General features: G+C 44.1%; 48 protein-coding genes and 9 pseudogenes (2 of these 57 running past the window's edge). 14 read left to right on the top strand and 43 right to left on the bottom strand.

The window, feature by feature from the left end:
- On the top strand, positions 1 to 998 hold the 3' portion of the coding sequence (locus SU60_RS05160) for a dihydrolipoamide acetyltransferase family protein (protein ID WP_041154623.1). It extends 148 nt beyond the left edge of the window; only the last 998 of its 1,146 coding nucleotides appear in the window; the start codon falls outside the window, past its left edge; its stop codon occupies positions 996 to 998.
- A gap of 135 nt (positions 999 to 1,133) precedes the next feature.
- Here SU60_RS05160 and SU60_RS05155 read toward each other — a convergent pair whose 3' ends face one another.
- Positions 1,134 to 2,099: an electron transfer flavoprotein subunit alpha/FixB family protein gene (locus tag SU60_RS05155; RefSeq protein WP_041154622.1), complete on the bottom strand. Its 966-nt coding sequence runs from the start codon at positions 2,097 to 2,099 to the stop codon at positions 1,134 to 1,136.
- An 8-nt stretch (positions 2,100 to 2,107) separates the two neighbouring features.
- The gene (locus SU60_RS05150; protein WP_041154621.1) at positions 2,108 to 2,857 is read right to left on the bottom strand and encodes an electron transfer flavoprotein subunit beta/FixA family protein; all 750 of its coding nucleotides are present in this window, start codon (positions 2,855 to 2,857) and stop codon (positions 2,108 to 2,110) included.
- 219 nt (positions 2,858 to 3,076) lie between these two features.
- On the opposite strand from SU60_RS05150, the gene SU60_RS05145 reads away from it, so the two are divergent.
- A complete protein-coding gene (locus SU60_RS05145) occupies positions 3,077 to 4,756 on the top strand; it encodes an electron transfer flavoprotein-ubiquinone oxidoreductase (protein ID WP_041154620.1) in 1,680 nt (559 codons plus the stop codon).
- 65 nt (positions 4,757 to 4,821) lie between these two features.
- Complete coding sequence (locus SU60_RS05140) at positions 4,822 to 6,303, top strand: alkaline phosphatase D family protein (protein WP_041154619.1); 1,482 nt, start codon at positions 4,822 to 4,824, stop codon at positions 6,301 to 6,303.
- Between the two features lie 259 nt (positions 6,304 to 6,562).
- Here SU60_RS05140 and SU60_RS05135 read toward each other — a convergent pair whose 3' ends face one another.
- A complete protein-coding gene (locus SU60_RS05135; RefSeq protein WP_041154618.1) occupies positions 6,563 to 7,318 on the bottom strand; it encodes a DeoR/GlpR family DNA-binding transcription regulator in 756 nt (251 codons plus the stop codon).
- 310 nt (positions 7,319 to 7,628) lie between these two features.
- Here SU60_RS05135 and SU60_RS05130 point away from each other — a divergent pair, with 310 nt between their 5' ends.
- Together SU60_RS05130 and SU60_RS05125 are read left to right on the top strand one after the other, a co-directional pair.
- Positions 7,629 to 8,678 carry an oxidoreductase gene (locus SU60_RS05130; RefSeq protein ID WP_041154617.1) on the top strand — a complete coding sequence of 350 codons (1,050 nt, stop codon included), beginning with the start codon at positions 7,629 to 7,631 and terminating at the stop codon, positions 8,676 to 8,678.
- Entirely contained in the window at positions 8,679 to 9,143 is a 465-nt protein-coding gene (locus SU60_RS05125; RefSeq protein ID WP_041154616.1) for a heme-degrading domain-containing protein, read from the top strand.
- Positions 9,144 to 9,258: 115 nt separating this feature from the next.
- Here the strand turns inward: SU60_RS05125 and artM are convergent.
- The 5 genes and pseudogenes from artM to SU60_RS05100 all read right to left on the bottom strand — a co-directional run bounded on the left by artM (position 9,259) and on the right by SU60_RS05100 (position 13,334).
- Positions 9,259 to 9,926: pseudogene (gene artM / locus SU60_RS05120) on the bottom strand (arginine ABC transporter permease ArtM).
- On the bottom strand, positions 9,923 to 10,612 hold the full coding sequence (gene artQ, locus SU60_RS05115; RefSeq protein WP_041154615.1) for an arginine ABC transporter permease ArtQ: 690 nt from the start codon (positions 10,610 to 10,612) through the stop codon (positions 9,923 to 9,925). The pseudogene artM and the gene artQ overlap by 4 nt, the downstream one beginning before the upstream one ends.
- 1 nt (position 10,613) lies before the next feature.
- A pseudogene (locus SU60_RS05110) lies at positions 10,614 to 11,344 on the bottom strand (arginine ABC transporter substrate-binding protein).
- Between the two features lie 92 nt (positions 11,345 to 11,436).
- Complete coding sequence (gene artP / locus SU60_RS05105; protein ID WP_128814613.1) at positions 11,437 to 12,165, bottom strand: arginine ABC transporter ATP-binding protein ArtP; 729 nt, start codon at positions 12,163 to 12,165, stop codon at positions 11,437 to 11,439.
- A 260-nt stretch (positions 12,166 to 12,425) separates the two neighbouring features.
- Positions 12,426 to 13,334 carry a LysR substrate-binding domain-containing protein gene (locus SU60_RS05100; RefSeq protein ID WP_041154613.1) on the bottom strand — a complete coding sequence of 303 codons (909 nt, stop codon included), beginning with the start codon at positions 13,332 to 13,334 and terminating at the stop codon, positions 12,426 to 12,428.
- A 150-nt stretch (positions 13,335 to 13,484) separates the two neighbouring features.
- Between SU60_RS05100 and SU60_RS05095 the strand changes: the two genes are divergently transcribed.
- Positions 13,485 to 14,918: a 6-phospho-beta-glucosidase gene (locus SU60_RS05095; protein ID WP_041154612.1), complete on the top strand. Its 1,434-nt coding sequence runs from the start codon at positions 13,485 to 13,487 to the stop codon at positions 14,916 to 14,918.
- Positions 14,919 to 15,061: 143 nt separating this feature from the next.
- Here SU60_RS05095 and SU60_RS05090 read toward each other — a convergent pair whose 3' ends face one another.
- The 8 genes from SU60_RS05090 to SU60_RS05055 all read right to left on the bottom strand — a co-directional run bounded on the left by SU60_RS05090 (position 15,062) and on the right by SU60_RS05055 (position 22,780).
- Positions 15,062 to 18,118 carry an AAA family ATPase gene (locus SU60_RS05090; RefSeq protein ID WP_041154611.1) on the bottom strand — a complete coding sequence of 1,019 codons (3,057 nt, stop codon included), beginning with the start codon at positions 18,116 to 18,118 and terminating at the stop codon, positions 15,062 to 15,064.
- Positions 18,119 to 18,126: 8 nt separating this feature from the next.
- Positions 18,127 to 19,260, bottom strand: a complete 1,134-nt coding sequence (locus tag SU60_RS05085; protein ID WP_041154610.1) for an exonuclease SbcCD subunit D — start codon at positions 19,258 to 19,260, stop codon at positions 18,127 to 18,129.
- 127 nt (positions 19,261 to 19,387) lie between these two features.
- The gene (locus SU60_RS05080) at positions 19,388 to 19,972 is read right to left on the bottom strand and encodes a DUF1439 domain-containing protein (RefSeq protein ID WP_052481488.1); all 585 of its coding nucleotides are present in this window, start codon (positions 19,970 to 19,972) and stop codon (positions 19,388 to 19,390) included.
- Positions 19,973 to 20,236: 264 nt separating this feature from the next.
- Positions 20,237 to 20,473: a hypothetical protein gene (locus tag SU60_RS05075; RefSeq protein WP_041154609.1), complete on the bottom strand. Its 237-nt coding sequence runs from the start codon at positions 20,471 to 20,473 to the stop codon at positions 20,237 to 20,239.
- Positions 20,474 to 20,533: 60 nt separating this feature from the next.
- Positions 20,534 to 21,022: a hypothetical protein gene (locus SU60_RS05070; protein WP_041154608.1), complete on the bottom strand. Its 489-nt coding sequence runs from the start codon at positions 21,020 to 21,022 to the stop codon at positions 20,534 to 20,536.
- 231 nt (positions 21,023 to 21,253) lie between these two features.
- Entirely contained in the window at positions 21,254 to 21,898 is a 645-nt protein-coding gene (locus SU60_RS05065; protein ID WP_041154607.1) for a hypothetical protein, read from the bottom strand.
- A 407-nt stretch (positions 21,899 to 22,305) separates the two neighbouring features.
- Positions 22,306 to 22,575: a hypothetical protein gene (locus SU60_RS05060; RefSeq protein WP_041154606.1), complete on the bottom strand. Its 270-nt coding sequence runs from the start codon at positions 22,573 to 22,575 to the stop codon at positions 22,306 to 22,308.
- 13 nt (positions 22,576 to 22,588) lie between these two features.
- Positions 22,589 to 22,780 (bottom strand): hypothetical protein, encoded by a 192-nt coding sequence (locus SU60_RS05055; RefSeq protein ID WP_041154605.1) that lies wholly within the window; start codon positions 22,778 to 22,780, stop codon positions 22,589 to 22,591.
- Positions 22,781 to 23,299: 519 nt separating this feature from the next.
- On the opposite strand from SU60_RS05055, the gene SU60_RS05050 reads away from it, so the two are divergent.
- Positions 23,300 to 24,148 carry a winged helix-turn-helix domain-containing protein gene (locus SU60_RS05050; RefSeq protein ID WP_041154604.1) on the top strand — a complete coding sequence of 283 codons (849 nt, stop codon included), beginning with the start codon at positions 23,300 to 23,302 and terminating at the stop codon, positions 24,146 to 24,148.
- Positions 24,145 to 24,636 carry a hypothetical protein gene (locus SU60_RS05045; protein WP_041154603.1) on the top strand — a complete coding sequence of 164 codons (492 nt, stop codon included), beginning with the start codon at positions 24,145 to 24,147 and terminating at the stop codon, positions 24,634 to 24,636. Before SU60_RS05050 ends, SU60_RS05045 begins: the two co-directional genes overlap by 4 nt.
- A gap of 155 nt (positions 24,637 to 24,791) precedes the next feature.
- On the opposite strand, the gene SU60_RS22735 is transcribed toward SU60_RS05045, so the two are convergent.
- The 13 genes and pseudogenes from SU60_RS22735 to katG form a co-directional block, all read right to left on the bottom strand.
- Positions 24,792 to 25,658, bottom strand: a complete 867-nt coding sequence (locus tag SU60_RS22735) for an ATP-binding cassette domain-containing protein (protein ID WP_342418106.1) — start codon at positions 25,656 to 25,658, stop codon at positions 24,792 to 24,794.
- Positions 25,649 to 26,176: an ATP-binding cassette domain-containing protein gene (locus SU60_RS22730; protein WP_342418105.1), complete on the bottom strand. Its 528-nt coding sequence runs from the start codon at positions 26,174 to 26,176 to the stop codon at positions 25,649 to 25,651. Before SU60_RS22730 ends, SU60_RS22735 begins: the two co-directional genes overlap by 10 nt.
- Entirely contained in the window at positions 26,151 to 26,960 is an 810-nt protein-coding gene (locus SU60_RS05035; protein ID WP_041154602.1) for an ABC transporter permease, read from the bottom strand. The genes SU60_RS22730 and SU60_RS05035 overlap by 26 nt, the downstream gene beginning before the upstream one ends.
- Entirely contained in the window at positions 26,957 to 27,895 is a 939-nt protein-coding gene (locus SU60_RS05030) for an ABC transporter permease (RefSeq protein WP_041154601.1), read from the bottom strand. The genes SU60_RS05035 and SU60_RS05030 overlap by 4 nt, the downstream gene beginning before the upstream one ends.
- Positions 27,895 to 29,487 (bottom strand): ABC transporter substrate-binding protein, encoded by a 1,593-nt coding sequence (locus SU60_RS05025; protein WP_041154600.1) that lies wholly within the window; start codon positions 29,485 to 29,487, stop codon positions 27,895 to 27,897. The genes SU60_RS05030 and SU60_RS05025 overlap by 1 nt, the downstream gene beginning before the upstream one ends.
- A 568-nt stretch (positions 29,488 to 30,055) precedes the next feature.
- The gene (locus SU60_RS22570; RefSeq protein ID WP_280806696.1) at positions 30,056 to 30,388 is read right to left on the bottom strand and encodes a hypothetical protein; all 333 of its coding nucleotides are present in this window, start codon (positions 30,386 to 30,388) and stop codon (positions 30,056 to 30,058) included.
- A 29-nt stretch (positions 30,389 to 30,417) separates the two neighbouring features.
- Positions 30,418 to 31,479: an MATE family efflux transporter gene (locus SU60_RS05020; protein ID WP_209419668.1), complete on the bottom strand. Its 1,062-nt coding sequence runs from the start codon at positions 31,477 to 31,479 to the stop codon at positions 30,418 to 30,420.
- A 186-nt stretch (positions 31,480 to 31,665) separates the two neighbouring features.
- Positions 31,666 to 31,917: a DUF2999 family protein gene (locus SU60_RS05015; protein ID WP_041154599.1), complete on the bottom strand. Its 252-nt coding sequence runs from the start codon at positions 31,915 to 31,917 to the stop codon at positions 31,666 to 31,668.
- 52 nt (positions 31,918 to 31,969) lie between these two features.
- The gene (locus tag SU60_RS05010) at positions 31,970 to 32,356 is read right to left on the bottom strand and encodes a MazG nucleotide pyrophosphohydrolase domain-containing protein (protein WP_041154598.1); all 387 of its coding nucleotides are present in this window, start codon (positions 32,354 to 32,356) and stop codon (positions 31,970 to 31,972) included.
- A gap of 127 nt (positions 32,357 to 32,483) precedes the next feature.
- Positions 32,484 to 32,759, bottom strand: coding sequence for a nitrogenase-stabilizing/protective protein NifW (locus SU60_RS05005; protein ID WP_041154597.1), 276 nt, complete (start codon positions 32,757 to 32,759; stop codon positions 32,484 to 32,486).
- An 88-nt stretch (positions 32,760 to 32,847) separates the two neighbouring features.
- Positions 32,848 to 33,318 (bottom strand): RES family NAD+ phosphorylase, encoded by a 471-nt coding sequence (locus SU60_RS05000; RefSeq protein WP_041154596.1) that lies wholly within the window; start codon positions 33,316 to 33,318, stop codon positions 32,848 to 32,850.
- Positions 33,319 to 33,771, bottom strand: coding sequence for a type II RES/Xre toxin-antitoxin system antitoxin (parS, locus tag SU60_RS04995; protein ID WP_041154595.1), 453 nt, complete (start codon positions 33,769 to 33,771; stop codon positions 33,319 to 33,321).
- Positions 33,772 to 33,935: 164 nt separating this feature from the next.
- Positions 33,936 to 36,105: pseudogene (gene katG / locus SU60_RS04990) on the bottom strand (catalase/peroxidase HPI).
- 238 nt (positions 36,106 to 36,343) lie between these two features.
- Here katG and SU60_RS04985 point away from each other — a divergent pair.
- Positions 36,344 to 36,823, top strand: a complete 480-nt coding sequence (locus tag SU60_RS04985; RefSeq protein ID WP_041154594.1) for an aminoacyl-tRNA deacylase — start codon at positions 36,344 to 36,346, stop codon at positions 36,821 to 36,823.
- 234 nt (positions 36,824 to 37,057) lie between these two features.
- On the opposite strand, the pseudogene SU60_RS04980 reads toward SU60_RS04985, so the two are convergent.
- Positions 37,058 to 37,605: pseudogene (locus SU60_RS04980) on the bottom strand (GNAT family N-acetyltransferase).
- A 211-nt stretch (positions 37,606 to 37,816) separates the two neighbouring features.
- Here SU60_RS04980 and SU60_RS04975 point away from each other — a divergent pair.
- A pseudogene (locus tag SU60_RS04975) lies at positions 37,817 to 38,721 on the top strand (DMT family transporter).
- Positions 38,722 to 38,798: 77 nt separating this feature from the next.
- On the opposite strand, the gene SU60_RS04970 reads toward SU60_RS04975, so the two are convergent.
- Complete coding sequence (locus SU60_RS04970) at positions 38,799 to 39,185, bottom strand: MAPEG family protein (RefSeq protein ID WP_041154593.1); 387 nt, start codon at positions 39,183 to 39,185, stop codon at positions 38,799 to 38,801.
- Positions 39,186 to 39,279: 94 nt separating this feature from the next.
- Positions 39,280 to 39,998 (bottom strand): annotated as a pseudogene (locus SU60_RS04965) (sulfite exporter TauE/SafE family protein).
- A gap of 472 nt (positions 39,999 to 40,470) precedes the next feature.
- On the opposite strand from SU60_RS04965, the gene SU60_RS04960 reads away from it, so the two are divergent.
- The 3 genes from SU60_RS04960 to SU60_RS04950 all read left to right on the top strand — a co-directional run bounded on the left by SU60_RS04960 (position 40,471) and on the right by SU60_RS04950 (position 43,274).
- Positions 40,471 to 40,809 (top strand): hypothetical protein, encoded by a 339-nt coding sequence (locus SU60_RS04960; RefSeq protein ID WP_052481487.1) that lies wholly within the window; start codon positions 40,471 to 40,473, stop codon positions 40,807 to 40,809.
- A 19-nt stretch (positions 40,810 to 40,828) separates the two neighbouring features.
- Positions 40,829 to 42,463 (top strand): response regulator, encoded by a 1,635-nt coding sequence (locus tag SU60_RS04955; RefSeq protein WP_041154592.1) that lies wholly within the window; start codon positions 40,829 to 40,831, stop codon positions 42,461 to 42,463.
- Between the two features lie 202 nt (positions 42,464 to 42,665).
- Positions 42,666 to 43,274 (top strand): response regulator transcription factor, encoded by a 609-nt coding sequence (locus SU60_RS04950; RefSeq protein ID WP_041154591.1) that lies wholly within the window; start codon positions 42,666 to 42,668, stop codon positions 43,272 to 43,274.
- A 4-nt stretch (positions 43,275 to 43,278) separates the two neighbouring features.
- On the opposite strand, the pseudogene SU60_RS04945 reads toward SU60_RS04950, so the two are convergent.
- From SU60_RS04945 to SU60_RS04925, 5 genes and pseudogenes are all read right to left on the bottom strand, one after another.
- Positions 43,279 to 44,168 (bottom strand): annotated as a pseudogene (locus SU60_RS04945) (LysR family transcriptional regulator).
- A gap of 112 nt (positions 44,169 to 44,280) precedes the next feature.
- Complete coding sequence (locus SU60_RS04940) at positions 44,281 to 45,678, bottom strand: GGDEF domain-containing protein (protein ID WP_052481486.1); 1,398 nt, start codon at positions 45,676 to 45,678, stop codon at positions 44,281 to 44,283.
- Positions 45,679 to 45,737: 59 nt separating this feature from the next.
- Entirely contained in the window at positions 45,738 to 46,340 is a 603-nt protein-coding gene (locus SU60_RS04935; protein ID WP_041154590.1) for a response regulator transcription factor, read from the bottom strand.
- A gap of 20 nt (positions 46,341 to 46,360) precedes the next feature.
- On the bottom strand, positions 46,361 to 47,503 hold the full coding sequence (locus tag SU60_RS04930; RefSeq protein ID WP_041154589.1) for an EAL domain-containing response regulator: 1,143 nt from the start codon (positions 47,501 to 47,503) through the stop codon (positions 46,361 to 46,363).
- Positions 47,496 to 51,150, bottom strand: a pseudogene (locus tag SU60_RS04925) (ATP-binding protein). The gene SU60_RS04930 and the pseudogene SU60_RS04925 overlap by 8 nt, the downstream one beginning before the upstream one ends.
- A 354-nt stretch (positions 51,151 to 51,504) precedes the next feature.
- Between SU60_RS04925 and selD the strand changes: the two are divergent.
- Positions 51,505 to 52,546 (top strand): annotated as a pseudogene (gene selD, locus SU60_RS04920) (selenide, water dikinase SelD).
- Positions 52,547 to 52,674: 128 nt separating this feature from the next.
- Here the strand turns inward: selD and SU60_RS04915 are convergent.
- The 6 genes from SU60_RS04915 to SU60_RS04890 all read right to left on the bottom strand — a co-directional run.
- Positions 52,675 to 53,934 carry a rhodanese-like domain-containing protein gene (locus SU60_RS04915; RefSeq protein WP_041154679.1) on the bottom strand — a complete coding sequence of 420 codons (1,260 nt, stop codon included), beginning with the start codon at positions 53,932 to 53,934 and terminating at the stop codon, positions 52,675 to 52,677.
- A gap of 82 nt (positions 53,935 to 54,016) precedes the next feature.
- Positions 54,017 to 55,153, bottom strand: coding sequence for a hydrogenase nickel incorporation protein HypB (gene hypB, locus SU60_RS21240; RefSeq protein ID WP_084735615.1), 1,137 nt, complete (start codon positions 55,151 to 55,153; stop codon positions 54,017 to 54,019).
- A 1-nt stretch (position 55,154) separates the two neighbouring features.
- Positions 55,155 to 55,496, bottom strand: coding sequence for a hydrogenase maturation nickel metallochaperone HypA (gene hypA / locus SU60_RS04905; protein ID WP_041154588.1), 342 nt, complete (start codon positions 55,494 to 55,496; stop codon positions 55,155 to 55,157).
- An 8-nt stretch (positions 55,497 to 55,504) separates the two neighbouring features.
- Positions 55,505 to 56,497, bottom strand: a complete 993-nt coding sequence (gene hypE, locus SU60_RS04900; RefSeq protein WP_041154587.1) for a hydrogenase expression/formation protein HypE — start codon at positions 56,495 to 56,497, stop codon at positions 55,505 to 55,507.
- A 1-nt stretch (position 56,498) separates the two neighbouring features.
- Entirely contained in the window at positions 56,499 to 57,650 is a 1,152-nt protein-coding gene (hypD, locus tag SU60_RS04895; RefSeq protein ID WP_041154586.1) for a hydrogenase formation protein HypD, read from the bottom strand.
- Positions 57,647 to 57,671, bottom strand: the 3' portion of a protein-coding gene (locus SU60_RS04890; protein WP_041154585.1) for a HypC/HybG/HupF family hydrogenase formation chaperone. It continues 233 nt past the right edge of the window; 25 of the gene's 258 nt are visible here — the last part of the coding sequence; its start codon lies beyond the right edge, outside the window; it ends in the stop codon at positions 57,647 to 57,649. Before SU60_RS04890 ends, hypD begins: the two co-directional genes overlap by 4 nt.

The raw sequence follows: 57,671 nt of genomic DNA, 5'->3' as shown, positions 1-57,671 counted from the left end.
CTTATTCAGGTAAGGTAATCAGCCGTCACGGTGAAGAAGGCGATATTATTGATATTGGCTCGCTGCTTATGGAAATTGACGATACCGGAAGTGGACAACAACCCGAAGAAGTCAGTAAGCAGAAGGCAGATGCTGCCACCGTCGTTGGATCAGTCTCCCATCAAGATCACAATGTCAATGTTGATGACTTCTGGGTTGGCGGTGACCACAATAACTCCGCAGACAAACTTGTGACCGCATTACCATCCGCGCGTTTACTGGCAAAAAAACTCGGTGTGGATCTCCATACCCTTTCAGGTAGTGGACCCAATGGTTTGATCATCGATGCGGACATATACGACGAAGCTGGAAAACAACGCCCCGGAACGGAGGTGTTAAAAGGAGCGCGTCGAACCATGGTCTCCAACATGTCGGAGTCACACCACAATGTTGCGGCTGTCACAATCACAGAAGAAGCAACGTTGGAAAATTGGCGTTCAGACGAAGATATCAGCATTCGCCTTGTTCAAGCGATTGTCCACGCATGTCAACAGGAACCGGCACTCAATGCGTGGTTTGACGCTGAAACCATGACTCGTTGTGTACACAATACGGTCAACCTTGGTATCGCGGTAGACAGTCGTCATGGATTATATGTGCCTGTTCTCCGTCATGCAGATGAATACGAACCTCAAGATGTTCGCCGCTGGATTGATCAAACAGTCAAAGGCATCAGAGATAGAAAGATTGGTCGTGAGCAACTTCAACATGCGACCGTTACATTGTCTAACTTCGGCGCTATAGCCGGAATTTTTGCGACACCGGTAGTCTCTCCTCCTCAAGTTGCGATTGTGGGCGCTGGCCGTATCGTTGAAAGAGTGATGATCAAAGATGGCGCTGCCACCTCGGTAAAAGTGATGCCGTTATCGATTACTTTCGACCACCGCGCTTGCACAGGGGGTGAAGCTGCTCGGTTCACTAAAGTTTTGGTACAGCACTTACAAAGACCCAGTGTATAGCAACGTTCGAGACATCAACGTTTTATACATTAACGTTTTGTACATCAACGCTTTATACAATAAAGTTCAATACAAACAAAAGGCTTCCCATGAGGAAGCCTTTCTGCGTCAACGATTTTCAGGTATGGCCACTAGTCACACTTTTTCCAACAGTTCCGGCATAAGTTCAAATAAATCTCCAACTAAGCCATAGTCCGCCACTTCAAAAATTGCTGCGTCTGGGTCATTATTTATTGCCACAATCACTTTGGAATCTTTCATACCCGCCAAATGCTGTATTGCCCCAGATATTCCCAAGGCGATATACAACTCCGGTGCAACAATTTTCCCCGTCTGACCAACTTGCAAATCATTGGAAACATACCCGGCATCAACTGCTGCGCGAGACGCACCAATCGCACCGCCCAGTTTGTCTGCCAGTTGCTCAACCAACGCGAAGCTTTCCTTGCTACCAAGACCACGTCCACCGGATACTACAACGCGTGCAGAGAGTAAATCTGGACGCTCCGTTTCTGGTTTCTGCTGAGAGACAAATACCGTATTTTCTGCTTTGCACACAGCATCTATCTGATTGACTTTATTAACAATTGGAGAAGGTGACAATGTCACTGAATCAAACGCTGTACCGCGCACCGTCATGACTTTCACACGGTCATCAGAACAAACCCGTGCTAATGCATTCCCCGCATAAATGGGACGTATTACCGTATCAAGAGATTCTATCATCATGACATCAGATAGCTGACCGACGTCCAGTAGCGCGGCTACACGTGGCATCAGGTTTTTACCGAACGTACTCGCCGGGGCTAGGATATGGGAAAAGTTTCCTCCGATTTGCACAGTTAATTCAGAAAGGTTTTCCGCTAATGAATGTTCATACACTTTATCGTCCACCCACAAAATTTCATCGACACCCTCTGCACATTTCAACGCTTCAAGAACTGACGAACACTGATAGCCAGCCAGTAAAACGGTGATAGGAAGCGCGTTCTGGTTATCCGCAATTTGCATCGCAGCTTGGATAGTACGTAAGGTATCGACACTAAGTTCGGTGTTATTATGCTCGGCGACAACCAGTGTTGCTAACGATTGATTATCCATCATGCCCCCTAAATGACCTTGGCTTCGTTTTTTAACTTATCCACCAGCTCATCGACACTGCCCACGATTTCTCCGGCTTTGCGGGCTGGTGGCACCATAACTTCAAGAATTCGTTGAGAGCATTGCACATTCACCCCAATCATTTCGGGCGTCATCACAGACAACGGCTTCTTCTTAGCTTTCATAATGTTAGGTAATGATGCATAACGAGGCTCGTTCAGCCGTAAATCGGTACTAATCACAGCAGGAAGATTTAGCTTTAACGTCTCTAAGCCGCCGTCGACTTCTCTTGTAACAATCACCGAATCCCCTTCCATGAGAACTTTAGAAGCAAATGTAGCCTGAGGGCGATGAGTTAAAGCAGCGAGCATTTGAGCGACTTGATTATTATCAGTATCAATCGATTGCTTACCTAACAACACGAGTTGAACCGATTCCTGCTCCATGACCGCTTTTAATAATTTGGCAACAGCAAGCGGCTCCGGAGGCTCTGCGACATCAATATGGATTGCCCTGTCCGCCCCGAGTGCTAAGGCGGTTCTCAACTGCTCTTGGCAGGAAGTATCGCCAATAGAGACGACTATTATTTCTTCTACCCCTCCGGCTTCTTTCATCCGAACGGCCTCCTCTACTGCGATTTCACAGAAAGGATTCATCGACATTTTGACATTAGTGCGTTCCACACCAGAGCCATCTGATTTAACTCTTACTTTTACGTAAGGATCAATGACTCTTTTAACCGCAACCAGTACCTTCACATTTCCTCCTCACAAACTGAAAGTTTGTAATACGAACATCGTCACTAGCGCATTTTCAGTATGTTGCCATTTCAGCTTAGTTTAGTTCACGTTTACGTCAACTGAGCTACAATTCTAACTAAGCTATCGTTTTCTCTGAGCCTAAGCTTTCTTTGAGGTGACGTTTTAACCCAGAGAAAACTATCAGAACTATCACCTACGAATAATGGAAGTGAGTATATGGAACGAGAATGCATGGAGTTTGACGTCGTGATCGTTGGAGCTGGACCCGCAGGTTTAAGCACAGCTTGTCGGTTAGCGCAGCTTCGTCAGGAGCATGGGCATGACCCACTTTCCATTTGCGTGATCGAAAAAGGCGCAGAAGTAGGCGCTCATATCCTATCAGGTGCTGTATTTGAGACCCGAGCTTTAGACGAGTTATTTCCTGACTGGAAGAACCAAAACGCACCACTTACCGCTCAGGTGAAAAGTAATGCTTTAGTCTATTTAACGACCTCTCTTAACCATGTAACTGTTCCCCATTTTCTTACGCCCAAACCAATGCATAATGATGGCAACAACTATGTGATGAGTCTTGCCAATTTATGCCGCTGGCTGGCAAAACAGGCCGAATCATTAGGCGTAGAAGTGTTTCCTGGCTTTGCGGCATCAAGTATCAATTATGATGATGTAGGCACTGTTACTGGGGTTAATACCAATGACATGGGGCTAGATAAACATGGAAAGCCAAAATCAAACTTTGAAGCAGGTATACAGCTCAAAGCAAAATACACCGTCTTTTCTGAAGGGTGCCGAGGTCACTTAGGCAAAGAGCTCATTCAACGATTTGGCTTGGATAAAGGAAGACAACCACAGCATTATGCTCTGGGGATAAAAGAGATTTGGCAACGACCAGACACGAACGATCCGGACGCAGGGGGTCGAGTCATACATACAGCAGGTTGGCCACTCAGTGAGACCAACACCAGTGGTGGAGGCTTCCTCTACCATATGGACGATAACCAAATTTCTGTTGGACTCATCATCGATCTGAATTACCAAAACCCATATTTGAGTCCATTTGATGAATTTCAGCGCTTTAAACATCACCCTGAGATTAAGCAACACTTAGAAGGGGCACACCGTATCGCTTATGGAGCCCGAGCCATTGCCAAAGGCGGAATATCTTCCCTACCGAAACAACAGTTCCCAGGGGGCGTTTTGATTGGCTGTGATGCAGGAACACTCAATGTAGCCAAAATTAAAGGGTGTCATACCGCGATGAAATCGGGTCTTATAGCAGCAGAAGCCATCCATGATGCAATACTGCAATCTACAGCGTCGCAATTCGTCTCTGAGCCCGATTATCGTTCTAGATTCAACGCATCATGGTTGCATGAAGAGCTAACAGAAAGCCGCAACTTTGGTTCGAATATCCATCGATTTGGCAATCTTATCGGTGGCGCGCTCTCAACTTTAGAACATAATGTATGGCTACCTTTGTTTAAGAAGCCACTTCCATGGACCATTTACGACAATAAGCTCGACCATGAGCAATTAAAGTCGATACAAGAATTCCACTCGATCGAATACCCCAAACCCGATGGCATCATTAGCTTCGATAAACCGTCATCGGTCTTTTTGTCTGGTACGCAACACGAAGAAAACCAACCATGTCACCTCGTTTTAACGTATCCTCATATTCCAATTGATGTCAATTTAGGGATATATGATGAACCAAGTCAGCGTTACTGCCCTGCAGGTGTCTATGAAGTGGTTGAGGAGGAAGGTATGAAAAGATTCCAGATCAATGCCACAAACTGTGTCCACTGTAAAACCTGCGACATCAAAGATCCTTCTCAGAACATTACTTGGAAAACGCCAGAAGGTGGCGGTGGTCCAAGCTATCAGAATATGTAATCAAACGTGTATCACTACGTGATCTGGCATCATGAGCCGATCCAGATAAATCAAAGGAAGATTCAATGCATAACAAACTCGTCCTTGGTCCCATTCTTGGTTTGGAGTCGGACCAACTCTACACCGTCGTGGTCGTCACCAAAAAATCAGCCGATTCTGTTCACGTTAGCTACCTAAACCATCAACCGGTACCAGCACAGCTAATAGGTGAAATCAGCGATGGTAAGGTTTGGCGCATGGAACTCAGTATTGATACGTCTGGTGCTGATGTCATTGACTACTCCTTACAACAAGATGGACTGACGCTGATTGACCAGCAGGGAAATCAAAGTTGGTCCTTTTATGTGCCCAGTGAAAAGGAAAAACCAAAATTTGCTTATGCATCGTGTAATGGTTTTTCTGATCTCACTCTAATGAACACTACCGACGAGCCCTTTAGACTCTGGAAAACCATGGCATCCGAGCACAAGCGCGAACCGTTTTCACTGCTTTTGATGGGAGGTGATCAGGTCTATGCTGACGCAATCTGGACTAAAATCTCTTTGCTTAAAAGTTGGAATGAACTGGACCGTAAAGAGAAAGTAAAACGCCGCGCCACAAAAAATATGGTCAAGCAGATAGACCGATTTTACAGTGAACTGTATGTAGACCGTTGGAACAGAGAGCCCATGGCAAGCATGCTAGCCTCCATCCCATCTATTATGATGTGGGATGATCATGACATCTTTGATGGCTGGGGTAGCTATCCAGAGGATATTCAAACCTGTGACGTTTACCAAGCAATTTTTCACTCGGCACGAAAGCACTTTGAACTGTTACAAGTTCGTGGCAAGCAAAACCGCTCTCTAATGCAGCTAAACACCCAGCCTATTGTTCACTATGGCGCGACATTAACCTTTCGCGACTACGATATTTTAGTGCTGGATAATCGTTCAGAGCGCAGCTTGTCTAAGGTAATGGGCTCAGAGCAATGGCAGTCGGTGAGTTCTTATTTAGCGCAGAATACGAGTCCGAATTTGCTTATATTGAGCGCAGTCCCTGTCGTGTATCGAGACTTTTCTTTTGCCGAGAGCGCTGTTGATGCCACACCTTGGGAGGAAGAGTTGACCGACGACCTGAAAGATCACTGGCGAGCCAAAGAACATGAAGGAGAACGCTCTCGCCTGATTATGCACTTACTCGAAAGTGGCAATCGACGCCAAGGACGTAGCGTCATTCTTTCCGGCGACGTACATGTTGGTGCCTTGGGTGTGATTCGAGATCAGCGCAGTGAGAACAACCGTCCGGTGCACCAGATTGTATCATCTGGAATTGTTCATCCAGCGCCAAGTTACATGCAGTGGCTAGGCATTTGTGCTATCACAAATGACCGCACCGAACACTTAGATGAAAACAACCAGATTGTTACGGATATGTTGAGGCCATTCGGCTCAGACAAATACATACGGTCACGAAATTTCGCTACACTTCTCGAAGGAAATGACAATAAGCTGTGGGTGAACTGGCTAACTGAGGCTAAAGATAAACCCAACTTCCCAATCCTTTAACTTTTTAAACCGGCGAACACAACCGACGCCAAAACAATTCATCTCAACTTAAAACATGTGAGCAACCAAGTAGAAAAAGGCACCTGACGGTGCTTTTTTCGAAGGTAAGTACAGAGCCATTAACATCAAACATTTCCAAGTTAGTCCATTCTAACTCAAGTGTTCCTGGAATTTAACGCTAGGCTAAACAGCAAGTCTCCCAAAACTTTACTTCGTAGAAAAAGATCACTAAAACCCAAAGAGCGCGGTTTCTTGCTCACTAGCCTACATTTACGATAATGAGTTCAACACCATGATGCTCCATTTGTTTTACGATATTCTCCGGAGGACGACGGTTTGTTACGACAAAGTCGATATCTGACCACAAACAGGATTGAAACATCAGTTGCGTATTGAACTTACTCTCTTCCGCGATACATATCACCTGCGTTGATTGGTTGGCCATCGCTAACTTTAGATTTGCATCAGATTCTAAATCGGTCGTAATTCCCGATTCAGATAAGGCACTGACACCAATAAAGGCTTTGTTTGCCTGATATCTCTTTATCTGCTGTGTTGTAATATCACCGAGTATGGCGTGAGAAAAATCATCAAATGTTCCACCAAGCACGCACTTCTTAACGTTCGGGCTTTCGCTGAGTGCATTTAGCCCTTCCAGAGAATTTGTTATTACGCTACACCGAACGTCAAGTTGCTCCGCAAGCGCCGCGCAAGTGGTTCCTGCATCCAAAAATACGATGTCGTGTTCTTTGACGAGCGATGCACCAAATGCAGAAAGCTTTTGTTTAATAGGATTGGTTTTGGAACGCTGACTAAATGAAAGAGTCACCTTTTTATCATCTAAAATAGCCCCGCCTCGAATACGTAAAATTCCAGGATGGTCAGACAGCTTGACCAGATCGCGCCGCGCAGAATCGTAAGAGATATCGTAACGCTGACAAATCGCGTCAATTGTAATTTTGCCGTGGGTTTTAATATGCGCTTCTATCTCTATCAAACGTTCTTCTTGAGTCATCGGTAATCACGCCTTACTTGAATTGCTCCTAGTGTAACGGATGAAACACTTGCATACACGTACTATCACTTAAAAAAGACACGCCAACCTCCTAAAAGTATCGCTTTAAAGCTTGATACTACGTATAAACACGTGCAATATTTGGTTTTTATAGTAAGTACTCGTTCGCATATATAAGCATACGTACGTGATGCGTAAGCGATCCGAATAGAGAAGTACAACAGATGGTGGGTTGATATTCCGCTATTCTTAATGATAGCCAGTCCAGACCACATGTGTTCTTTCGTACACCAATAAAGAGTTTGATCTTATGACGTTACCTCCAATAAAAACCGCCGTTATCGGTTACGGATTTTCAGCAAAAACCTTTCATATCCCTTTTGTCAGTTCGCTAGCAGAATTTGAACTTGTAGCCATCAGCACAAGCAATGGTGAGGCAGTCTCTAAAGAATGGCCAAGTGCTGAGCACTATGTATCAGCATCTGAGTTGCTGACTCAATCAGACGCCGAATTGGTAATCATCACGGCACCAAACGATGTGCATTTCAATTTAGCGAAACAAGCGCTTGAAAATGGCAAACATGTCATTATTGAAAAACCTTTTGTTACGCGTGTTGAAGATGGCGAAACGCTTATCACTCTTGCCAAAGAAAACAACCGAGTATTAAGTGTTTATCATAACCGTCGCTGGGATGGTGACTTCTTAACAGCCAAGAAGCTTATTGATGAGAAACATATCGGCGAGATCAAGCATTTTGAATCTCACTTTGACCGCTTCCGCCCAGAAGTGCGTCAGCGTTGGCGAGAACAAGCAACCGACGGCGGTGGCATTTTGTTCGATTTAGGCTCCCACTTAATAGACCAAGCGCTGGAACTCTTTGGCGTACCTGACGCAATCAGTGCAGTATGCGAAATGATGCGCGAAGGCTCTACTACTGTGGATTATTTTGATGTCGTGATGCACTACCCGAATCACGTAGCAATTGTCCACGGTGATCTATTTAGTGCTGGCCCGAATAAACGTTTTACACTTAAAGGAACCAAAGGTAGCTACGAAAAGTTAGGTTTAGATCCTCAAGAATCACGCTTAATTGAAGGTGTATTACCGAACGAGCCAAGCTGGGCAGATGAAACATCAGATAATTATGGGTGTTTATATGGTGCTGAACATGATGAAGTTGTCACCACAGTAAGAGGTGGCTATCAACACTATTTCTTGCAAATGGCGGAAGCGATTCGACACAACACGGTCCCACCCGTTAGAGCTGAAGATGCGCTGTGGAACATCAAGCTGATTGAACTCGCAATGGAAAGCAGTCGCTTAGGTCAAAAACTACCTGTAATCAAGGATGATAAATAAATGAGTGTCGATATTTTATCTGAATTATTGGAGCAAGAGTCTGACTTACAGTTAACCCAATTCAATCATGACATTGCGTGGGAATTAGGCTGTTCTCTGAAGGCCGCTGCTGAGGCACTATCTGCTTCAGTAACCATAGAAGTCTATGCGTTTGAACAAGTGCTATTTAGCTATGCCATGGCTGGCACCAGTAAAGACAATCAAGACTGGGCAAAGCGTAAGCGTCAATCCGTTCTGCGCTTTGGACACAGTTCTTACTATCTTGGCCATTACAATGCTTCTAAACAACGTGATTTTGACACTCTTCCGCATATTGATTCACGTGAATACTGTGCACACGGTGGTTCCTTCCCAATACGAATTAAAGATAGCGGACTTGTTGGTGCGATTACCGTATCGGGATTGCCAGCGGAGCAGGATCATAACTTGACGGTAGAGGCTCTTAGGAACCATTTACTCGGTTAGTTAAAAATGCCCCTTTTCAAAACAAGCTCGAAAAGGGGCATTTACAGAATGAGTTGGGTTACCCTGATATCTTTGGGTTACGCTGATATCTTTGGGTTACGCTAACATAAATAGTTTAAGTGGCTTCAAACGCCAGCGCTTTCTTTTCCACCTGGCGGAATACCAATGTAAGAATACCATTGACAGTCAAGTAAAATGCCCCAGCAACACCGAATACCGTCAATGTGTCATAGGTTTGAGCGTTGATACGCTGTGCATATCCCATTAAATCCATGATGGTAATCGTGCTTGCCAAAGAGGTACCTTTAAAGACTAAAATAACCTCATTGGAATAAGCAGGAATCGCGCGACGTATCGCGTAAGGGAGCAACACTTTTAATGTTGTCGCTTTATTCATACCAAGCGCTCGACATGCTTGCCATTGGCCTGATGGAATCGCGTTAAAGGCACCTTTAAATAACTGAGTGCTGTATGCCGCCGTGTTTAACGATAACGCTAGCATCGCACAAAACCAAGGTTGACTTAGCCACGTCCACAAAAAGCTATCTTTAATGGCATCAAATTGACCCGGACCATAATACACCAAGAAAATTTGCACTAATAAAGGCGTGCCCGTAAATAAAGTGATCAGCCCGCGACTCAGCCAATGCATGATAGGCGTTCGTAAAATTAACGTTAGTGTCATCATTAATGCGAGGACACATCCAACGACCAACGATGCAGCGGTTAATTGTAAGCTTGTACCTAGCCTTCAAGCAGTTGCCAAATGTGTTGTTCATTCATGCCGCTGTCTCCTGCCCCATGCTGATTCCTTGAACTGAGAATTTCTTATCAATTACTTTTACAGCACGTTGAGTCACTAACGTGATCACTAGATAAACCGCCGCTGCAGTTGCATACCAAGTAAACGCTTCGTGCGTTGCAGCAGAAGTTAGCTGCGCTTGCTTGAGTAGGTCAGTTACACCAATCAAAGAAACCAATGCCGTGTCTTTTAATAGGACTAACCATTGGTTCATTAAACCCGGTAGAGCGTGCCTCACGGCTTGGGGAAGCACAATACGTACAAAAGCATGTGCTTGGCTGATCCCCAATGCACTTGCTGCTTCCCGTTGGCCTTTGCCCACGGCTTTTAACGCGCCGCGTAATGTTTGGGAAGCATACGAAGCGAAGATCAACGACAACGCAATCACACCAGACAAAAACGGGCTCACTTCAATAAAGTCTCCGGTGACCAGAAACAGCACTTGGGTTGAACCAAAATAAATGAACAACACAACCAACAGTTCTGGCAAACCGCGTATGATCGTGACAATGCCAGTCGTGGGCCATTTAACCAACACTCGACGTGACATTTCACCACTGGCGAACAACACAGCCAGAACCAAACCGACTAATAGACTTACAAAGGCAAGCTGGACAGTCATCCAACTCGCTTGCACAAGTGATAAAGAGTAACCCGTTAAAACCATATTACTTACCGAAGTACTTATTAAAGATAACGTCGTAATTGCCGTTTTCTTTAACTGCTTTCAGGGCTGCATTCAGTTTGTTCACAAGCTCTTGGTTGTCTTTGTTGACGGCAATACCAAACCCATTACCAAAGTATTTAGGTTGGTAACATGATCGCCAACGTAAGTTAAGCCATCTTCTTTCTTAAACCACTCAGCAACCACCGCAGTGTCACCAAATACTGAGTCGATACGACCATTCTTCATGTCGATAAATGCATCTTGGTAGCTTGAATAAGGCACAGCAGTGACACCTGGTAGCTGATCAATCAAGTAGCTTTGGTGTGTCGAGCCATTTTGTACACCTACTCGCTTACCTTGCAACTCAGTCTTATCTGCGACTTTGCCTTTCACAGAGACAAACGCAGCAGAGTTTTCATAGTAAGGATGAGTGAAGCTCACTTGTTCCAAACGAGCATCGGTGATGTCCATTGCCGAAATAGCCGCATCATAGCGCTTGAATTTTAATGCTGGAATCAAGCTATCGAATGCTTGGTTATGAAAACTACACTTCGCTTCCATTTCTTTACAAAGCGCATTGGCCAAATCCACATCAAACCCTTGAATTTGGTTATTCTCGTCCATGTATTCAAATGGCGCGTAAGTGGCTTCCATTGCGAATTTAATTTCGTCTTGTGCTGCTGCATTCGCTGATACAAGACCGATTAGCGAAGCTAGTAGAATCTTTTTCATTGCAAAACTCCATGTGTATGTCTTGGGCTGACACTCGCAATGACAGCCGGTCATCTGTGATTGATTGTTTCTATTATTGATTTACTGAAAACTTAATGTTTTAAGTAATCCGCAAATTGATTCGTTTGAGGATGAATAAATGCGTCGTGCGTACCATGTTCAACGATGTGACCTTTTTCAAGGTACAAGACATGGCTTGCTATCTTCTTAGCAAATTCAACTTCGTGAGTGACCACAACTTGTGTAATACCAGTTTCACTTAAATCTTTAATGATTTTAACTACTTGATTGGTAATTTCAGGATCAAGGGCTGCTGTGGGTTCATCGAACAGAAGCACTTCAGGTTTCATCATTAACGCGCGTGCAATCGCAACACGTTGTTGCTGACCACCAGAAAGCTGCATAGGCCACGCATCTGCTTTATCTGATAGATGCAACGTTGACAAAATTTGCATAGCTTGCTGTCTTGCTTCACCTTTATCCAGTCCGGCCACTTTTACTGGTGCTTCGATTAAGTTTTCCATCACAGTCATATGTGGCCACAAATTATACTGCTGGAATACCATTCCAACCTTACGACGCAACGCTAACCCTTGTTTCTCTTTAATTTCATTCGAGAAGTCAAAAGCGTCACCTGTGATGTTTAACTTACCGTTATCGGCACCTTCTAGAAGGTTTAGGACACGCAGAAGAGAACTCTTCCCTGCTCCACTCGGGCCCAGCAATACCAGTGTTTCACCATTTTCACAGTTAAAACTGACATCGTGAAGAACCTTTGTGTCACCGTAGGATTTATTAACTCCGCTTACCTGAATACTCATGCTGCAATACCGCATTAATTGTCACTAGGCGGTAATTTTACCCACTGAAAGGTTTTATGCAATAAAAATGTATAATAATTTACGTCGATAAATTTTTGTATAGGAAACTAACTGCAATACAGTGGTTATGACTGGTTTAATGAGTGTGTCGAGCTGTGCGCATATTTCAACATGACATGTAGCGATGATTACTCGAAGAGGCACCCATTTTGCGTCAGAATCCTCTTACGGTAAGCTTTGATTCTTGTACAATAACTATGTCATGCGCAATCTTCGATTTGCTGATTCATCCAAGACAGAAAGGCTTGAAAACGCGGCCGTTGTTCTTGTCCTTTTGGACAGATTAGATCATAGCCTAGCCCCGAATTAATGGATTCAAAAGGTGCGACCAACTCGCCACTTTCTAAGTGCGGTTTGACGAGATGATACCTTCCCATCAACATGCCCATGGAATTTATCGCTGCCGAGATCGCTAGCGCTCCATGATTAAAAACATAATGATGCCCCAGGATATCCATATCCCGATTGGTCTGCTGTAACCATTGTTGCCACTCAGCTTGTGGAGACAAAAACTCCAGCGACTCAGTACAGTGGATAAAACAGGCGTCTTTCAATTGCTGATCACTTTTATAGAACCCCAACTGTTCGGCATATTCTTTGCTGCAGACCGGCAGCAATACCTCATCGAACAACCGCTGATGATAAAAGTCTGGATGAACATCGTCACCGTAGTAAATAGCTAGGTCGACAGGCTCAGTCTGGAAGTCTAGCTTACTTGCTTTCACGCGAACTTTTACGTTCAGAGTTGGATATCGCTTTTGAAAATCGGCGAGACGGGGCATCAACCATAAATGAGCGAAGGTTGGTGCAATCCCCATATAAAGCTCTCCGGTGAGCTCATTGAAACGTATATCCTCTATTTCGGAAAAGACATTATCGAAAGAGTTCGTTAGCGTCATCAGAATACGACGCCCCTCTTCGGTTAACTCTAGTCTGCGAGTAAGACGCACAAATAAGCTGAACCCCAGCTCCGCTTCAAGCTTTTTAATCCGCTGGCTTACCGCCCCTTGCGTCAAAAACAGCTCTTCTGACGCCTGAGTAAAGCTGAGCGATTTCGCGACAACACTAAACGTATACAGATTAGCAATCAACGACTGTTTATTATCCATAACTCTCCTATACATTAATTCAGCTAATCTATAAGCAACAAATTTTCGTTTGTTCAGCTAATTTATCTCATTATAAATTAAACAGAGTTATCTATGAACCACTACGCAATCGCTTGACGTGCGTTTTATAATTAAAAGGGTGAATCAGTTATGAGTGAATCAGGATTTCCAAAAGGCTTCTTATGGGGAGGTGCTGTCGCAGCACACCAAGTAGAAGGTGGCTGGAATGCTGGCGGCAAAGGACCAAGCATTGTTGATGTTTTGTCTAAAGGCGCACATGGCGTCGATCGTATTATTACCGACGGCGTGCAAGACAACGTTATGTACCCTAATCATGAAGCCGTTGATTTTTACCATCATTACAAACAAGACATTGCTCTATTTGCCGAGATGGGTTTCAAATGTTTCAGAACCTCGATCGCATGGACTCGTATATTTCCAAAAGGCGATGAAGCACAACCGAATGAAGCTGGTCTGAAGTTTTACGACGATCTATTTGATGAATTGTTGAAGTACAACATCGAGCCCGTGATAACTCTGTCTCACTTCGAAATGCCAAATCATCTGGTGACGCAATATGGTGGTTGGGCAAATCGTCAAGTGGTCGATTTCTTTGTCACGTTCAGTAAAGTTGTATTTGAACGTTATAAAGAGAAAGTAAAATACTGGATTACCTTCAACGAAATCAATAACCAACGTAACTGGACACACGACTTATTTGGATACTGCAATTCCGGTGTGATTTACCGCGAACATGAAAATCCAGAACAAACTCTGTATCAAGTCGCCCACCATCAGTTTGTTGCCAGCGCGTTAGCCGTGAAAGCAGGCCATGACATCAATCCTGACTTTCAAATTGGTAGTATGATTCACATGATGCCTCTTTACCCAGCAACATGTAAGCCAGAAGACATGATCCAGGCGCAGATTTCCATGAGAGAAAAGTACTTCTTTAGTGATGTACAAGTGAGAGGCCACTACCCACGTTATATCTTACGTGAATGGGAAAGAAAGAATATTCACGTAGACATGCTTCCGGGCGATGACGACATTCTAAAACAAGGCTGTGCCGACTATCTCGCCATCAGTTATTACATGACCAATATTGTCGACGCAGTGCCACCAGAAACGAAAGAACTCAACATATTTGGTAACAGCCGTCTAAATCCTAACCTCAAGGCATCTGAATGGGGCTGGCAGATAGACCCTGTCGGATTGCGCTACGCACTTTCTGAGTTGTACGAACGTTATGAGCTGCCAATATTTATCGTCGAAAATGGTTTTGGTGCAGCCGACGATGTTGAAAGCGATGGCTCAATCAATGATGACTACCGTATAGAATACTTAGCACAGCACATTAAAGAAGTGGAGAAAGCGATAGCGCAAGATGGTGTCGAAGTACTTGGTTATACGCCTTGGGGCTGTATCGACTGCGTTTCGTTCACAACCGGTGAATACAAAAAGCGTTACGGTTTTATCTATGTCGACCGTCATGACGACAATAGTGGTGACTTCTCACGCTCTAAGAAGAAGAGCTTTGATTGGTACAAAAACGTAATTGAGAGTAACGGACAAAATATATAGTCGCCAGTTAGTTTCGTTCCGAATGAGTAAAAACAAAGAGCCGCTGAACAGAAATGTCCAACTTTATGGAGTCACTTCAAATTCAGCGGCTTTTCCGATGCTTACGATCTACAACTCTCTTCTTTTCGCATTACACAGTTAACTTATTCTATTCGCACTTCTTGGGATTTCACGGACACCTTTGACCCAACTCTTGAAGGCTCGACGTCGATGCGCACAGCCATCTGCTCCTTAAGTTCCGACACATGGGAAATCACACCGATCATTCGCCCTGTTTGCTGCAAGTCCACCAGTGTTTGAATCGCAAGATCCAAAGATTCCGGATCTAAGCTGCCAAAGCCCTCGTCAATAAATAAGGTATCCAATCGAATGCCGCCACTATAGGATTGCACAACATCCGAAAGGCCGAGTGCTAGTGCCAAGGCCGCCATAAATGACTCCCCGCCTGATAAAGTCGCGACATCACGCATTTTTCCGGTGTAGCCATCTTCAACCATTAAATCGAGTCCACGACCAGCAGCACCTTTAAAACCATCGGTCTTACGAACAAGAACATAGCGCCCTTTACTCATCAAGCTTAATCGTTGTGAAGCTTGAATCAACACATCGTCTAACAACACACCAAGCACAAAACGGTGCAAGCTCACACGGCTACCCGTTTTACCACTGGCAACATCATAGAGCGTGCCGAAGACTCGATACTCTTGCTCCAACTTGGTATTTTGCTCATGTAACTTTCCGATGTCCGCATGGACTTTCTCCAAACATTCAAACAGTGATCGAACAGAGTCCAGTTGGTTCCTTGCTTCTAAGTATGCTTGCTGAGAGGTGTTTAATTTAACGTTAAGCACTTGTAAGTCTGGCTTTTTGACCTCTTTCAATGCGTTGTTCAAGTCTGCTAGGGTTTGCTCTAACTTGATTTGGGTTTGCTTAAAGACGTCCACGTCTTGCTGCCAAATCTGAACGTCCTGCTCAGTCGCCTTACTGTTAAGGAACTGTTCTTCATCAGCAAACGCACTTGCTTGCAATGCAGTTTCCCAGTCAGACTGCGCCTTGCTCAGAGTTTGATTGGCATCTAACAACCATTGTTGGTGGGACGTCAGCTTGCTTTCCGCATTCGACTTATCTACAACCGCTTGTTGTGATTGAGCTTGGGCGCTCTCTAATCCCTTATTCAAGTCCGCAATTTGCTTATCTATCTGGGCGATATCGTGTTCAAGCTTATCCAATGAAGTGTATTTGTCATCCAGAGAAGCAAGCAATTTTGTGCGCTGTTCTTGATGTGATTTTTGGGTTGATTCGTTGGCAGCGATCTGATTTTGGAGGTCATTGATCTTACCTTCCCCAACCACACAACGCTGATTTAACTCATTCACGTTTTGCTCAAGCTGAGCTAAGTTAATTGAGTTGAGTTGTTGTAAGCGTTCGTTGAGCTTTGCGATGGACGCTTGAAGCGAATCAATTTTCACGTTCGCGTTTTCTCCGAGCTCATCTAACACTTGTTTAATTTGTTGTTTGTACTGGATAATTGAATGGTTATGTTGGTCAAATTGATTTGTTAGCTTATTAAGCGCGACTTGAGCTTCACGCTCCTGATGACGAGCGTGCTGAACCTGCTCTTTCGTCACTTCCTCATCCACAAATTGAGCCGGATTTGGGTGTTCTGTGCTACCACACACAGGACACATTTCCCCCGTTTGTAGACGTAACGCAAGTACTGCAGCCTGCGCATTGTGCCACCTAAGCTCTATAGCATCAGCATCGCGCTGTAATTGTTCATACTTTGATTTTGCTTGACTCACCAACGCTTGTTTCGCTGAGGTTTGCTCATCTAACTTGGCAAGCTCTTTGTTCAAACTGTTTCGTTTTTGTAGATCTTGCATCAAACGCTGCTGTTGTTTGATCTCCGCGTCAACACTCCCGACACTCGCCACATCTACTCGCGCTTGATCTAACGCTTTTTGCCCTTCCTGAGCGTCTTGCGTAAGCTTTTCTTTCAGTGCAACGTATTTTTTGAGCGTTTCTTTGTATTCGCTGTGTTGTTGCAACCCAGCAGAGATCGCTTTATCCAGGTCAACCTTTTCAACCAACTTACTTTTCATGCTTTCAAGTCGGTATTGCTGCTCTGTCAGCTTAGGGACTTGTCCAGCCTGCTCTTTTGCATTTTTAAGTGCCGCGTCTTTCGTTTCTAACGCCGCTTTGGACGTGTTTAGATCCTCAGTGAGTGCGGCGACCTTTTTATCTAAATCCAGAACTTGTTTGATCGCATTTTGTAATGCGGCGTATGGAAGCTCAATTCGGCTCGCCATTTTGGCATTTTCTAATTGCTGTTGACGAACAGAAATCGCTTCTTTTTGTTTTAAATGCTGATTGAGTGCAATGCTCGCTTGTTCACGCTTGTTAAACTCATTATTTAACGCTTCTGCTTTTTGAATGTCGTTTTTCGCCGCATTCAATTGCGCCAATGAGCTTTGCTCTTGTTCCTGCGCTTGATGTAACTGCGTAGCTAGTGCTTCTCGCTGCGCGGTTAACTCGTTTTCTGATGCCACTCCTGCAACTTGCAATGCGCCTCGAATCTGGTTATCGAATTCGTTCTTGGCTTTACTGATGGCGCTGGCTTTGTCCTTGAGAGCAAACTCAATCTTTTTATAAATGTCGGTTTGGAATAGCTGACCAAAGATTTCTTCTCGCTCTTTGGAACTGGCGAGCAATAACTCTCTAAATTTACCCTGCGGCAACACCATCACTTGGCGAAACTGAGTTTCATTGAGACCAATAATGTTCGCTACTTCGGTTTTAACTTGCGTGGTTTTACTGGTGATGAGTTTATCTTCTTGGCCCAATTCATAAAGTGAAGCGCTGTGCTTACGCACCGTCATTCCTTCTCCGCGTGCTTTGGGGGTTTCTTGTTCTGGAGAGCGTGTCACTCGATACACTTTGCCATGTAAGGCAAATTCCAAAGTGACTTCCGTTGGTAAATCTTCAGCCGCTAAGTCACATCGCATTTGTATGCCCTGCCGCTCGTTACTCGTGGTCTCGCCATACAGAGCAAAACAAATTGCATCTAAAATGGATGTTTTTCCCGAGCCGGTAGGACCATTAATCAAAAACAGAGGATTACGCCCAAGCTTGTCAAAATCAATGGTCTCAGTGTTCGCAAACGGACCAAAGGCCTGCATTGTCAGTTTAATCGGTTTCATACCGGTCCCTACTGCTGTGAAAGTTGCTTGATGATGTCGCTAATAGCATGCTCTTGTTCTTTTGATAATTGGCTATCTTGCGCCTCAACAAAGAAATCTTTAAACATGTCAATCTCACTGCGCGCCAGTTTTGCTTGAGCTAACTCTTGCTCAACTCCAATTAACATTCCTGGTTTTTCCAAATGCAGCACGTTGGGATAAACGGAGCGAAGCTTTTCCATCGGGTTCAATATGGCGTGTTTATCCATTAAACGGACAAGCAAGTAATCTTCATTCTTTGGATCTGTTTTGCCTTGTTCAATGATCTGTTCGAGTTCGCCTTCAATAATGCGCATTTCGTGCGGAGCCCTGAGTTCTACATGTTCTGATTGAATAAACCCTTCTTGCCCGATTTCCACCAACGTGAAGCCTTTCTTTTGATTTTGCTCGCCAAAGCTGTATTTCATCAAGGAACCAGAATATCGGATGTAATCTTCACCCTTTTTCTGTGGTTGGTGTAAATGACCTAATGCAACATAATCGAAGTTTAAAAAGTGCTCATGGCTTACGCGGTCTGAGCCGCCAATGGAAAGTGGACGCTCTGAATCGGATGCGATAGCGCCATCAACGAAGCAATGGCTGATTAGAATATTTTTTTGCTCGGGGTTGAACTGCTCGGTGATTTTTTCAGCTAGGAGCTTATGCGCTTCGTCGTGTGTGGAAACGGGCTCTTTGTAAGCATAACGGACTAACTCGGGATCATTATATGGCATACCATAGAAAGCAACTTGGCCGGATTGAGGCGTTTCAATCACGACAGGGTTTAACATATCTTCAAAATTACTGATGATATGCAGACCAGCGCGCTTCATTTGCTCAGAGCCGAAACCCAATCGCTCGGCACCATCATGGTTGCCAGAAATCAGAATCATCGGTGTGTTTAGTTCCGTACAGATTCGCTTAACCACACGATTAAGTAACTCGATCGCGATCGTCGGCGGTACAGAGCGGTCGTAGATATCTCCCGCCACGACGACGGCGTCTACAGGATGGCTCTCGATGTACTGAATAAGCTGTTCTAGGACGGCTTGTTGATCTTCAATCAAGGAGACATTATGAAATTGTCGGCCAAGATGCCAATCTGAGGTATGGATAAACTTCATTCGAATTCACTTTCTACCATTAACATGGAATTTTTGATACCTGAACACAGGTTAGTTTGTACCTGTTAGGATATCGTGACTTCGACAGCTTTTCATGTGGTTTGTGGCGTGCGCTCACGCGAATTGATTAATTGGATACTTCGATCACCAAGTGGTTGTTTTTGATAACAAGGCTTGGGTTGGTTGACTCCTGAAGAATCGCTTGGACTGTTTTGCTATCAAGCTGATAGACAGGTTGATTAGACAACGCATAGCCAATCATTGAAGCGGCAGGTTGAAGTAAATTGAAGACTTCTGGTGGTAGAAGGTGATTTTCGTCCTCAAATTGCTCTAATCGAACAAATTGCAAGAAGATCTCGCCCGTTTTTGGGGAATATTTAGGAATCGCACTAAATTCAATGGATAATCCAAACGTCATGCTTGGTGCCATTAGCATTTGTACCTTGGCTTTGGTGTGTGCAAATATCGAAAGCCGTTCAGCGTCAGCACGACCAATCTTTACGTCAAGATCATCGACTGAAACTTGGGCGGACATAACATTCTCAACCCCAACGGATTGCTTGATCACTGCCTTAGACTCTAAATATTGATCCATGTCCTGTTCGGATATGCAATAACCCACACAGCTGTTCAAACTGGCACAACCATTGACGATCAAGACAACGACCGAGACAAAAAACGTTCTAAATATAGCTTTCACTCTGTATTGCATCATCGCTCATTCGCTCACAAATATCCGCTGCATAGTACATGCAGTCTATCATGCGCGAAACAGATCGTAATAGAACATTAAACCGTAATAGAACATTAAACGAAGTACGCGCGATCAACAAAAGGGTACGCTTACAAAGTGAGACCAGATAATAACTCCCTCCATTAGGGAGAAACTAGAGTTTGTTAACAACGAGGTTAAAAACAAGGCTAACGATGACGAACGTTAAATCTGCCCCATAACAGAATTATCAAATCTACAATGCTAAATACCCAGTTTGACCAGTAGTTGCCAAGAACATTCATACGCAGCGTGGCGGGCTTTGGATAAATCAAAGAAGCGGCGAGATGACAGGCAGCCTTCTGTCTGTAAGGCAAATGCGCCAACACTTTGAGCCATATTAATCCAGATTAAGCGACAAAGTTCATTACCATTAAATTGATAGCTGAGTATTGAGCTGCCAAGCTCATCGATCTCAAGGATTTCTTGAATTTGCATCATTGTTACTCCCCTCTCTCTTCACTAAAGACTCAGGTTAAAGATTTAAATTACTGATTCAGATTACAGCTGTGAATTCACGTATTCGATGTAGCTGCGTTTATATTTATCGCTACGAACCCACATGTCGTGGCATGAATATAAGGCACTTTCGTAATCCGCTTCGGTAATTTCGTTCGAATCAGCAACTTTCACTAAATTTGCAGTGTGAGCTAATTCACTGGCATGCAGTAAATAAGGGCGTTCCTTATGAAGCACATTCAATTCCGATTGGAATAGATGTTTAGTGCCGTGTTCCGCAACGTAATGAGCGGTAATATCTAGTGCATAGTTGTGAAAACTTTTAAGCCCTTTTCGCATCGCTTGTTGACTGGCAATATAAAACTCTTGCAAGGTCTCATTAGTACTTTGCTGAGTGTTATTGTAATGAGTGGAACCATCATATTGAGGGAATTCTTCTGTCTCATTAAAGCTATTGGCGTAAGCGGAGGAAATAAGTGGTAATTGAATGGCCGCAAAAATAATTAATATCGAAATTTTTAAATATTTCATAAATATGCGCTCTCGTTTAGGTTAAACTTGATTAAACATCGTCAGGAAAATAGCAAATAAAATCCAGCGAATAAAAAGTAGACATCCCTAAGTGGAGGTGCGTATTACTCCAATATTTATTGTTCCGTGAAGGTTGATAAAGTTTAAAGGTAAATTGATCAGGGTAGGTATATCACCTACCCTGAAAAAGTGACTTCACTGAGCGAAAGTCACTTTTAAAACGACTTGCTCTTATTGGACAAAGCGGTCTTCGTCGCCATTCTTATCAGTAATTACAATAAGACTACCACCTTTAAAGCCACTTTCAGCCTGAGAGTACACTATATTTTCTGCTGATGAACGGAATGTTTCAACGTCGTTGATATCCATGATGTTTTGTGCATCAAAAGTAACTTTTGCTTCTTTGGTATTCGCAAAGTCAGCAACGTCAATTTTTAGTTCATGCTTTAGCGAATCACCATCATTGGTATAAGTGGTTTGCAAGTTGTTATCAAATTGCCAGTACGCACCAGAAACTTTAGTATTAAGTGTGATTACTTGGTCAGCTTGATCATAAGTTACTTTAAGTTCTAGCTCAGAAAAGTTATCGATTTCTTCACCTTCAACTGTCTGATCATCACTAAAGTCGATAGCATTAACACCAGGCGTGTAGGTTTGACCAGCTATATCACAATCATCAAAGTTAGCGTTAGCTTCCAAAAATCCACATTGATCTAAAACGTCATTCACAATCACTGAAGTTGCATTCGCAACTTCAGCTGCTGCAGTGTCAGTTTCACCTGCATCTAAACTTGTTAGAAGTGCCTTTTCTACATCATCAGAGTTACAACCAGCTAAAACACCAGCCACTGCCGCCGCGAGAATGAATTTTTTCATAGCAATATTTTCCATTGTTATTTATCAATAATGTTGAGTGCAGCACTTAGTCAACATGATGCTAAAGCACTACCTCTTGTTCGTTGCCCCACTGGTAACACCACCTTTTTGTGGCTTAAGCGTCATCAGTAAGATCTCACACTCATAAACAAAAAGCCCATAAGTGTTTGTAAAGTGTAGCTCATTTGTTACGTAAGACCTAGTATTGTAATTGCATATCTTATCGTAAACGCTACTTTTAGTTCGGTGTTTGCCGAGACGTTGTTATTTGATTGACTACAAGTCTACCCATCACCATGCACAAAGTGGATTAATTAAAATTAATAATATAAAAAATGAACCAAAACAAAAGGTTACATTAAAACAGTGTGCAATTAATTTAGAAAAAAACAGATTAAAACCAAGATTCACTGCGAAAACAATTCACCTAAAACTGAGTGTGATAACGTCATTTCTTGTGTTTTTTTGTTCTGCCGTTGGTCTACATGCAACGTCAACGGACAGTATTCGTAATCTTCAATTGTTATCGTGTAGTCTCTGTCAAAATCACTGTAGACACACAGGGTGCCCCGTTCAACCACTATCTCTTTTGTCAGCATGACGGAATCATTGGCTGCGGAAGCTGGCGCAATAACGCCCAAAATTGTGGTTGCTACGATGCCGGGTAGAGCCTTCATTATCGTCGCTATGCTACAGCGCGACGTCAATAGTCAGCGGGCATTGCTCACTCACTTTTACAGTAACAGCATAGTCGGAGGCCATTACATTATAGTGACAGATCCGAAAACGACCGCCCACGCTCTCAAACTTGTAAAAGCCCGTGCTGGCCAAAGCTGGGGCAACTAGGCCTGCAAGTGCAAGTAAAACGAGTAGCTTTTTCATTTAATTCCTCATTTATCAACGAGAATAAATTGCGCGTCAATGATAGTCGCTTAAGCCTGAGCTTACGCTTACACACAATTTTGCGCTTTTTATCGAACGTTAAAGCTAGTTCTCATCCATAACAATGTACATTTATAAAATTTAATAACGATAACGGGACATCAGAGCAACCACGCCTTGTTAATTATCTACATAAAATAAGCGGGTAAATTATCTAAGAATCTGACCAAAACGACATTGAGAGCAGGTGTACATGTAAGATTTCCAACTATGTCTTACGCACAAAGAACCTCTTAACCACCTGATAAAACGATAATAATCTTCTCCACCCCATCTGGCCCGATTAAAAAACCATCAATCAAGTCAATTTTAATCGGTTAACCTGTCGTAGATCATTTGCGACGCGAATTTGACGTTACGGTAACAATCATAAGCTAGGATAATTTATGAAATTTATAGTATGATTTAATTGATTTATGCCCATGAATCCATGATAAAAATAGAAGAGACAGCATTAAAATGAGTGATAACTGCATTTATGTAAGCGTCAGTGAGGACGGTGGAAGCTACTTCATCATTGTTGATGAAGTAAAGTACAAGTGTTCTTACTCCGAATCTGCGATATTGAGTAATTTATTAGCTAATAAAGGCAAGTTCTATACGAAAGAAGAACTTGCGACCATTGGCTGGCCGAATAAGCTCGTTTCAAAAAATTCAGTACCCGTTGCGATTGCCAATGTCAGAAAAATCTTCAAGTCCCACACAAATCTAGACGTTATCACCAACGAAAAAAATAAAGGCTACACCGTATTAACGGACAAAGTCCAATTGACCGAAACTGGCATTGCGGTTGACGCTAAAGACAGCGTCCCACAAAGTGTATCCATCAGTGAGTCAGAACAAAATACGGCGAGTAAACAGACAGACGCGCAAAGTGCAGCAATAGAAAAAAAGTTTCAATTTGGCAGTGTGAAACGAATCGCACTATTAGGTTTGGGCTACCCTCTTCTTATTGTTAACATCGCACTTCTTATGTTGCTTATTTTTGGCGGAAGAACGCCCCCTAAGCCGGCTGTCGTTGATGTCATCGACAGTGACCATCACGTTGCAATTTACACCAAAGATAACCAGGCGTTTTCATCGTTAATTAGTACAGAGTCGGATAACGATAAGGTGGCAGTTAACACCAGTACGCTACAAATCATCATCGAGAAAGCCATTCACGATAATAAAAGCGTTGTGTTTGTTAATACCGTTTCCAATGGAGTTGTTGTTGACTGTTTACAAGATAAAGAGCTTTTTTCTTACTCCGGTAACGACCTAGAAGCAATTGTTGCCAATTTAAAAACTAAGGGCTGTAAAATATGAGTTATTTAAGACCTATTAACCTTCTCGTGTTTGTCGTCCTAATTATTTTGCTTGTTGCAACAAATTTAAATGAAGACATTCACTTTGATGGTTATTACAAGAGAACCGAATTTATTCTTTCACAAGATCAGGACACGATTAAGCTCACGACAAGTGCTGATTTTCTATCAGAAGAGCAAAAATACACCTCAATTGTGAAAATTATTGATGTAGAAAAAGATACGCAATACAGCACGTTTACTTTAGATGGCGACATTTATAATAAAGATGGTTTATTGATAGCTCGAACAAATAAAATTGAAGAAGTGGAAGATGTAAACAGGCCGGTAGTTTTTGAAGCATCAACGTCACCTATTGTCACCAAGATTCAAAAGTCATTTCTTGGTATCGACGTATACAAAGACCGAATGTATGAACGTATACTTGTCGACAATTTTTTGTGTTACTACGATCTTGATAAACACGTAGTCCGCTGCATGGAACAATGATGGGCCATAAGCGAAAGCTCGCTAACGAACCAATGAATCTTGATTAGGTATCGTCTTTATTGACTAACGAGAATAACATTTACAATTGACGCCTTTGTTACTTCCGCAACAAAGGCGTTTTTTATTGCTTGCTACTTTTTATAGCTTACTGCAGCTTAATTTAACTTAACCACATTATCGCAAGTCTTGTGTATTAAATCAGGATCATGACTGACAATAAGTAGCGCACATCCCTGCTCTTTTGCTAGGTTGACCAGTAACTCCGTCACCTCTTTCGCAATGATCGGATCAAGTCTGGATGTAGGTTCATCCGCAAATAAAAATATTGGGTCCAATAACAGTGCTCTCAGAATAGCAAATCTCTGTAGCTCGCCACCAGACACCTCTGTACTTCTTCTATTTAATAACTCTGGTGAGAGTTTTAACTTTGCCATCAGAGGGGCGATTCGATTTCTGTCCAACAGATGCAGTTGTATTAAATCTTCGAGCAAAACACCGAGTGTAACACTTGAGGAAAATGCGGCTGGTGGATCCTGAAATAACTTCAACCATTGGTAAGGCTTTGTATTAGAAGCCGTCTTCGTCACTTTTCCATCAAGTGGCGTCAATAAACCAAGTAACGTATCTCCTAATGTACTTTTTCCACAGCCGCTGTCTCCAACGACACCGATCACTTCTCCTTTGTGAACGGCAAAGTTTATCCCTTTCGATAGTGTGTGGCCATTTCTCCCAATCGCTAAGTCACGCACTTCGAGTACAGGTTGTTGCAGAGATAAAACCTTTTCTCTTGCCTGCCAACGTTTCGGATCTGCATTAATTAAAGCCTGTGTGTATTCGTGCTCTGGATTATTTAGCACCTGTTCTGCCGAGCCTTTTTCAACAACACTCCCCTCTTTCATAACAATGATGTCACCGCCAATTTGTCGTGCGACTTCGATATCATGTGTGATAGTCAGCAAACCACCGCCTTGCGAACATTGGATGAGCAGCTGAATGATGTCATCACGACGACTTACATCCAACCCTTTTGTTGCTCATCCGCCAGTATCAGCTTAGCACCGCCAGCGGTTGCAGAAACTACCGCCAGACGCTGCGCCATCCCTCCTGACAATTGCCCTGGTCGTTTAGACGCACTATGTTTTAGACCAATTTTATCCAGTTCACTAATGGCTCGATTGAAAGCTACCTCATTATTCAAACCATGAACACACTCATACACCTCAGCCACTTGTTGATAGGCAGGCATCAAGGGATCGAGTGCACGCCAAGGCTCTTGAGGTAGCATAACAAGCTCTTTGCCCCACAAATTGGTTAATGATCGTCGGTCATGGGTGTTGCCAAATACTTCAATTTGTCCTTTCTGTGTCAACTCACTTGGCAATAAACCGACGATTGCTTGTGCAAGCAGGCTTTTTCCTGATCCTGTCTGACCTAGGATCGTGACAGGTTGATCTTGATAGAGCGTCAACGATAGTGGCTCGAGAAGCTCGACTTCTTTTATTTTGATCGAGAGATCAGTCAGTTGTATTAAGAGACTCACGGCTCGCTCCTGCTAATAAATGAAAGCCTAAAACCAATAGCGCGACGACCATTAGTGGCTGAACCAAAACCCAAGGTGCGTCAACATAAAATGGGAACAATTCAACGCTCATCAAACCGAGTTCTGCTAAAGGAGGCTGAATTCCGACCGACACAAAACCGAGTGACGCCATCATCAAAATTGCATTTGCGCCACCAAAAGCCGCCATCGTAAAAACAGAAGGCGAAATCGCTGGCCAAATATGGCGTTTAAACTGATACCACTTGCCAAATCCCATCATCATTGATACTTGTCGCTCAGGGCTGTCGATGATCGTGCGGCTAATGGCACGAGTCACTCGGTAATACTCAACCCACTGAACCAAGGAAATAGCTAAATACATGACAAAGAAAGAGCCTGGCGCAATTGCTGACAGCAACAGGACGAGTACTAAGCCGGGTAACGCTAATAGAATATTAACGACGACTTCTAATCCTTGCTCTACCCGACCACCAGCCCATGCAGAGCACACTCCAAGCGTGACACCCAACACAGATGCACTGATGACACAAAGCACACTTAAGGAAAAGGAGAGACAAATCGCGCTAGCTAGGCGCGTCATCATATCTCGTCCAAAATGATCGGTTCCGAACCAATGCGCGTGACTGGGAGCGAGCAAACGAATGGATAGATCCTGCTCATCGATCGTATAAGGAGACAACCAGGTGACAAACAAAGAGAAAGAGAACAAGCCGAATAGGATAGCCAATCCAAGCTTTTGATTTAATGTTAAGTGTTTCATCATTTTTCTTGCTGTCCTCTTGGGTCAATCCAATAGCAAAGCACATCAATAATGCTATTTAGCAGCACAAAAAGAACTCCCATCGTCAGTGCACAGCCTTGAATAACAGGAATATCACGAGCAAAAATCGCGTGCGCTAACCCATGACCCACGCCTGGCCATGAAAATAGAGACTCGATCATAACGATGCCTTCAATGACACTGACCAGTTGAATCCCTATAAATGCAACGATAGGCACAGCCATGTTTCGTAAGCCATGACGGAAGAATGTCTGCTTTTCACTCAGTCCTTTAACACGTGAAAATGTATAGAAAGGAGAGCGCAACACGTTTTTTACGCTAATGTGTACAACGCGGTTTGAGACAGCAGCAAGACTGATTGCCAATGTAAGGCTAGGAAGAACCAAGTGTTGCCAACTGCCAAAGCCAGCAACAGGAAACCATTTCCATTCCATGGCAAAAATCAAGATCAAGACTAGGCCAAGAACAAACACCGGCATTGCTCGCGTAAAAGTGGAACACCACACCATCAGTGCATTGAAGCTCCCGCCTTTTTTCGCAGATAACGTGCCGAGTGGAAGCGCAATGAGAACCGACAAAGCGATACCACACCCGGCCAACAGCAGAGAGTGACCTAATTGATGCATTACCATCTCGCTAACAGGTAGTCCACTCACCATGGACTTACCCAAGTTGAGTTGCAGTAGATCAACAAGCCAACTGAGATAGCTGTTCAACCATCCCTGATCAAGGTTGAGCTCCTGACGCACCAACGCAGCGGCCGCAGAATCAACATTATCTTGACCATAACGACTTGCAGCGATTCGATACGCCATATCACCAGGTAAACTTCTCATAAGGATGAAGGTCAGCGTACCTACCCCCCAAGCAACTAAGATAAGCTGGTATAGGCGCTGTTTAACGTTTCGCCACAACATCAGTTAATTTCCATCTGGTTAATGAAGTAATTACGTTCAAACGGGTCAAACTTAAAGTGTTTTACCCGTTTATTTACTGAAGTATGTTGGCTATAGCTGGAAACAGGAATCACAGGCATCTCCCGATAAATAGCCCCAGCGACTTGCTGGCTGAGCTCGAGCGCACGTGTCGCGTCGGAATTATCAAGCAGCTTCGCTATCGCCTTGTTCACCGTCTCATTCTCCCAATTCATAGTGCCCCAATCACCTCCACCATTAGCAAAATCAGAGCTGATAATTGGAAGTGGATCGGCACTAAAACCAAAGTTGCGCGCGATCAAAGCCAGTTCTAGTGAACCGTCCTGATGACCAGCGGGGATCATACTTGAGTTCGTCACATCAACGTTTAAATCCACTCCGATCTTCGCCCATTGCGCCTGTATTGCAGTAGCAACTATGGTTAACTCTGGACGATCGGCGTAAGTGATCATCGTTAGTTTGAATGGCACACCATCGCGTTCAAGTACACCATTAGTCCTAGGCTTCCACCCTAAGTCAGCAAGCATTGAGCGCGCTTGCTCTACATTAAACTTATCAGCAGTAACACCTTCAATAAACCATTGAGACATAGAGCTAGGCATAAGCTGAGCCGTTTCTGCTCCTGGTGAGCCAAGGACATTTTTGGCGATTGATGAACGGTCTAAAGCCATGCTCAGCGCTCTTCGTGCTTTAATATCGTTTAGAAATGGGTGACCAGCATTCACTTTGATGAACATAGTTCTTGGAATTAAGTTGCTATGGACCGTCACCTCATCATGACTTTGGAGCTGAGCTAACATTGAGGGCTCCAAGGTGAATACAATATCGGCCTCGCCCGACTTCGCTTGAAGGATTCGGCTTTCTGCTCGGTGTCCTGTTAAATAGGTAGCAAAATGAATCTTCGCTTTTTCACCCCAGTAATGTTCAAACTTCTGAACCGTTAGTTTGTGTGGAGGAGCAAAACTCGCCATTTGATACGGTCCTGTACCATATAATGCATCTAATGCTCCGTTCGATTTAAACGACGCCGGAGATAAAATGGCATTCGAGTAGTTCGTTAATAGAGAAGCAAACGCAGCGTAAGGTTTAACGAGTTCGATTGTTATCTCGTTACTATTCACGGCAGAAATACGGCGAACATCTGCTTTATTCAGCGTTCCATGTTTACGCTGTGCGTTGGCTAGGCTGCGAACGACTGACTCTGCGTTCATTTTACTTCCATCATGAAATGTGACATTGTCACGCAAAGTCAAATGCCAAGTGAGTCCGTCTTCACTGCTGTGCCATTTTTTCGCCAATCCAGGTGTTATAGTCCCGGTTTCATCAACATTGAGTAGGGTTTCAATAACCTGCATTCGGGTCAAAATATAACCCTGTTTAGACGGGTCCAAGCTAGAAATTTCCCAAGGACCACTAATAGACAATGTATTGTCCTTGCTAGGCACAACCTGTTCTGATGATGTGTCTTGTTTACTTAATGTAATCGCAGCGCCAGCTGCAACGATAGTAGCCAAAATGAGGCCACGAACTAGCTTCTTCTTTCGTGAGATAGAAGCATAAGAAATGTCAGTCATAACAATCCCTAACGTATTTTTTGAATGCAATACCCCCTAATTAAGATCAACCGAGTACAGGCGAGTAAACTCACCTGGCCTTAGCTGAACCAATCAGATCGAGATACTGTAGGTATATAAATGTAAAATTAGGATTCTCTGAAACGAGAAAACGTTAAAGGATCGTAGGAGGAGAGCGTGTTCGAGGAAGCTCTGTCGAGACAAATGTTGAGAGTAGTAGTTCGAAGCACTGATAGCACTGTGATTTGTCGGTGTCGAGTTTCGGCGCGACCTGAGAGTGTAAAGCGTGACAAATGGCGTCATAGACTTCGCAACTGTGATGTTCGTGAACACTTTGATCCATCTCCATCGAGTGCGCAAGCGAAACGGTGCTTAGCCCCAAGGGAACAAGCAACATCGCTAAAAGCAGCAATCTATTCAGTTTGAGATGATGAAAGTAATGCACGGCACGAACAACAGCATAAATGATAATTGTTATAGTATAACAATTTGATTTAAATCAAAGTAATTTATGCCAGATTAATGCTCAAATGTTCAACTTTTAACCAAAAAGTATAGCCATAGAAAATCACGCCCTGCGCTCGCCCACTTCGATAAGCGCCTCTTCTGAGGTGACCAGCGTTTCAACATCATCCTGTTCGATTATCCGTGTTTTCTTCCAGCTTCCACGGGCATACCAAGCGATTGCGACGAGCGCAACCATGACATTGGTTATCGCAAAAGACCACCAAATTCCCTGCTCAGCTAAGTAAGTATGCTTCGATAATATGTACGCTAAAGGGAACTGGAATACCCATTGGGTCAGCAAAGACAACACCATACTGTTCGTCATATTCCCAGATGCTCTAAACGCAGACATAATAGAAAGCTGAATACCAATAAAGCCCCAAGATAAACACATTACTCTTAAGAACTGAGCACCTTGTTCAATCACTTGAGGGTTATCAGGATGAAGAATCGAATCACACTTGGGGCCATCAAAAACGCAAAAATACCGATCATCGTTAACATAACGAAGCTCCAAACAGAACCAATCACCGTTATTTTTGCTGCACGATCAACGCGGTTTGCCCCAAGGTTTTGCCCTACCAGAGTAGACACCGCCATAGACAGCCCCATCGCCGGAATGGTAATGAGCTGCAAAATATTCGAGCCGACACCATAAGAAGCGATCGTTACCGTGCCAAAGCTCGCCACCAAAAATGACATAGTAATCAGCCCAAGAGCTCGAGCAGACAACTCAACAGATCCGGGAGCTCCCAAGAAAAACGCTCGCTTGATGTATGTCCAGTCCGGCGATAAGTCTTTCCACTTAAGGTGAATGCCGTGACGCCCTTTTGAAAGAATGTAAAATCCCGCCAGTGCAGCCAGTGCCTGAGTCACCAACGTTGCCAGGGCAGCACCAGATACCCCAAGACCTTCAAATCTCCCCAAACCGAAGATAAAAAGAGGATCTAATACAAAGTTAAGTAACACCGTTCCGAGTACGATATATAGCGGAATTTTGACCTGGCCAATCCCCCTCATTAGTGCCTGAAACATATTGTAAACAAAGACAAAAATCACACTAATAAACGAGATATGCATAAAACTTAACGCGTTAGTGTAAACCGCTTTTTCAACCCCCAATAACGTTAAAAAATAGGGTGACAACAGATAACCGATAACGCCAAGAACCACCGAAGTAATAAACACCATCAGCATGGTTTGCCCGGCGACATGGTTTACCTTATCCATTTGTCCTGCGCCCATATACTGGGCAGTTAATGTCGCACCAGCCATGGCTAGGCCTGCACCTAATGCAATCACCAAAAATGTCACGGGCATGCTGACAGAAACCGCAGCGACTTCATCTGCGCCTAAGCGCCCGACCCAAAAGGCATCGGTTAGCTGATAAGCAGACTGTAATAATTGACCAAATACGATAGGAATGGCGAGAGACAGCAGCGCTTTATTGATTGGCCCCTCGATAAGATGCTGCGTTTTACTCATTCACGTCCCCATACATTATGACACTCATGCCATTCAGCATAGCCTGATATCGTATTGAAACAAATAAATAAGCGTGAAAATCAGAATGTTAAAAAGTGAAATTGAGGTTTGTTCTCCAACAAAAAGCCACTCAATCATTTGTAGATTTAGTGGCTGTATCGGTCGGGTTAAACGGCTGATTGGTACTTACTGCTGAAGCTTTTCTTTTGCTTCAACGACTTTAGAGAAATCTAAACCAAGCTCTTCCACCGCTTCTTTTATCAAACCAGGGTTTTGCATGACTTGCCCCATCAATGCCTGCAGTTGATCTTGCGGTAAACCTAGCTGGCTAAGTGTTGCCATCGCAGCTAGAGGGTTTTGAGTCAACGTTTGAAACAGCTCGTTGATTTGCTCATCGCTAATATTATTCTCTTTCAACATTGCTAGAATCGGGTTCATCACTTTACCTTTAAATACTATATAAAACAGAAGCGCAGTTTAGCACCGGATGTCAGGAGTTTACCACTCCCGCATTGCGTGCGTCATGTTCTTCTTTTAGAGCCAGTTTTTGTTTCTTTTTGGTTTCTTCCCAGCTGTTTCCCGACTCAATTGCAGACACGCGCTGTTGGTATTTATTGCAGGCTCTGTCAAGAACGCTGTGTAGATCAATCCCCTTTTCTCTTTCAAGCGCTTTTAACACATTGAGGTAGTTCCAGAGCACATCACCCAACTCATCTTCGAGATAACATAGCCGCTCTGCCGTAATCTCTTCACGTACTTCTTCGACTTCTTTCCCTATCGCATCCAAGTAGGTATCAACACCTTTGAACCAAGTGTTTGTCATATCAAACTCTGATTTCCGAGTAGCAATTTGCAGTAACTCATCAAACTTATTCATATCCGCTCCTTAGATTTGAACTTAGAATCATCTACCGTTAAAACTCATGGATTTACCCTTCAGGGTAAGTTCTAAAAATACATCTCTACTCTACAGTAAAAGCGATACAGTAAGACTGATTTTTTACCTAACGCCGCTGACATGAGGTGCATCCCCGACAAGCAGAACGAGTTGTTTTATCTAGCAAACTGCGTTGAACTTTGCAGTACGCGTTTTTTAGGGCGCGACGGGCTGAAAACCAGTCAGCGGGTTTGGAAAGGATTAAGTAGCCGTTAAAGCGTTTAACTAGCTCATTTCGATTGGTGTCTATAAACTTGCTATCGAATTCAATTTCGAAGTACGCTAACGCATCTTCTATGCAAGTAAAGCTAGCGATTTTTTCTTGGATAGCATTTTTAGTCATGAACGTAGCACTATGGTTGACTTATATCTCAGTCTAATCGCCGTTGCTGCGGATTTCTTTGATGTTTAACCACTAGACGACAAACTTGTTATTTAAAAATGCGAGGATCAAATGCGAACTCAAGCTTTTCGGCTTTCTTAAAAATGTCTTTCATCTTCGGGTGGTTCGGGTTTATGACGTAATTCTTATCTCGGGGCGAGATGGTCGATGGCACTTGCAAAGCAGCAAACTCAGGATGGGGATCGTTAAGAAACTGGTCGCCAATGTATTGGGTTGATTCACTGACCGGAATGGCACGCCAAGTGACGGGTAGATCGTCTTCATCCAATGTAGCCACTAAGTATTCAGGGATATCGATGCGATACAAATCGTACAACTTAGTAATGGCGGGATCATTATTTACGTGAACAAAAACCTCTAGTGCACACAAAGATTCCGATTCAGAAAAATACAGAGCTTCTGTACCCTTTGAATTCCACCGTCCACCAAACAGCCTTGCACCAATAGGGCTGAAAGGCGATTCGGCGAACTTCTTTTGCGTCAGTCGGTAGAGCTTCATCTACGAGAACACTCCGTGCTCCAGACGCCCGATAAGATCTTTCACTATTTCAAAATCGACAGTGGTAGACACCATGTCCAATGGCCTCTGTCCGCCTAAGCCGTAGACGTTCTCTCTCATCCATTGCTGCGCTCGCGCTTCATCGTCAAACAGTTCTGTGGCAAGCTTTAACAGCATAGCTAGGCGGTATATAGCGTCACTTTCTTGAGTATTAAAACGCTCATCGTTTTTTAAGCGGCGTTTAATTGTACTAACCGGAATAAGGGTAACATGCTGAAACTCACTCTGAGAGAGCTTTAATCGCTCAACGATGTTGCGATAAACCTGAGGCTCAAAACCTTTGTGAACCGCATCCGTACGACCAGTATCGGCATTCTCAATGCCCAACATAAACCAAAAACTGTTCTTGTTTGGCTGCTTTGGTTTAAAACTTTTTAATGCTGCACTTCCCATACGATGCCTTAATAGCTCATTTGACCTTTTTATTATGGTTCAAATGAGCTAAATATTCAATCTATCTGTAATAGAGTCAATCAACTGGGATCAAAAAGGCAGACACCTCGTCCGCCTTTGTATTTAAATCCGTTACCGACTATATAAACTTTGATCAACGTAGCCTATAGGTCAAAACGGTCCGCATTCATCACTTTAACCCACGCTGCAACAAAGTCATGAATGAACTTCTCTTGGTTATCATCTTGCGCATACACTTCTGCGTATGAACGTAGAATTGAGTTAGAGCCAAAGACAAGGTCAATTCTCGTTGCCGTCCATTTCACCGTATCAGTCTTACGATCGCGGATTTCATAATGGTTGGCACCGGTCGGTACCCATTTGTAGGCCATGTCGGTGAGGTTGACGAAAAAGTCATTCGACAACGTACCCACGCGGTCGGTAAATACACCGTCAGAACTTCCGCCATAGTTGGTGCCCAGCACGCGCATACCACCGACTAACACCGTCATTTCTGGCGCGGTCAGCCCCATTAGCTGTGTACGATCCAGCATCAACTCTTCTGGTTTAACCACATAATCTTTCTTCAACCAGTTTCTATACCCGTCAGCCAGTGGTTCGAGGACTTCAAAAGAGTCGACGTCGGTCATCTCTTGGGTCGCATCACCACGACCTGGCGAAAATGGTACAGAGATACTATGACCTGCCGCGCGAGCAGCCAACTCAACGCCCACGTTACCCGCGAGAACAATCGCATCTGCCACGCTGCATCCTGCCTCTGAAGAAATCTTCTCTAACACAGGTAATACTCGGCTTAATCTATCGGGCTCGTTGCTTGCCAGTCTTTTTGAGGCGCTAAACGAATGCGTGCACCATTTGCGCCACCGCGTCGGTCGGAGCCTCGGTAAGTTCTTGCACTATCCCAAGCCGTACTAACTAGGTCACCAATCGATAAGCCAGACGCTTCTATTTTCGCTTTGACTGAGTCAACATCATAACCTGTGTTTCCGGCTGGTGTTGGGTCTTGCCAAATCAAATCCTCACTGGGAACATCAGGGCCAAAGTAACAAGATTTTGGTCCTAAATCACGGTGTGTCAGCTTGAACCAGGCACGAGCAAACGCATCTTCAAACGCGGCCTGATCATTTTTGAATCGCTCGGCAATCTTACGATATTCAGGATCCATTTTTAATGCCATATCCGCATCGGTCATGATGGGGTTATATCGTTTACTATCGTCTTCAACGTCAACTGGTTTGTCTTGTTCATCAATATTGATTGGTTCCCACTGATGGCTCCCGCCGGACTCATTTTTTGTTCCCAATCGTATTTAAACAAAAGATGGAAGTATCCATTATCCCATTGTGTCGGATGAGTGGTCCACGCTCCTTCCAAACCACTAGTGACAGCGTCACGCCCAATACCGCGCGTTTTGTGGTTCATCCAACCTAGGCCTTGCTCTTCAAGTTCCGCAGCTTCAGGTTCCGGCCCAATATTTGCCGCATCACCATTACCATGACATTTACCGACAGTGTGGCCACCAGCGGTCAATGCAACGGTTTCTTCATCGTTCATTGCCATTCGAGCGAAGGTGACACGCATATCAGCGGCTGTTTTGAGCGGGTCTGGATTACCATCGACACCCTCAGGGTTAACGTAAATAAGCCCCATCATGACAGCGGCTAATGGGTTTTCGAGATCTCGCTCACCAGAGTAACGAGTCCCTTCACTGCCACTTGGCGCAAGCCATTCTTTTTCAGATCCCCAATAAGTGTCTTTTTCTGGGTGCCAGATGTCCTCTCGCCCAAAAGCGAAACCAAAGGTTTTAAAGCCCATTGACTCATACGCCATATTACCCGCGAGAAGAATCAGATCGGCCCAACTGAGTTTATTGCCATACTTTCTCTTAATTGGCCAAAGCAAACGACGTGCTTTATCGAGGTTCGCGTTATCAGGCCAAGAGTTGAGAGGTGCGAAACGTTGATTACCGGTTGAGCCACCACCTCGACCATCTGCGATTCGATAACTACCCGCGGCATGCCAAGCCATTCGAATCATCAAACCACCGTAGTGGCCCCAATCCGCTGGCCACCAGTCTTGGCTTTGTGTCATTAACGCTTTTAAGTCTTTCTTCAGAGCCTCAACATCTAGCTTCTTTAGTTCTTCTTTGTAATCAAAGCCCTGTCCAAAGGGGTTAGTTTTAACGTCATGTTGATGCAAGATGTCCAGATTTAGAGCATTAGGCCACCAATCCATCACGGATTTATCTGTGGATGTTTGCCCACCGTGCATCACTGGGCATTTACCCACCGATCCGCTACTCTTGTCGCTCATGTAGTACTCCCTATTCTCTTGGTATAGAAGTTTTGGTGAAGAAGTCACTAAATTTCATTTTTACTCATTACAATGAGTAAAAATACCTACCCATAACAGCGTAGTTCATGCTCTGCTCTTTGCTTAGGTTTACTGGTGTATTTCTAAACATTTCCAATTAATCTGAAAATCCTGAAAAAGAACCCATACGGGTATTTAGGTATATACTTTCTATGGGTCCCATATGTTTGGAGGCTTTATGACAATTGCAACCCGATTTGATGAATACCTGACTGCGCATAGTATTCACTTTCAAACAGTGAACCATAGTCACAGTCACAGCTCACTGCAAAGCGGAGTTTCGGCAGGTGTTCCACTCATGAACTTAGCGAAAGCGGTGATCCTTGAGGATCACGAAGGTCGTCATATGATGGCGGTGCTACCCGCTAACAACAAGATCAGTTTGTCGCGACTCAACGATGAATTTAACGCTACCTTCCACTTGGTCAAAGAGAGAATGGTTTATCACCTCTTTACCGATTGCGAACATGGTGCGATTCCACCGATTGGCAGTCCTTACCACATGATGACCGTGTGTGATGAACGGCTAACAGACTTAGATTATGTTTACTTGGAAGCGGGAGATCATGAAACCCTGATCAAACTCGATAGAAACGCATTTAAAGAGTTAATGAAGGACTGTAAATACTTCAGGTTTAGTAGTGAAGTTCTGCACTAGATTTCATGATAGAAAACGGAAACGGAATAAGACACCGAAGAAGGAGCTTACCAACGCTGGGCTTGGGCCTGGCTAAGCTCCTTACATAGTTGTTGAAAAATTGGTTTCATCTTTTCACTTATTGTTATCCCAGTGTTCGTCTTTGTGGGTGGTGCATGGTGGAAACTGCTCGGTCTCTGGTAAGTCCTCGGCCTCATTCGACCGAAAGAATACGGCCAAAGATGGCAGTATTCCTTAACCTTCTGTCAAAGGCAGCTCATAGATACCTAGCCTTTGAGCGCGATCCAACATATCAAAATCATGATCTACGTACTCTTTTAACTTTGCACCAGCTCGCTCAGCAATGTTGATACTTGCGATATTGTCTTCCATACAATGAAACTGTACTGCCTTGGCATTGCCTTTCTGTCTAATGAAAGGAATTAGCACTTCAAGAATTTGGTCAATGACGTTTTGACCGCGCCCATAAGGGGTCAGCCAGTAGCCGACTTCTATACATTTGGTTGTCTGGTTCACACCTTTTGTACCAACAACGCCAGTAAATTTGCCATTGAGAACTATCGCGAACCAATAAGAATCCACAGCTTTGCTACCAATCCGCTCTGAGATATAGCTAAGCGCACCATTTATGTTGGTGACCGACTCCGTCCAGGTAGATAGCCAGACAAACTATCACGATGCTGATTCACTGCCCCCAGCAGCACTTTGGCATGTCTGCGCGATAAAGGCTCAATTGAAATCCTTTCAGACACGGAGTAGCACTGCGTCAACGCGCTCACCATCGGCACTGCCATTTCACACTACGTTCTTTCATGATGACCTCGTTTAGTTAAGTATTTTTAGCTGTCTAATTTATATCGTGCTATCAGCAATAATATACTCAATGTTAAAGCAATAAATGGCTAATTTAACACCAGTATGTTTTCACTTTGTTGCTTATTTTGAATTATTAGTATGATAAAATGAGATCTCACGCAATAAATGAGTAACAGCATGTCCAATTCACTCAGCACCATGGTTCCTATTGGTGTGCGATTTATGATTCTTTCCGCTTTTGGCTTCGCGCTAATGTCGGCGACAGTAAAACACGTCAGTCAATACGGGATACCTGTATTTGAAATTGTCGCGGCTCGAGCTCTGGTATCATTGATAATCAGTTACTTAGATGTAAAGCGAAAGCGTATTTCTATTTGGGGAAACAATAAGAAATTGTTGCTCGCTCGCGGTGCGGTTGGGACGTTTTCACTCATGTGTGTCTACTATTCCGTTACTACGTTACCTTTGGCAGAAGCAACCATCTTCCAATACACTCACCCGGTATTTACCGCTATGCTAGCGCTTTTTCTGCTTAAAGAGCGTATTCAACCAGCAACGTTCATATGTATCTCATTTTGTTTGCTTGGTCTTTATACCATGTTGCGGCCAGAAGTCGGGGCATCTGCGGACCATGCGCTTCCGACTTTTAGTGTCATGATCGCACTGCTTGGTGCCTTTGGTAGCTCTATCGCCTATGTCATTGTCAGAAAGCTCAGTCAAACAGAAGACAGCTCGGTCATTATCTTCTACTTTCACTGGTTGCCCTTCCTTCTTCAATTATTTTGATGGGAAATAACTTTGTAATACCCGATCTCTATTTGACCTTCATGCTGATACTCGTCGGCGTATTTACTCAAATCGGGCAACTGGGAATGACGAAAGCGATGCAAACTCAACAAGCTGGTAAAGCGTCGGCATATTCGTATATACAAGTCGTATTCTCTGGACTTATTGGCGTCGTCATCTTCGAAGAAATTCCGTCGATATGGACTTACATTGGTGGAGGATTAATTATCACGGGTGCACTCATTAACGTTTTTGGACACCGCATAACAGGCCCATTTGTCCGTCGTCGAGTCTAATCTAATCGGTCGATGGCCATCTCTACTCCGTGGCCATCGATTATCTGAAGTAATTGCGTGAAGCAATCGTAGGCCCGCTACCACATTTTATCATAAGGGAGGAAGATCAGGTTCAGCACCACCAACGAGGCCATGATCAAAAAGGTGAGTTGCATGCCTTTTACTCTCCCTTTTAAGCGATCCTGTAGGATAGCTTTAGCATGCATAATCCGCCCAATAACAAAGATTACGCCCGTTAGGTGAATCCAAACCGGAGCGGCTCCATTGTATTCTAACAACGCCATTAAAATGAGCGTGATCGGTACATACTCACTGGCGTTACTTTGCGCACTTCTCGCGATGATGAGTGCGTCCACGCCTCCATCCGCATAAACCACCTTGTTCGCTCGTCGTTGTTTAATCACCTGAATCGCTAACCAGATAAGTAAACACGCTAAAATACAAGCATATAATGCTGTGATCATATCATTCCTTTTACAGTTTTAGTTGGTGACACTAACTATAGCCGAGATAAACGCAACTGAATATAATCAGGTAATACAGCACATAGGCAGAGAGTTAGCTTAGTCCTTGAATAACCGCTGTAATTCCGCTGACAAAACAAAGTAGCAACGCACTCAGGCGCACTTTTTCTTTTGGCAACGACTGCGTTGTTTTTATCGCCAACCAATATCCTAGCGCCGCGGCAGGTAATAGCGGAATCGTAATAATGATATGGTGCAGTTTAAAATAACCGGCGGGTATCTGTACCAACAATGAGAGGATTGAACTCGCAACAAAGAATGCCGACAAATTACCGCGTAACTTATTTGCATCTTGATGCTGAAGTAATAAAGCCATTGGAGGTCCCCCAATCGCGGCACTGGTACCAAATAAGCCCGAGAAAAAACCTGCAAATGTCATGCGCCTTGGTGTCGGCTCAATACGAAAAGGCAGAACACTCACGATCACGGCAAACAGGACAAGAAAACCAATCCACAAAGTCAACGCTTGCGTTGACACAAAAGACAAAATCAGTCCCCCAGCACTGAGCCTGGCACTCTACCAATCAATGCCATTTTTAAACCACCAATCTCTACACTACTGCGATGTTTCATCGCATTCAAAATAGAGATAAATAATGCGACCAAGCAAATAGGTGCAGGGACATACTCTGGAGCCCAAAGCATCAACAAAGGCGCAGCAACCACCGCTAAGCCAAAACCTATCGCGGTTTGGACGAATGACCCGAGGAAGATCAGTCCGATCGCGAGAAAATTTATGTAATCGAGAACCATTGACGTTATTCTTATTTTAAGTGTGTGAAGAAAAAGTACACTGCAAGCTGATATTTAACTGTATCCACTCTTTGCAAAGTCATGAGATCGTTGCAATGTCGACAAACAAAGCTATTTCCGCTTCATCAAGCCTATAAATGATATTTTGCTACAGTTTAACTCGAGTAGTTAAGACCAAAGTGAACAAAAACACAATGCATTTATCTGTTTATAATCACTCGTTTAGTTACATTGTCTTATTAGTTGGCTCTTCAACATTCTGAACTTTGAGTCAGACAAATCCTACAAAACAAAAATATCCTTAAATTTCATAACGTTAACATTTACCAAAAACAGTTCTAAACTTGACCAAACTATTCGTTTTTAACACTATTGATTGATGTATACAGTAGATGGTTTTTAACTGATGAATTCAATAACGACCCGCTATACCAAATGGTTACTCAACTTTCCCAAAGTCCAAAGAGTACAAATGGCTGACGTCTATATTGAAGCAATGGAAGCCGACGTTGCGTTGTTAACGGAAAACTTAGCAAACCTACCAAGTTTGTTACCTGTACTACATCGCTTGAAAGTTGGCGCAGCGCAAATAGGGATAGATTCTATTCATCGATCCGCTTTATTTGCAGAGGCAGCAGGCAAGTCTGGATCATCAAGCTATCAACAAACGGTGACGTCACTAATAGAAGAAGTCAAACAAAGTATCGTTGACGTGAAAACTTGGAAAAACAATACAACCAACACTAATTCATTTACAAAATTATACTCATACAAAGTTGAGCATCGCGCTCCCTTTTGCTTGCGAAATTGAACAACAACAGTATCAACCTATGAATATAACCCCTAATTTGTGTAAGGCCCTGGTCGCGGACGACTCAAGACTAGTAACGAGCAGTATCACGTTGATCCTGCGACAAGCTGGATTCAAAGACATCATATGTGCTTTTACTCCAATGGAAGTCGTTAGTTTATGTAAGCAAACTCACTATGACCTCATTATCTGCGACTATAATTTCCAAACACAGTTTAATGGATTCCAAATTTTAGAAGAGCTGCGACATCACAAAACCCTCCCTGCAAAAACCGCGTTCATTTTTCTCACAGGAGAAAATGATATGAGGATTGTACGCTCTATTATTGACAGTGAACCCGATGACTATTTATTAAAGCCGTTTAGCCAAGTCTTTTTTCGTGCACGGGTTCTGTCTGTTATCAGACGCCGAAGCGCACTCTTACAAATTTTTGAAAAGTTGCATGCAGTTGACTACGAAGGAGTCGTGCATGCTTGTGATGAGCTGCAACCGCTTCATCCAGAGTATTCGAAACTCATCCGAAAATACCGTGCCCACGCTTTGGTACAGAATAAACAGTTTACGAAAGCACGTGACGAATACGAATTGTTACTCAAAGAAGACAATTTTGACTGGATAAAAACGGCTCTCGCCAACACGCTAATAGAGAGTAACGATCTCGGCCAAGCACAGCAGTTATTAGAAACGTTACAAAGTAAAAAAGATAATCCTTTTTACCACGATGAAATGGCGAAATTAGCGGTACTTAACGAAGACTTACCCAAGGCTATTGAACATTTAAAAGAGTCGACAATGCTGCTTGATGCTGGTGCAGAGCGGGAACTGGTGATTGCGAACCTATCGTTAGCGGAATCCTCATTTGAAGATGCCGTTATTTATATAAAACGTTATTATGAAAAGAATAGAAACACCTTCAGAGGTGGCGTATTCACGAAACTCAACTACATTCGATGCTTCCTTTATCGCGAGCTTTTCAATCCTTCAAACAGTAATTTCGAAAATATCCTTTACGGGCTGAACCCGATGATCAGCGAAATAGAGAAAGTCGATCATCTCAAAACCCAGGCACTGCTCATTAAAACACATATTGCTTTGATCAAGGGAAATTTGAAAACCGCAATGTCTGCCGTACAACAAGCGCTGAAGTCGAATAACCTGACACATTTCTACGACCAATATCACTTCTGTCTGCTCCTTGAATACTGCTCATTCTTTAAAGATGTAAAAGCACTTCTCCCTCAAACCAGGGAGTCTATTGGAAAAACGCAGCATCCGAGTATTCTTCGTAGCCAAGTGCACATGTTCAAAAATTTAGAAAAAAATTTGTATGAATCGCATAAAAAGATCAGCGCACTACGACAGTTCCTTTCCACGAAAAAAAGCATCTCTACCTCAGAAGTAACCTCTCACTTTGACCGTTACTTTCAATTGCATGATCTGTTGCCAAATTCCACAAAAACTTGTCTTGCGATTCTTAAGTTGGCGTCAATGCGTCCATTGGATTACCAAGGTAACTATCATATTTTCAATAAATTAGAATCATGCGATTACGTTGTCAGGAGCTTATACAGCGACGAAGAATTACACCAGATGAACTACGATTCTATGTATCAGTCTGCGAAAAATAATATCAAGTTACACTCAGCAAACTGATTGATTTTTGATGCTCTACAAAGAACGCCAAACCGTTGGTCTTGGAACAGAATTTAATTTCGGTCTCCCGCGAGACCGGTGAATTTCATTTTTAGAAAATGTCATTTTCCTTCACTTGGACAAGATTTTTCCTACAATCCAAATAAATCCGAAGACAGGTAGTCGGACATCACAAATTATATTGAATAAAATGAGGTTCACTATGAATAACGTTCTTATTATTGATGCACAACCTTTGTACAGTGAGGCACTAGCAACCCTGATTAAAACCGCACTCAATGTAGCAAATGTACATCAATCAACAAACTGTGCAGAAGTAATGGACTTCGTTCGAAATCAACGGATTGATTTAATTCTTCTAGACGTTGTCATCGGTGATCGCGACGGTATGCGTCTAGCCAAAAACATTATGGCGACAGGATACCAAGGAAAAATACTGTTTGTTTCGTCGCGCGATTACTCCAGCCTATCAAAAGCGGCATACGAACTTGGCGCAAATGGCTTTATCAACAAGAGTGAAAGTAAACAAACCATTCTTGACGCAATTGTCAGTGTTTCTCGTGGTTACTCAATATTCAAATTAAAACACAAGCAATCAAAAGGTGCAGTAGCGTTATCGAAGCGAGAGGCCATGGTCTTCCACTACCTAACGCAAGGCTACACTAACAAGCGCATCTCTGAACAATTGTCATTGAGTGCCAAAACCATCAGTACTTATAAAACCCGAATTTTGAAAAAATATCATGCCACTTCGTTAATTGAGTTAATGCATACGATTTCAAATTCAGAAGACCGACTAGTTTGTGGATAACTCATCACGACTTTGTTATGTATTTTGTAATTGTACTGGTCAACAATTGGTACATTGCATCATGACGATGGCTTTGTTTAATTTGCAGTACGATTTTGGGCAAGCCATCAGGATAGAAAGAGTCAGAGATAGGGATAAACTGATAGCCGTCCATTCGAGACTGAAATTCATGTAGGACGGTTGCCGCTCCAAGCTCTTTAATGACTTTTAGTACTGCACTGACATTGTCAAAAGACGCAACGCGATTGATTTGCCAACCTTGCGCTTCCATTACTTGTTTTGCTAATTGCTCACGATCCTTCCAGCCAAGGATGCTCAGCATCACAAACGGTAATTGAGCCGCTTGTTCCAGAGTTGTAACGCCGATCTCTTCAGGAACCACAACACCAGTACGCGCATAACCAATAAACTGTTGGTGGATAGACTTAGGCAACTCATCGTTAAAATAGTGTAACTGAGCGTCAATTTTCCCTAGTAATATATCTTCGATACTATTGTCTGAGTGACTTGTCAGCGTAATATACGCCTTGGGAAACAGCGACATAAGTTCCATTGCTAGTAGATGTCCAAACGAATATTGCGCAACTTGGGGCAAGCATATCGTGATGTCCTTTTCATAGGTTTTTGGATCAAACTCTGTACCATTTACACTCATTTCCAATTGATCCAACGCAGCAGAGATCTTGGGTAACTGGCGAGTTAAATAGTCAGTCGGCTCTAAATGATGAGGATGCCGAATAAATAACTCGTCATTAAGTTGGAAACGCAAGCGAGCAAGATATTTACTTATCGAAGCTTCACTTTTCCCCAGCGTCTTAGCTACGGCTTAAGCTGACGATGTTTTTCTAATAGTACTAATATTTTTAGTAGATTGAGATCCAGCTCTTTTTTCACACGAGGTACCATTTTAAAAGGGTCTTACAAAAAAGCAGCCATAAAAACAAGCTGCTTTACTATATAAGGTCATAACTTACATTTAGTCAAGTTAATCATATAGTTACCTCCGTCATACGCGTTGCTGTTTCATTTTATATAACGCTTCATCTGCTCGCACGATGACATCTTCAACATTTTCATTAGTCTCACCAGAAGCCAAACCAACGCTGATACTGATTTCAATATCTAGCGTTTTTAATCGATTTTCTTTCACTGCTGCTTGTAACTTAGTCGCAAGTATAGAAGCCTGACTGCGACTGCATCCAGGTAGAATAGCCACAAACTCATCTCCACCAGTTCGAATAAGATAATCGCTGTTGCGAAATACTTTTTTCATTGTATTTGCAATGATAGAAATAACTTCGTCACCAACATGATGACCGTAACGATCGTTGATTCGTTTAATTCGATCACCATCTATAGCCAAAACAGAATAGCTCTCCGTGACCAAGCGACTTTGAAAAGTCTTGTCTTTATAGACTCGTCGGTTAAACAACCCAGTTAACTCATCTTTCGTAACATCAGTCAGCGCCGTGGCAAGCTTTAGGCGGCTTTGTTTCGACTCCTGAACTTTGACAAAATAAGCTAACGCAACAATAAAATAGATGACGTAAAGAAAGCTATAATCAATAATCACTTTGCTAAACGGATATTGATACACGATCAAATTGGTATTGTCTGCCATAAACGACTGAGTATAAGCAAACTTCTCCCAAGGATAATCCGAGAAATAAATAATGATCTGTTCACTGCCGTTCGTCGTTGTCGTGGTGATAGATTTCCCTTCACCGTACAATTGTTCTAGGTAAATTTGAGATCCAAACTCCCCCACTAACTCTCCTTTATAGTACACAGGACTCATGATGCTAAGTGCCATTTCATTGGATGATTTGCTTTTAAAAGGCAAAGAAATGAGGACGCGATCCACTAGCTGGCCTTTCCACGCTGCGACAAGACATGTCATCTCTTCTGCGCATAATGCCAAATCAAACGCATCTTTATCGTTTTTCAGTCCGTCAATAGGATATTCCAGTATTAACTTGTTGCCACTATAAGAGCGAAAATAGAGCACCGAAGAGCCCTGCTGATAGACACTGGACAAATACTGTTCCGCTTGGTGAAATACTTTACGAGCGACCGCTTCCACATAATTCAGAGAATCATTTGGCTTCAACGAATACACTGCATCTTGAAAAGAGTATTCGGTATTAGATTCCACCTCTTTTGCGCTCAAGTCACCGTTCTGTCTGAGCTCAGACTCTGCCAACAAGCCAAACAGTATAACCTTTTGCTTCACTCGCGACAGATATTCCACATAGGTATGAAACTGTTTCACTTCATACGAAATCAATACGGCACCTATAGCCGTCACTGATGTAACGAATAACAACGTCGCGATAAACAACGATAGAGAAATATTTTTAACCTTGGTGTTCACACCTGCCACCCCTTTACACTTTTCGCCCATTCACATCACGACACATGGTTAAATCCATCTCCTCACGTGCTTTTGTTTCGCAGCTAACCTCACACCGCTTCACTAACCTCGCCCGCAACCTTAGTTAACTCAACGATGTTTTTTACATTGTATTTGTCGAGTACGCGACGTTTATAGGTACTCACCGTCTTATCACTAATGGACAGAATTTCTGCAATATCACGGTTGGACTTGCCCTGCATTAAAAACTTCATGACAGCGGTTTCTCTGTTTGAGAGCATCGGGACATCCCGCACTTCGCTGGTGACTTGTTTAAATTTGAAAAAGGTATACCCTTTACTGACTGCTTCAATAGCATCTTTAAGAATGGCGTGATCCTCTGATTTACACACGTATCCATCCGCACCAGAGCGAAACGCCATTTGACTGTACATTTGGCTAGACTCAGCAGAAAAGAATATAATCTTACCGTCGTAGCCATGTGATTTAATTCGTTTATAGAAATCAAATCCGTCGCAATCCGCTAAGTTAACGTCCAAAATAATTAAGTCGATATCATGCTCTTTTATCGACTGCAGTGCTGATTTTGCAGAAGTAGCGCTCATCACCTCTTTAGTGATGTCAAGCCCCTCCAATAGTGATTTAATTGCGATACAAACAAGTGGGTGGTCATCAAAAATTAAACAGTTCATTGTATTCTTCTTATTTCAATTTATATTGCTTCTAATGGCATGGGCTTATCAAAATAAAAACCTTGGCAAAGGTCGATACCGAAACCGCGCAGGGTTCTTAACGTTATTTCATCCTCGATACCTTCGGCGACAACCTTAATGCCTAAGCTCTTGGCTAGTGCACAAATTGCAATGACAATATTTTGTTTTTTCAGATCACTGCTCACGCCAGTTACGAGTGAACGATCGATCTTGAGTTCATTAAAGGGTAGCTGGGCTAACTTTTCAAAACTTGAAAATCCCGTTCCGAAGTCGTCAATAGATACTGTGACTCTATTCAGCCTGAGCTTTAACAAATTTTTATAGATAACCGCATTAGCTTGGAACGCATCTCGCTCGGTTATCTCTATCGTGAGTCTCGACGGATCGGTGCCAAAGTCACGACAACGTTGCAGAAACCGGGTAGCAAAATGTCGGTCCGCTAAGTTGTTATGATCGACATTGATAGACACTCGACTGATCGAGCTGTGGCTTTGCATATCCGAAATGACACCACTAAAAACCGCTTCAAATAATTCTGAAGACAGTTGACAGCGTTCAACCGTGGATAAAAAGTAATAAGGGGTCAATACTCCAAAATCAGGGTGGATCCACCTTGCAAGAGCTTCATAACCTTCGGTTTCTCCGGTTTTCATATTAACAAGGGGTTGATAGTAATTTTTTACTTGGTCTTTCCCCAAGGCAAATAAAAAGTCTTGGTCTTGAATATCAACAGCAGGTGAAGATGACGCTATTCCTTCTGTTTCTTGCTTCATTTGGCGAATAATTTTAGCAATATCTGCGCTTTTGAAAGGCTTTTGCAGTTTTCCTATCACATCAAAACTAAATTCAGCACACATCGCCTGCAATGCAGAAATAATCGTGAGCTCCATTGCACTGACGAGCACCACTTTGCCCTTGTATTCGATCTGATGAAGCAATTCCATCATGTCAATACCGTCTTTGCCGGGCATCATGATGTCGCAAAATATCACATCGATATCACCGGCTGTGGCGCAAGTAATCGCATGGTCAACACTATTGAAGCGCATAACACTGGCACCGTGTTTACGTAGCGCATGGCTCAATAAAGTCGTTTGAAGAGGGTGATCATCAATCACCATCACATTGAGTATTTTATTCATGTATACATATCCACTTATTAATGCTCTCGACCTCCCGTTCGATACGTAATATTAATTCCCCGATACGTTTCTCAAATTCCATCCCAGCGGCTTGTTCGGCTTTATACATAAGTCCGCTAATGAATCTAGTCCTACTGCGCCTACCGCACCTTTGATGCCGTGTATAACTCGTTTTAATTCATTCTCTGTTGGTAGGGTTTTTAAGTTGTTAATATCAATTTCCATTGAGGTATTAAAAATTTTTGCAATTTCCATTGCTTCTATTTCGTTGTATTTTTCTATCCACTTTGATGTATGCGACACGTGCTCTTTAGCAATAAAAGGGAGTAATATGGTCCTCAAATCGTTTAAATCGTACGGCTTATACAGCACATCATCGATACCAATGTCCTTCGCCTTGTTATTGGCAAGGCGAGAGTCTTCGGCGGTAACACCAACAATAGGAATCGACTGGAACTGTGGACTGCTTTTCACTTTTTGAACCAACTCAAAACCATCCATTTCTGGCATATGAAAATCGGTCAAAATTAGTTCTACATCTTTTGCTTTATTGATGTATTCCCACGCCTCTCGTCCGTTATTTACGATAACAGGCTGTATGCCAAGCTTCTGCAATTGCATATGCACAACGCTTTGGTTGATTGGGTTATCTTCCGCCACTAATACCGTTCCAGATGCCCAGTGAATCGCTTCTATTTGAAGTTCTTGCAAATCGTCACCGTGTTGTACGTGTTGCTCTTGACTGAACAGACGGAACAATGCACACGGATATTGCAGCTCCTGCTTAGATAACGACGTTGTTGTCCTGTCACCAGCGTTAAACATAACGCCAATAAAATGTTCATTGTGGTCAAATTCTGCGACTAAATCTGGGTCAACACTCGCTGGTGCCATTCCCCACACTTCGCACCATTGGCGAATACTTAATGGCAGTGATTCACTGTAAGTCCAATTAAAATGACGTTTGGCGTGTGCTTCACAAGCTGTCACTGGTAGTCGAACGGTGATCGTGGTTCCAAGCCCATATTGTGAGTCAATCATCAGGTTGCCCCCCATACAATCCACCAACCGGTCAACGATACTAAGCCCTAACCCTGTGCCACCGAATTTGCGAGTAATGGTGTCGTCAGCTTGGACGAATGGGCTCAAGACGCCTTTGACTTGATTTTCTGACATCCCAATTCCGGTATCGGCGACTTTCAAGGTGAGTTGTTCATTCTGTACAACGATACTCGTCGCAATTTCACCCTCACTAGTAACTTCACCGCATTGGACAGCAAGTTCGTCATGATCTGAACCAGTCTCAAGGAGTCGACTTCAAAGACGGATTCGCTTATCGGTTTGATCGTAACTTTGAAATCTAATCCTTTATCACGCGCTTTTGGTTCAAAACCTTTTAATACATCGCATAGCACCGGCAGTAGATCCGTTTTTACCGGAACAATATTTAACTGACCCGCTTCTAACTTCGAGTAGTCCAATACCTCATCGACCAACGTATTTAAGTGGCGAAGTGCACGCATGGCCTGAGCAAGCAGCGCTCGGCTCGAAGGTTCTAGTACTTGGTGCTCTAAGAGATCGAGTATGCCATGCGTGGCTGATATTGGGGTTCTTAACTCGTGACTCATGGTCGCTAGAAAGTTTTCACGAGCACGAACCGCTGATTGGGCTTCTTTTTGGGCATCCATCAGAGCCTGTTCTCGCGCTTTTTGCTGCGTAATATCGTGGACTACCGTTAGTACAAACTTCTTTTTACCATTTGGAGCTGCAATCGTTTTACGCTCACGATGAATGTAACTTATCCCCATCACACAACCTGAAGCTGCCGTTTCTTCTGAAATTCTCTGGCCGCGAATCACACAGGCGAGTTCACCTTCGTTATCAACTAATGGGCGTGCTGTGTTAACACTTTGAAGAAAACACTGCTTACATTGACCACTTTGATAACGGGCACAGTTACTCATTTCAAGGTGGTTATCTTCGCTATGAATGAAAACAAGGCTATTGATCTCTTGGATAATATCCATCAACCACTGCTTTTCTTTCTCTTCATTATTTGCGTTCAACTCAGCCAAATTCACCTTAAGGCGTAAATGAGCCAATATGAAATAGGCAATAATCAAGAACACAGCAAAAACAGCGGCGCCAACAAAGGCCATTATTGTGATCTGCTTGTCGTTGTAGCCGTAAACCAGATTGAAATTTCTATATGAGCGCAGCAATTTTTCTATTTCATTTGAATCGATCGTTGCTATTACGCTGTCAAGCACATTTTTTAGTTGGGCATCATGATTGGCAACCGCAAAAGCAATAGAAAACGAAAGCGTATTGTTTTCACTGATCGTCAATCCGTCTACGTTGTCCTGCACAATCATGCTGTGAACGATATCGTCGGGTACGTATGCCACGTCAAGGGCACCCTGCTTCAAATCCGACAGCAACGCTTTGAGATCACTGTAGCGTTTAAAACGTTTTTCCTGCCAAGTATCGAGAGGGACCACACCTTGTTTATTAAAACTAAGGAGAATGCCAGCATTCGGTTTTTCAAAGGTTTCAACCTGACTCTTAGCTTGGACTGCAACAAACTTATCCTGCATAAATGGTTGAGTCAGTAACCAGTCAGACACAGGAACTTGGTCAACATAAGCAACTGGAACCAAGTCTGCATTGAACTCTGTTAACCCACTGTTTAGGCTGGATTTAGGTTTATTAAACTGAAATGATAAACCTGTTCGAGCTTGAATAAGCTCAATAAAGTCAGGCAAAAAACCGTCAACGTCACCTGACTCTGGGTTACTGGATAAGAATGGAAACGCCTGCTCACTGCTGCTATATGTGATGACGTGATCGCTACCATATGTTTTACGATAATCAATCAACATTTTGTCTGTAATATGGTAACGGTTTTGCGAGGCCACTGAACGGATGTTGCGACCTGATTGCTCCCACTCTAAGATTCGATTGATTTGGTCGATGAGTTCATTTTGCTTTAACGAAGCAATAAAGCTCACCTCCTCTTGATGCAACCAGTTAGGAATATCCACCACACCGTTAATGACATTATTCTTATCTAAGTACTGACTGATCGCAACATAGGTAGAAACTAAAGCATGAGCACGTCCGCTACGTACTTCATCGAACGCTTCAACGCGTGTTTTTACATAGTGAACATCGGATGCACCCAGAGCTTTAATTCCATCACAATAAACACTCCCCTCGACACAGACCCATTTCAGATTCTGAATTTCTCGATTTTTGGAGTTTTCATCGCGATACCACACGGCAATGGTGCTCGAGAAGAAGGGCTTAGAAAACAAGAAGTTTTTTTCTCTTTCGGGCGTTTTACTAAAGCCCACTGCGCCATCGATCACACCATTTTCTACATCATTAAGTAGAGGGACGATGTGTTTGTAAGCACGTAGTTCGAGCTTAAGGTTTAATACCTTGGTGATATTTGCAAGGTAATCAAGGTTAATACCATAAAAAGGGCCAATACTGTCTAAAATGGAATCGGCTGATTCGCGTTGAGTGATCACACCAACAACAATGGTTTGTTTGTCATCTTGGTTCGCAGATGCGCCGAATGAAACCGCAACACAAATCAACGCGGCGCTCAATAAGGAGATTTTTTTTAACGTACCGAACATAACCGATTCCTCTGACTGGGGAATCAGGGTAATCTGTGAAACTACAAAGTCAAATAACGCAGCTTCAAATAAATAAAATAAACAATTGATTTTAAATGACTTTGCGAAATTAAGTAAGAAAGTTCTGACGCTACTTTAAACCTACGACTACACCCAACATTCGACGTATATCTCGTTATCCATTGCTTTAGTAATGTAACCCAATATCAAAACGCGGATTTTTAGCGACCATTTTAACATTCGTCTTCTTGCCATCACTGATTCATGATGTAGATCAGCGAGTCGAGTCATCATTCATATATTATTTTAAATATTCAAATATTTTTTAGCATCAGAACATGAGCATTGATTATGATTGAAGATTCGATTCGCTTGACTGAATACAGTCATGGCGCGGGATGCGGCTGCAAAATATCCCCCGAAGTGCTTGCCACCATTCTTGCCTCTCAACAACCCAATTTTGTTGACCCTAACCTGTTAGTTGGCAACCAAAGCTGCGACGACGCGGCAGTCTATAAACTCGATGACAAAGTGGGTATTATCAGCACCACGGACTTCTTTATGCCTATCGTGGACGACCCATTTACCTTCGGCCGTATTGCTGCGACGAACGCCATTAGTGACATTTACGCCATGGGCGGCACTCCCATTATGGCAATTGCGATTCTTGGTTGGCCAATCAACAAATTGTCGGCCGACGTAGCGCAACAAGTGGTTGATGGGGGCCGTAAAGCATGTGCGGATGCCGGCATCTGTTTGGCGGGCGGTCATAGCATCGACTCACCTGAACCCATTTTTGGCTTGGCGGTGACCGGTCAAGTGGCGCTAGACCACATTAAGCGTAACGATCACGCGCGTGAAGGCGACGTCATTTACCTCACCAAACCGCTGGGGATTGGCATTCTGACCACCGCGCAGAAACAGAAAAAAAATTGCCGAAGGCGACACCGACATCGCGGTAAACGCCATGTGCCAACTAAACAAGATTGGTGAACAGATCGCGCGCCTTGACGGTGTGCATGCCATGACTGACGTGACAGGGTTTGGTCTCGCCGGCCACCTGCTTGAAATGTGTCGGGGCTCTAACCTAAACGCTACCATTCATACAGAAGAATTGCCATTGCTTCCCAAAGTGGATACGTATCTACAACAAGGTTGCGTACCGGGTGGCACCCACCGCAACTTCGCCAGTTACGGTGACAGCTTGCCAAAAATGACCGCACAACAAAAAGCCATTGTATGCGACCCACAAACCAGTGGTGGCCTGATGATTGCAGTTGATCCACAACACGTTGAACACTTGGAAACACTGCTGGCCGAGAGTAACCTGCCTCTGTTTAAAGTTGGTCAATTCTCAGCACACAACGGTGAGGTGTGCCGCATTCACTTCCTCTAACTCCCTCGCCCAAATAAACAAAGAGGCAACGTGCTGAAATTTAAGTCCATCACGTCGCCTCTTTATTCTCTTTCATGTCTACCGCTCATGCTGCAACGATAGATGTAATTCACCGCGAAAGTTAGAGTTTATTTCCCTGCCCATTGATACCAACCGCCGTCATAAACGCTGATATTTTCCCAGCCCATCACGTAAGCATCAAAAAAGACTTCAGAAGCACGCCAACCGGTACCGCAGAAAAACGATACTTGTTGCTGTGGCTCGATGTTGGATTCATGCCAGAACTGAGTGATTTCATTCGCGCTGCGCATGGTTTGGTCTGGGTTACGAAAATCTTCCAGATGGTACGCATCGCTGCCCGCGTGACCCCATTTTGCGCCCGGAATATGACCTTTGGACTGAATGTAATCGTAGCCGCTAGTTTCCCCGTTAAATTCGGCCAAGGAACGAATACTCACCAGCGATTGCTTGTCTTGTGGTAATGTCAGCAATGCTTTCGCTTCTGGCAGGTCAATAATGTAATTTTTATTGGCTGGAATGGTCTTACCAAAAGATGTGGTCGCCGAGACGTCTGGTGACGTCATTGCTGTTTTGTAACCACCATCTTCCCAAGATTGCCAGCCGCCGTTGAGCAGACGCACATCTTGCACCCCCACATACATCAGAATGTTGGCCAGTCGCGCTGCCGCCGTGTTATCGCGGCCGTACAAAATCACAGTGGTGTCGTATTTGATACCGAGATTGTTAACCAGAATTTCCAGCTGTTGGTCAGACACGCGGTTCCACCAAGGTTTCGATTCGATGTCGTTGGTATTGACATACTGAGCGCCCGGAATGTGCGCCCACAGGTACTTGGTTGCCGGACCCCATGCCACTTCCAGCACTTTGTAATCGTTACTTGGGGCATGTTGTACGGTCTCACCTTTGAGCACGTCATCCAACCACCAAGCTGGCACCAAGTTTTGGTAACGGGGCAATGCTACCAACTCGCCTTGGTATTGTTCCAGCGGCTGTTCAATGATCTCGACGGATTGAAAACCATGATTCAACAATGTTTTTTTCAATTGAGCTGCACTTTCAACGGCGCAGTAAAGAAAAGTAGGCTGATCTTTAACCAGCGACTTATTCTCGATGATCTGTTTTAGTTCATCGGTTGACATCATTTCGACCCAGCGCGAATCAAAGTTCACCGCCCCCGGAATATGACCGCCAGCCGTTTGGCCCATTTCTGGCCAGCCGTTGTAGAAGTTACTGTCGCGACAATCGACAATTTGCACCTTATCCTGTTGCGCTTGTTGGCTCTCCAAGACATCGGAGAAGGTAGCCGCGGCAGCGATAGAGCTAAGGCTGAAGCCGCAGAGAAGAAGAGACATTTGACTTAAACGCATGATCGAACCTTTTAACGAACGTTGCTTAAAATACACATGATGGGCGGAGTCGCCCAACATTCAGAACCACATGGCGATGACGTTATAGGCCCGAAATAGAACAGTTCACCACCGCGCGCTGCTCGGTCAGCCAATTGAGCCAAGCGTCGAATCCTTCACCAGTGGTCGCTGATAACTGAATCACCTGAATCGCTGGGTTCACTTTCTTGGCATTGTGAATGCAGTTCACCACGTCGAAATTCACGTACGGCAGTAAATCCGTTTTGTTGATGATCATCAGTTCAGATTCAGCAAACATGTTGGGGTATTTCAGAGGTTTGTCCTCTCCTTCGGTGACCGATAAAATCGCGACTTTGCAACGCTCGCCGAGATCAAAGCTGGCAGGACACACCAAGTTGCCCACGTTTTCGATGAAAAGCACACCGGACTCATCAAACGCTAATTGGTGATACGCGTGGTGAATCATATCGGCATCCAAATGGCAGCCTTTACCAGTGTTGACTTGCAAGGCTGGCACTTGCGTAGCGCGAATACGGTCGGCGTCGTTGCTGGTTTGTTGATCCCCTTCAATCACCGCACATGGCAAGCGATCTTTCAGACGATTTAAGGTTTCAACCAACAAGGTGGTTTTGCCTGAACCCGGGCTGGAGACAAGGTTGAGCACCAACTGACCAGCGGCAATGAAATGCGCGCGGTTGTGTTCTGCCACTTCGTTGTTTTTGCCCAAAATGTCTTGTTCCAGTGTGAGCAATTGACGTTGAGATACGCCCGCCACATGCACCTGCGCTTCGCCGCGACCAAAATGCATATCACCATTTGCATGCGTCTGCGCGTGATGCTCTGCGTGGTCGTGATCGTCTGAGTGAGCATGATGGGCGTGGTGGCTCTGTTCCGCATGACTGTGTTCATGGTGCGCATGGTCAGAGTGACTATGTTCATGGTGACTATGTTCATGATGTGCATGGTCAAGCTGGGCGTACTGCGGCGCTGATGCCGGAGTAAAGCCATGATAATGAACGTGATGATGAACATCGCCTTGGTGGGAGTAATGATGATGAATCACCAACGGTTGTTCGCTAGTGTGAGTGTGATACTCACCGTGATCGTGCGCATGGTCATGAGAATGCCCGTGCTCATGTGAATGTCCATGAGAATGGGGATGATCATGCTGATGACCGTGCTCAATTTGGCTATCACCGCAGCCACAAACAGTACACATATTATTCAACCTCGATGTGTTTGACCTGAAGTTCTTCGCCTTGCTGCACAGTCAATTGATAACTGTGGCACTGCGGACAACTGTCTTGATAATTCTGAATTGCAAACTGGTGACGACACCCTTGGCACACGGCAATCGCTGGCAGGGTTTCTATCACCACTTCGGCGTCCTGGGCGATCGTTTCGCGGCTGGCCATTTCTAACCCAGTTCGCAACGCTTCTGGCTCAATGCACGACAACACCCCAACGCTGAGCGTAATTTTGGTGACCTTGCGGTAGTGGTGCTTTTGAGCTTGCTCGACAACCAAATCGATGGTTTTCAAGCTAATGGAAAGTTCATGCATGGCGCTTCTCAACAAATTCGTGGCAGCAACTCGCCTGCCGGAAAGTCGAGGTAACGACGACTTCCCCAAGGGTTGCATAAAATGGGACGCGCTGGCGTTCCGGCTTGCACGGTGCCAATACACGCGGCGTTGGTATGATGTTGGCGCAGCGCGGCCAGTGCGGTGTCGCAATCTTTGGCGGGCACGGCCAGCACAAAAGTGCCTTCATTGGCCAAATCGTAAGGTTCGAACCCAAACAGTTCACACAACCCGCGCACAGCGTCGGTCACGGGCACACTTTGCTCATCAATCACCAACTGTACTTGGCTGGTTTGACACCATTCGTTGAGCACCGCAGACAAACCGCCGCGCGTGGCATCGCGCATGGCGTGAATCTCAATGTCGGCGTGCAAAAGCGCGTTAACCGCTGGCCACAACAGATCACAATCGCTCTCGATTTGCGTCTCTAGCGCCATCGATTCACGCTGCGCCAGCACACACGCACCGTGACAACCAATATCGCGTGACACTAAAATGCAATCGCCCGGTTGCAGGTTGTGCGCCGACACACCGTCACGCAGGATGGCGCCAATACCGGTTGTGTTGATAAAAACTTTATCGACACTGCCTTTAGGCACCACTTTGGTATCGCCACACACAATTTGCGCGTCGATGCGACTGAGCTCCCTGGCCATGGTGTCGACAATATCGGTCAGCTCACTCAGCGCCAGCCCCTCTTCAATCATGAAACCGCAACTCAGATATGTCGGTTTCGCCGCAGCCATCGCCAGATCGTTACAGGTGCCCGCAATCGCCAGCGAGCCGATATTGCCGCCTGGAAAAAATAGCGGTGAAACGGTGAAACTGTCGGTGGTCATCGCAATCGGGCCGCTGATCGACAAGCTCGCAGCGTCTTCGTCGCGTTTGAGAATTTCGTTGCCAAAGCGCGAGAAAAATAACTGGCGAATAAACTGGCCCATCTCTTGACCGCCGCCACCATGACTGATTTGCACGTGAGTCATCTCACTCATTTTCGTTCCCCCCGGTCAACGACACCGATTCAATGGCGCCGTAGCGATAATACGCATTGCAAGCCCCTTCGGAACTCACCATGCAGCTGCCCATTGGGCGCGTTGGCTTGCACGCGCGGCCAAACACTTTGCAGTCTGGCGGTGTAGCTAAGCCGCGTAAGATGTCGCCGCAGCGACACGCTTTATGATCGTCTTGATGATGGTGTGGCAGATGCGCCGCAAAACGTAATTCCGCATCGCGATGTGCGTACGTATCACGCAGTTGCAATGCCGAACTTGGAATATTGCCCAGCCCGCGCCACGTAAATGTGTCGCGCACCGCCAATACTTTGTCGACAAACGCTTGAGCCACCGTGTTCCCCTCCGATGTCACGACGCGAGAATATTGAGTTTCCAGCACCGCCTGATTCGAGACTGCTTGCTCAACCAGCATCAATACCGATTCCAGAACATCGACCGGCTCAAAGCCCGCCACAACCACCGGAATTTGGTGTTGTTCGACAATCGGTTGATAAATATGTGACCCGGTCACCGCACTCACGTGTGACGGGCCAATAAAAGCGTTCACCGGCGTGCGTTCGTCGGCCATCACCGCATTCATCGCTGGCGGCACCAACACATGATTAATGTGAAAGTAGAGATTGTTGATCTGCTGGCGCTCGGCCAAATCGACCAACACGGCCGTCATGGGTGTGGTGGTTTCAAATCCAATTGCAAAATAGACCACCTGCTTGGTTGGGTTCTCTCTGGCGATCTTCAACACGTCCATCGGATCATAAATCGGCACCACATGTCCACCTTCGGCTCGGCATTGCGCTAGAGACTGTCGCGAACCCGGCACGCGAATCATGTCGCCCAAACACACCAGCATTACATCCGGCAATTGTGCCAATGCAATCGCATGGTCGATACGCTCTTTTGGCATCACACACACCGGACACCCCGGGCCATGCACGAAGCTGAGCGATTCCGGCAACAACTGTTTCAAGCCATATTTCATGATGGTGTGAGTATGCCCACCGCACACTTCCATGATGTATAACGGCTGGTTAAGCTGCTCTGCGTGTTGGCGAATTTTATCCGCCAAGGCTACCACCACATCCGGGCGACGATAGGTTTGATACAGATTGGACGCAGCATTCATGAGAGCAACACCGCAACGTCT

This window comes from Vibrio mytili, from assembly GCF_000830505.1.
Taxonomy (GTDB): Bacteria; Pseudomonadota; Gammaproteobacteria; order Enterobacterales; family Vibrionaceae; genus Vibrio; species Vibrio mytili.
The sequence above is the reverse complement of the archived record's forward strand: the minus strand, read 5'-3'. Positions and strand labels throughout refer to the sequence as shown.

Excerpts from the sequence above, each read along its gene's own strand:
- SU60_RS05080 (WP_052481488.1), bottom strand. The coding sequence starts at position 19,972 with ATGCAATACAGAGTGAAAGCTATATTTAGAACGTTTTTTGTCTCGGTC.
- hypA (WP_041154588.1), bottom strand. The coding sequence starts at position 55,496 with ATGCATGAACTTTCCATTAGCTTGAAAACCATCGATTTGGTTGTCGAG.
- artQ (WP_041154615.1), bottom strand. The coding sequence starts at position 10,612 with ATGGTTTTAACGGGTTACTCTTTATCACTTGTGCAAGCGAGTTGGATG.
- SU60_RS04960 (WP_052481487.1), top strand. The coding sequence starts at position 40,471 with ATGGCTGACGTCTATATTGAAGCAATGGAAGCCGACGTTGCGTTGTTA.
- SU60_RS04985 (WP_041154594.1), top strand. The coding sequence starts at position 36,344 with ATGACAATTGCAACCCGATTTGATGAATACCTGACTGCGCATAGTATT.
- SU60_RS05020 (WP_209419668.1), bottom strand. The coding sequence starts at position 31,479 with ATGAGTAAAACGCAGCATCTTATCGAGGGGCCAATCAATAAAGCGCTG.
- SU60_RS05015 (WP_041154599.1), bottom strand. The coding sequence starts at position 31,917 with ATGAACCCGATTCTAGCAATGTTGAAAGAGAATAATATTAGCGATGAG.
- SU60_RS05065 (WP_041154607.1), bottom strand. The coding sequence starts at position 21,898 with ATGAAAAAATTCATTCTCGCGGCGGCAGTGGCTGGTGTTTTAGCTGGT.
- SU60_RS05095 (WP_041154612.1), top strand. The coding sequence starts at position 13,485 with ATGAGTGAATCAGGATTTCCAAAAGGCTTCTTATGGGGAGGTGCTGTC.
- SU60_RS05090 (WP_041154611.1), bottom strand. The coding sequence starts at position 18,118 with ATGAAACCGATTAAACTGACAATGCAGGCCTTTGGTCCGTTTGCGAAC.
- hypE (WP_041154587.1), bottom strand. The coding sequence starts at position 56,497 with ATGACTCACGTGCAAATCAGTCATGGTGGCGGCGGTCAAGAGATGGGC.
- SU60_RS05030 (WP_041154601.1), bottom strand. The coding sequence starts at position 27,895 with ATGTTGTGGCGAAACGTTAAACAGCGCCTATACCAGCTTATCTTAGTT.
- SU60_RS05060 (WP_041154606.1), bottom strand. The coding sequence starts at position 22,575 with ATGAAGGCTCTACCCGGCATCGTAGCAACCACAATTTTGGGCGTTATT.
- SU60_RS04935 (WP_041154590.1), bottom strand. The coding sequence starts at position 46,340 with ATGAACTGTTTAATTTTTGATGACCACCCACTTGTTTGTATCGCAATT.
- SU60_RS05140 (WP_041154619.1), top strand. The coding sequence starts at position 4,822 with ATGCATAACAAACTCGTCCTTGGTCCCATTCTTGGTTTGGAGTCGGAC.
- SU60_RS04970 (WP_041154593.1), bottom strand. The coding sequence starts at position 39,185 with ATGATCACAGCATTATATGCTTGTATTTTAGCGTGTTTACTTATCTGG.
- SU60_RS05010 (WP_041154598.1), bottom strand. The coding sequence starts at position 32,356 with ATGAATAAGTTTGATGAGTTACTGCAAATTGCTACTCGGAAATCAGAG.
- SU60_RS05025 (WP_041154600.1), bottom strand. The coding sequence starts at position 29,487 with ATGACTGACATTTCTTATGCTTCTATCTCACGAAAGAAGAAGCTAGTT.
- hypD (WP_041154586.1), bottom strand. The coding sequence starts at position 57,650 with ATGAATGCTGCGTCCAATCTGTATCAAACCTATCGTCGCCCGGATGTG.
- SU60_RS05055 (WP_041154605.1), bottom strand. The coding sequence starts at position 22,780 with ATGAAAAAGCTACTCGTTTTACTTGCACTTGCAGGCCTAGTTGCCCCA.
- SU60_RS04940 (WP_052481486.1), bottom strand. The coding sequence starts at position 45,678 with ATGGGCGAAAAGTGTAAAGGGGTGGCAGGTGTGAACACCAAGGTTAAA.
- SU60_RS22570 (WP_280806696.1), bottom strand. The coding sequence starts at position 30,388 with ATGTGTTTATCTTGGGGCTTTATTGGTATTCAGCTTTCTATTATGTCT.
- SU60_RS05145 (WP_041154620.1), top strand. The coding sequence starts at position 3,077 with ATGGAACGAGAATGCATGGAGTTTGACGTCGTGATCGTTGGAGCTGGA.
- SU60_RS04915 (WP_041154679.1), bottom strand. The coding sequence starts at position 53,934 with ATGCGTTTAAGTCAAATGTCTCTTCTTCTCTGCGGCTTCAGCCTTAGC.
- SU60_RS05125 (WP_041154616.1), top strand. The coding sequence starts at position 8,679 with ATGAGTGTCGATATTTTATCTGAATTATTGGAGCAAGAGTCTGACTTA.
- SU60_RS05135 (WP_041154618.1), bottom strand. The coding sequence starts at position 7,318 with ATGACTCAAGAAGAACGTTTGATAGAGATAGAAGCGCATATTAAAACC.
- SU60_RS04950 (WP_041154591.1), top strand. The coding sequence starts at position 42,666 with ATGAATAACGTTCTTATTATTGATGCACAACCTTTGTACAGTGAGGCA.
- SU60_RS05000 (WP_041154596.1), bottom strand. The coding sequence starts at position 33,318 with ATGAAGCTCTACCGACTGACGCAAAAGAAGTTCGCCGAATCGCCTTTC.
- SU60_RS05005 (WP_041154597.1), bottom strand. The coding sequence starts at position 32,759 with ATGACTAAAAATGCTATCCAAGAAAAAATCGCTAGCTTTACTTGCATA.
- parS (WP_041154595.1), bottom strand. The coding sequence starts at position 33,771 with ATGGGAAGTGCAGCATTAAAAAGTTTTAAACCAAAGCAGCCAAACAAG.
- SU60_RS05075 (WP_041154609.1), bottom strand. The coding sequence starts at position 20,473 with ATGATGCAAATTCAAGAAATCCTTGAGATCGATGAGCTTGGCAGCTCA.
- SU60_RS04955 (WP_041154592.1), top strand. The coding sequence starts at position 40,829 with ATGAATATAACCCCTAATTTGTGTAAGGCCCTGGTCGCGGACGACTCA.
- SU60_RS05155 (WP_041154622.1), bottom strand. The coding sequence starts at position 2,099 with ATGGATAATCAATCGTTAGCAACACTGGTTGTCGCCGAGCATAATAAC.
- SU60_RS05035 (WP_041154602.1), bottom strand. The coding sequence starts at position 26,960 with ATGATGAAACACTTAACATTAAATCAAAAGCTTGGATTGGCTATCCTA.
- SU60_RS04930 (WP_041154589.1), bottom strand. The coding sequence starts at position 47,503 with ATGAATAAAATACTCAATGTGATGGTGATTGATGATCACCCTCTTCAA.
- artP (WP_128814613.1), bottom strand. The coding sequence starts at position 12,165 with ATGAGTATTCAGGTAAGCGGAGTTAATAAATCCTACGGTGACACAAAG.
- SU60_RS05045 (WP_041154603.1), top strand. The coding sequence starts at position 24,145 with ATGAGTTATTTAAGACCTATTAACCTTCTCGTGTTTGTCGTCCTAATT.
- SU60_RS05085 (WP_041154610.1), bottom strand. The coding sequence starts at position 19,260 with ATGAAGTTTATCCATACCTCAGATTGGCATCTTGGCCGACAATTTCAT.
- SU60_RS05050 (WP_041154604.1), top strand. The coding sequence starts at position 23,300 with ATGAGTGATAACTGCATTTATGTAAGCGTCAGTGAGGACGGTGGAAGC.
- SU60_RS05130 (WP_041154617.1), top strand. The coding sequence starts at position 7,629 with ATGACGTTACCTCCAATAAAAACCGCCGTTATCGGTTACGGATTTTCA.
- hypB (WP_084735615.1), bottom strand. The coding sequence starts at position 55,153 with ATGTGTACTGTTTGTGGCTGCGGTGATAGCCAAATTGAGCACGGTCAT.
- SU60_RS05070 (WP_041154608.1), bottom strand. The coding sequence starts at position 21,022 with ATGAAATATTTAAAAATTTCGATATTAATTATTTTTGCGGCCATTCAA.
- SU60_RS05100 (WP_041154613.1), bottom strand. The coding sequence starts at position 13,334 with ATGGATAATAAACAGTCGTTGATTGCTAATCTGTATACGTTTAGTGTT.